Origin of the sequence: Sulfurimonas sp. HSL3-1 (assembly GCF_039645995.1) — a bacterium.
Taxonomy (GTDB): domain Bacteria; phylum Campylobacterota; class Campylobacteria; order Campylobacterales; family Sulfurimonadaceae; genus Thiomicrolovo; species Thiomicrolovo diazotrophicus.
Window position 1 is genome coordinate 334,411 of sequence record NZ_CP147920.1, and the last position, 57,501, is coordinate 391,911.

52 protein-coding genes and 7 tRNA genes (1 of these 59 only partly in view) are annotated in these 57,501 nt (G+C 57.2%); 42 read left to right on the top strand and 17 right to left on the bottom strand.

Annotated elements, in window-relative coordinates; genetic code table 11:
* Nucleotides 1-25: 25 nt before the first annotated feature.
* The 4 genes from WCY31_RS01760 to topA are packed head-to-tail and all read right to left on the bottom strand — an operon-like array spanning nt 26 to nt 4,781.
* Entirely contained in the window at nt 26-1,189 is a 1,164-nt protein-coding gene (locus tag WCY31_RS01760) for a cation:proton antiporter (protein WP_345970526.1), read from the bottom strand.
* Nucleotides 1,190-1,192: 3 nt separating this feature from the next.
* Entirely contained in the window at nt 1,193-2,041 is an 849-nt protein-coding gene (locus WCY31_RS01765) for a biotin synthase (protein ID WP_345970527.1), read from the bottom strand.
* A complete protein-coding gene (locus WCY31_RS01770) occupies nt 2,038-2,559 on the bottom strand; it encodes a YfcE family phosphodiesterase (protein WP_345972919.1) in 522 nt (173 codons plus the stop codon). Before WCY31_RS01770 ends, WCY31_RS01765 begins: the two co-directional genes overlap by 4 nt.
* Entirely contained in the window at nt 2,556-4,781 is a 2,226-nt protein-coding gene (topA, locus tag WCY31_RS01775; RefSeq protein ID WP_345972920.1) for a type I DNA topoisomerase, read from the bottom strand. Before topA ends, WCY31_RS01770 begins: the two co-directional genes overlap by 4 nt.
* A gap of 183 nt (nt 4,782-4,964) precedes the next feature.
* On the opposite strand from topA, the gene WCY31_RS01780 reads away from it, so the two are divergent.
* Nucleotides 4,965-5,792, top strand: a complete 828-nt coding sequence (locus tag WCY31_RS01780) for a hypothetical protein (RefSeq protein ID WP_345972921.1) — start codon at nt 4,965-4,967, stop codon at nt 5,790-5,792.
* Here WCY31_RS01780 and WCY31_RS01785 read toward each other — a convergent pair.
* On the bottom strand, nt 5,789-6,868 hold the full coding sequence (locus WCY31_RS01785) for a DegT/DnrJ/EryC1/StrS family aminotransferase (RefSeq protein WP_345972922.1): 1,080 nt from the start codon (nt 6,866-6,868) through the stop codon (nt 5,789-5,791). The genes WCY31_RS01780 and WCY31_RS01785 overlap by 4 nt on opposite strands.
* Entirely contained in the window at nt 6,865-7,278 is a 414-nt protein-coding gene (locus tag WCY31_RS01790) for a hypothetical protein (protein WP_345970532.1), read from the bottom strand. Before WCY31_RS01790 ends, WCY31_RS01785 begins: the two co-directional genes overlap by 4 nt.
* 152 nt (nt 7,279-7,430) lie before the next feature.
* Between WCY31_RS01790 and WCY31_RS01795 the strand changes: the two genes are divergently transcribed.
* From WCY31_RS01795 to WCY31_RS01835, 9 genes are all read left to right on the top strand, one after another.
* Nucleotides 7,431-7,506, top strand: a tRNA-Val gene (locus WCY31_RS01795).
* A gap of 139 nt (nt 7,507-7,645) precedes the next feature.
* Nucleotides 7,646-9,454, top strand: coding sequence for a threonine--tRNA ligase (thrS, locus tag WCY31_RS01800; RefSeq protein ID WP_345972923.1), 1,809 nt, complete (start codon nt 7,646-7,648; stop codon nt 9,452-9,454).
* Entirely contained in the window at nt 9,451-9,984 is a 534-nt protein-coding gene (gene infC / locus WCY31_RS01805) for a translation initiation factor IF-3 (protein WP_255707412.1), read from the top strand. Before thrS ends, infC begins: the two co-directional genes overlap by 4 nt.
* Nucleotides 9,985-10,116: 132 nt before the next feature.
* Complete coding sequence (gene rpmI, locus WCY31_RS01810) at nt 10,117-10,308, top strand: 50S ribosomal protein L35 (RefSeq protein ID WP_231020065.1); 192 nt, start codon at nt 10,117-10,119, stop codon at nt 10,306-10,308.
* Between the two features lie 98 nt (nt 10,309-10,406).
* Entirely contained in the window at nt 10,407-10,760 is a 354-nt protein-coding gene (gene rplT, locus WCY31_RS01815; protein ID WP_345970534.1) for a 50S ribosomal protein L20, read from the top strand.
* 86 nt (nt 10,761-10,846) lie between these two features.
* Entirely contained in the window at nt 10,847-11,467 is a 621-nt protein-coding gene (upp, locus tag WCY31_RS01820; protein WP_345970535.1) for a uracil phosphoribosyltransferase, read from the top strand.
* Nucleotides 11,468-11,547: 80 nt separating this feature from the next.
* Nucleotides 11,548-13,593 (top strand): TonB-dependent receptor plug domain-containing protein, encoded by a 2,046-nt coding sequence (locus WCY31_RS01825; RefSeq protein WP_345972924.1) that lies wholly within the window; start codon nt 11,548-11,550, stop codon nt 13,591-13,593.
* The gene (locus tag WCY31_RS01830; RefSeq protein WP_345970537.1) at nt 13,590-14,144 is read left to right on the top strand and encodes a YfiR/HmsC family protein; all 555 of its coding nucleotides are present in this window, start codon (nt 13,590-13,592) and stop codon (nt 14,142-14,144) included. The genes WCY31_RS01825 and WCY31_RS01830 overlap by 4 nt, the downstream gene beginning before the upstream one ends.
* Complete coding sequence (locus WCY31_RS01835; RefSeq protein ID WP_345972925.1) at nt 14,141-15,466, top strand: diguanylate cyclase; 1,326 nt, start codon at nt 14,141-14,143, stop codon at nt 15,464-15,466. The genes WCY31_RS01830 and WCY31_RS01835 overlap by 4 nt, the downstream gene beginning before the upstream one ends.
* Nucleotide 15,467: 1 nt before the next feature.
* Here WCY31_RS01835 and WCY31_RS01840 read toward each other — a convergent pair whose 3' ends face one another.
* Nucleotides 15,468-16,589: a hypothetical protein gene (locus WCY31_RS01840; protein ID WP_345970539.1), complete on the bottom strand. Its 1,122-nt coding sequence runs from the start codon at nt 16,587-16,589 to the stop codon at nt 15,468-15,470.
* Between the two features lie 110 nt (nt 16,590-16,699).
* Between WCY31_RS01840 and WCY31_RS01845 the strand changes: the two genes are divergently transcribed.
* On the top strand, nt 16,700-17,572 hold the full coding sequence (locus WCY31_RS01845) for a hypothetical protein (RefSeq protein WP_345970540.1): 873 nt from the start codon (nt 16,700-16,702) through the stop codon (nt 17,570-17,572).
* 129 nt (nt 17,573-17,701) lie between these two features.
* Entirely contained in the window at nt 17,702-17,926 is a 225-nt protein-coding gene (locus WCY31_RS01850) for a hypothetical protein (RefSeq protein ID WP_345970542.1), read from the top strand.
* A 101-nt stretch (nt 17,927-18,027) separates the two neighbouring features.
* Here the strand turns inward: WCY31_RS01850 and WCY31_RS01855 are convergent.
* Nucleotides 18,028-18,115: transfer RNA gene (locus tag WCY31_RS01855), tRNA-Ser, on the bottom strand.
* Between the two features lie 144 nt (nt 18,116-18,259).
* On the opposite strand from WCY31_RS01855, the gene mnmG reads away from it, so the two are divergent.
* The 7 genes from mnmG (at nt 18,260) to WCY31_RS01890 (ending at nt 25,655) form a co-directional block, all read left to right on the top strand.
* Nucleotides 18,260-20,140 carry a tRNA uridine-5-carboxymethylaminomethyl(34) synthesis enzyme MnmG gene (gene mnmG / locus WCY31_RS01860; protein WP_345972926.1) on the top strand — a complete coding sequence of 627 codons (1,881 nt, stop codon included), beginning with the start codon at nt 18,260-18,262 and terminating at the stop codon, nt 20,138-20,140.
* Nucleotides 20,137-21,006, top strand: coding sequence for a hypothetical protein (locus WCY31_RS01865; protein ID WP_345970543.1), 870 nt, complete (start codon nt 20,137-20,139; stop codon nt 21,004-21,006). Before mnmG ends, WCY31_RS01865 begins: the two co-directional genes overlap by 4 nt.
* Before the next feature lie 80 nt (nt 21,007-21,086).
* Entirely contained in the window at nt 21,087-21,584 is a 498-nt protein-coding gene (petA, locus tag WCY31_RS01870; RefSeq protein ID WP_428837493.1) for a ubiquinol-cytochrome c reductase iron-sulfur subunit, read from the top strand.
* Nucleotides 21,585-21,597: 13 nt separating this feature from the next.
* Entirely contained in the window at nt 21,598-22,812 is a 1,215-nt protein-coding gene (locus WCY31_RS01875; RefSeq protein ID WP_345970547.1) for a cytochrome bc complex cytochrome b subunit, read from the top strand.
* A 10-nt stretch (nt 22,813-22,822) separates the two neighbouring features.
* The gene (locus tag WCY31_RS01880; protein ID WP_345972927.1) at nt 22,823-23,764 is read left to right on the top strand and encodes a c-type cytochrome; all 942 of its coding nucleotides are present in this window, start codon (nt 22,823-22,825) and stop codon (nt 23,762-23,764) included.
* A 167-nt stretch (nt 23,765-23,931) separates the two neighbouring features.
* On the top strand, nt 23,932-24,897 hold the full coding sequence (gene moaA, locus WCY31_RS01885; protein WP_345972928.1) for a GTP 3',8-cyclase MoaA: 966 nt from the start codon (nt 23,932-23,934) through the stop codon (nt 24,895-24,897).
* Nucleotides 24,897-25,655, top strand: a complete 759-nt coding sequence (locus tag WCY31_RS01890; protein WP_345970552.1) for a 7-carboxy-7-deazaguanine synthase QueE — start codon at nt 24,897-24,899, stop codon at nt 25,653-25,655. The genes moaA and WCY31_RS01890 overlap by 1 nt, the downstream gene beginning before the upstream one ends.
* 6 nt (nt 25,656-25,661) lie before the next feature.
* On the opposite strand, the gene WCY31_RS01895 is transcribed toward WCY31_RS01890, so the two are convergent.
* A complete protein-coding gene (locus WCY31_RS01895; protein WP_345972929.1) occupies nt 25,662-26,933 on the bottom strand; it encodes a TAXI family TRAP transporter solute-binding subunit in 1,272 nt (423 codons plus the stop codon).
* A gap of 34 nt (nt 26,934-26,967) precedes the next feature.
* On the opposite strand from WCY31_RS01895, the gene WCY31_RS01900 reads away from it, so the two are divergent.
* The gene (locus tag WCY31_RS01900) at nt 26,968-27,900 is read left to right on the top strand and encodes a hypothetical protein (protein WP_345972930.1); all 933 of its coding nucleotides are present in this window, start codon (nt 26,968-26,970) and stop codon (nt 27,898-27,900) included.
* A gap of 1 nt (nt 27,901) precedes the next feature.
* Here WCY31_RS01900 and WCY31_RS01905 read toward each other — a convergent pair whose 3' ends face one another.
* Nucleotides 27,902-30,598 (bottom strand): hypothetical protein, encoded by a 2,697-nt coding sequence (locus WCY31_RS01905; protein ID WP_345972931.1) that lies wholly within the window; start codon nt 30,596-30,598, stop codon nt 27,902-27,904.
* Nucleotides 30,599-30,740: 142 nt separating this feature from the next.
* On the opposite strand from WCY31_RS01905, the gene WCY31_RS01910 reads away from it, so the two are divergent.
* Nucleotides 30,741-31,511 carry an RNA methyltransferase gene (locus tag WCY31_RS01910; protein WP_345972932.1) on the top strand — a complete coding sequence of 257 codons (771 nt, stop codon included), beginning with the start codon at nt 30,741-30,743 and terminating at the stop codon, nt 31,509-31,511.
* A 4-nt stretch (nt 31,512-31,515) separates the two neighbouring features.
* Nucleotides 31,516-32,667, top strand: a complete 1,152-nt coding sequence (locus tag WCY31_RS01915; protein ID WP_345972933.1) for a phospholipase A — start codon at nt 31,516-31,518, stop codon at nt 32,665-32,667.
* A gap of 6 nt (nt 32,668-32,673) precedes the next feature.
* Here WCY31_RS01915 and WCY31_RS01920 read toward each other — a convergent pair whose 3' ends face one another.
* Nucleotides 32,674-32,994, bottom strand: coding sequence for a thioredoxin family protein (locus WCY31_RS01920; protein WP_345970560.1), 321 nt, complete (start codon nt 32,992-32,994; stop codon nt 32,674-32,676).
* 20 nt (nt 32,995-33,014) lie between these two features.
* On the bottom strand, nt 33,015-33,752 hold the full coding sequence (locus WCY31_RS01925) for a YaaA family protein (RefSeq protein ID WP_345972934.1): 738 nt from the start codon (nt 33,750-33,752) through the stop codon (nt 33,015-33,017).
* A gap of 97 nt (nt 33,753-33,849) precedes the next feature.
* Here WCY31_RS01925 and WCY31_RS01930 point away from each other — a divergent pair.
* From WCY31_RS01930 to fusA, 18 genes are all read left to right on the top strand, one after another.
* Nucleotides 33,850-33,925, top strand: a tRNA-Thr gene (locus WCY31_RS01930).
* Nucleotides 33,926-33,980: 55 nt separating this feature from the next.
* Nucleotides 33,981-34,066: transfer RNA gene (locus WCY31_RS01935), tRNA-Tyr, on the top strand.
* 2 nt (nt 34,067-34,068) lie between these two features.
* Nucleotides 34,069-34,145: transfer RNA gene (locus WCY31_RS01940), tRNA-Gly, on the top strand.
* 84 nt (nt 34,146-34,229) lie between these two features.
* A tRNA-Thr gene (locus WCY31_RS01945) sits at nt 34,230-34,304 on the top strand.
* Between the two features lie 120 nt (nt 34,305-34,424).
* Nucleotides 34,425-35,624 carry an elongation factor Tu gene (tuf, locus tag WCY31_RS01950; protein ID WP_345970563.1) on the top strand — a complete coding sequence of 400 codons (1,200 nt, stop codon included), beginning with the start codon at nt 34,425-34,427 and terminating at the stop codon, nt 35,622-35,624.
* Nucleotides 35,625-35,658: 34 nt separating this feature from the next.
* Complete coding sequence (rpmG, locus tag WCY31_RS01955) at nt 35,659-35,811, top strand: 50S ribosomal protein L33 (protein ID WP_231020107.1); 153 nt, start codon at nt 35,659-35,661, stop codon at nt 35,809-35,811.
* 26 nt (nt 35,812-35,837) lie between these two features.
* Nucleotides 35,838-35,913, top strand: a tRNA-Trp gene (locus WCY31_RS01960).
* A gap of 105 nt (nt 35,914-36,018) precedes the next feature.
* The gene (gene secE, locus WCY31_RS01965; RefSeq protein ID WP_345970565.1) at nt 36,019-36,204 is read left to right on the top strand and encodes a preprotein translocase subunit SecE; all 186 of its coding nucleotides are present in this window, start codon (nt 36,019-36,021) and stop codon (nt 36,202-36,204) included.
* A 10-nt stretch (nt 36,205-36,214) separates the two neighbouring features.
* On the top strand, nt 36,215-36,745 hold the full coding sequence (gene nusG, locus WCY31_RS01970) for a transcription termination/antitermination protein NusG (protein WP_345972935.1): 531 nt from the start codon (nt 36,215-36,217) through the stop codon (nt 36,743-36,745).
* Nucleotides 36,746-36,769: 24 nt separating this feature from the next.
* Entirely contained in the window at nt 36,770-37,195 is a 426-nt protein-coding gene (gene rplK / locus WCY31_RS01975; protein ID WP_345970568.1) for a 50S ribosomal protein L11, read from the top strand.
* Nucleotides 37,196-37,268: 73 nt separating this feature from the next.
* On the top strand, nt 37,269-37,964 hold the full coding sequence (rplA, locus tag WCY31_RS01980; RefSeq protein WP_345970570.1) for a 50S ribosomal protein L1: 696 nt from the start codon (nt 37,269-37,271) through the stop codon (nt 37,962-37,964).
* Nucleotides 37,965-38,139: 175 nt separating this feature from the next.
* Nucleotides 38,140-38,622 (top strand): 50S ribosomal protein L10, encoded by a 483-nt coding sequence (gene rplJ, locus WCY31_RS01985; protein ID WP_345970572.1) that lies wholly within the window; start codon nt 38,140-38,142, stop codon nt 38,620-38,622.
* 32 nt (nt 38,623-38,654) lie between these two features.
* Nucleotides 38,655-39,029: a 50S ribosomal protein L7/L12 gene (gene rplL, locus WCY31_RS01990; RefSeq protein ID WP_345970574.1), complete on the top strand. Its 375-nt coding sequence runs from the start codon at nt 38,655-38,657 to the stop codon at nt 39,027-39,029.
* Nucleotides 39,030-39,205: 176 nt separating this feature from the next.
* On the top strand, nt 39,206-43,378 hold the full coding sequence (rpoB, locus tag WCY31_RS01995; protein ID WP_345970576.1) for a DNA-directed RNA polymerase subunit beta: 4,173 nt from the start codon (nt 39,206-39,208) through the stop codon (nt 43,376-43,378).
* Nucleotides 43,356-47,864, top strand: a complete 4,509-nt coding sequence (gene rpoC / locus WCY31_RS02000; RefSeq protein ID WP_345972936.1) for a DNA-directed RNA polymerase subunit beta' — start codon at nt 43,356-43,358, stop codon at nt 47,862-47,864. The genes rpoB and rpoC overlap by 23 nt, the downstream gene beginning before the upstream one ends.
* A gap of 148 nt (nt 47,865-48,012) precedes the next feature.
* On the top strand, nt 48,013-48,387 hold the full coding sequence (gene rpsL / locus WCY31_RS02005; protein WP_345970580.1) for a 30S ribosomal protein S12: 375 nt from the start codon (nt 48,013-48,015) through the stop codon (nt 48,385-48,387).
* A gap of 114 nt (nt 48,388-48,501) precedes the next feature.
* Complete coding sequence (gene rpsG, locus WCY31_RS02010) at nt 48,502-48,969, top strand: 30S ribosomal protein S7 (protein WP_231020127.1); 468 nt, start codon at nt 48,502-48,504, stop codon at nt 48,967-48,969.
* 84 nt (nt 48,970-49,053) lie between these two features.
* A complete protein-coding gene (gene fusA, locus WCY31_RS02015) occupies nt 49,054-51,144 on the top strand; it encodes an elongation factor G (RefSeq protein WP_345970582.1) in 2,091 nt (696 codons plus the stop codon).
* A gap of 17 nt (nt 51,145-51,161) precedes the next feature.
* Here fusA and WCY31_RS02020 read toward each other — a convergent pair whose 3' ends face one another.
* The 4 genes from WCY31_RS02020 to prfB are packed head-to-tail and all read right to left on the bottom strand — an operon-like array spanning nt 51,162 to nt 54,359.
* Entirely contained in the window at nt 51,162-51,911 is a 750-nt protein-coding gene (locus tag WCY31_RS02020; RefSeq protein ID WP_345972937.1) for a DUF3108 domain-containing protein, read from the bottom strand.
* Between the two features lie 6 nt (nt 51,912-51,917).
* Nucleotides 51,918-52,661, bottom strand: coding sequence for an arginyltransferase (locus WCY31_RS02025; protein WP_345970586.1), 744 nt, complete (start codon nt 52,659-52,661; stop codon nt 51,918-51,920).
* Nucleotides 52,658-53,260 (bottom strand): hypothetical protein, encoded by a 603-nt coding sequence (locus tag WCY31_RS02030; protein WP_345970588.1) that lies wholly within the window; start codon nt 53,258-53,260, stop codon nt 52,658-52,660. The genes WCY31_RS02025 and WCY31_RS02030 overlap by 4 nt, the downstream gene beginning before the upstream one ends.
* Nucleotide 53,261: 1 nt before the next feature.
* Nucleotides 53,262-54,359 carry a peptide chain release factor 2 gene (gene prfB / locus WCY31_RS02035; RefSeq protein WP_345972938.1) on the bottom strand — a complete coding sequence of 366 codons (1,098 nt, stop codon included), beginning with the start codon at nt 54,357-54,359 and terminating at the stop codon, nt 53,262-53,264.
* Between the two features lie 61 nt (nt 54,360-54,420).
* On the opposite strand from prfB, the gene panC reads away from it, so the two are divergent.
* On the top strand, nt 54,421-55,242 hold the full coding sequence (gene panC / locus WCY31_RS02040; protein ID WP_345972939.1) for a pantoate--beta-alanine ligase: 822 nt from the start codon (nt 54,421-54,423) through the stop codon (nt 55,240-55,242).
* 166 nt (nt 55,243-55,408) lie between these two features.
* Here panC and WCY31_RS02045 read toward each other — a convergent pair whose 3' ends face one another.
* Complete coding sequence (locus WCY31_RS02045; protein ID WP_345972940.1) at nt 55,409-57,232, bottom strand: penicillin-binding protein 2; 1,824 nt, start codon at nt 57,230-57,232, stop codon at nt 55,409-55,411.
* A gap of 61 nt (nt 57,233-57,293) precedes the next feature.
* On the opposite strand from WCY31_RS02045, the gene WCY31_RS02050 reads away from it, so the two are divergent.
* Nucleotides 57,294-57,501, top strand: the beginning of a protein-coding gene (locus WCY31_RS02050; protein ID WP_345972941.1) for a hypothetical protein. Its footprint extends 632 nt past the window's final position; only the first 208 of its 840 coding nucleotides appear in the window; the start codon lies at nt 57,294-57,296; its stop codon lies off the right edge, out of view.

Sequence of the window (57,501 nt, forward strand, 5' to 3'; positions counted from 1 at the left end):
AAACAATGTTACGATAGGTAGCAGACTAGCCGTGCAGCTCCTCCGCCGGCATCCGGACGATATGGAGCAGTTTGATGGCGATCATGACGACGATGACTTCAAAGAGCGACGCGAGGATCAGCGCGTAGTAGTGGAGCTTGTCAATGCTGTTGTTGGTGTAGGCGAGGGTCGTGATGGCGATGAGGAGCGTCAGGGGCATGGCGTGACTGAGGCCGATGCGCAGAGCGTCGCGCCACCCCATCGCCGGCGCGAAGATCTGCGCCGCGATCAGGCGGATCGCGATCATCAGGAAGGTAACCATCAGGGCTTTGGCGATGAGCCCCTCCATCATCAGCGCATTAAGGTCGAATGTCGTGCCGATATAGATGAAAAAGAGGGGAACAAGAAAGCCGAAACCGAAACTGCCGAGTTTCTCCGGAAGCTCATGCTTATGCTCGAAAAAGGTGGGGATGAACATCCCGGCGATGAAGGCGGCAAAGGCCAGTTCGAGGTCGAGGTAGAGCATGATGGCGACCAGCAGGAAAAGGATGCCGATGGAGAGGCGTACATCCTGTTCTCGGTTGTCCACGTGGGGCATCAGCATCGTGGCGACTTCGGGATACCACCAAAAAAAGAGCTGCAGCAGCTTGAACAGCAGCATGATAATCACGATAAAGAGGATGAGCGAACCGATGGTCTTGAACAGTCCGATGCCGTCGCCGTACTCGAGCGCGGCGGAGGAGACGGTCAGGATGGCGATGGAGACGACCTCGCCGATCCCGCCGGCGAGCATGGCGAGTCCCAGCCATTCGGCTTTGCCGTACTCCTTGTTGAGCGCGGCGACGAGGCCGACAGAGATGAGCGGCAGCAGGACCATGAAGATGCGGCCGAGATCAAAGTACCATACGGCGATGCCGGAGAGGGCATAGAGGGCCGTTAGGTAGAGGGTGATGCGCCGCAGCACGGTGCGGTCCAGACGCCAGAAGGTGCGCAGATTGATCTCCATCCCGGCGAGGAACATGAGGAACAAAAAACCTACTTCTGCAATGAATTCGAAAAAGTGGCTGCCGTGCAGCAGTCCGACGAAACCGAAAAAGGCGCCGAGGATGATCTCGATCGGCGTCGTGGGGATCTTGAAGAGTTTGGCAAGAAAGGGGGAGAAGATGATGATCAGCGCCAGGGTGATAATGAGCGTGATATCATGATCCATAGGTTACTCCCCTACACGGTCCGCGACGGCAAGACCGAGATCGCGCAGCATCTCGAGGTCGGCATTGCGGTCGCGACCTTCGGTCGTGAGGTAGTTCCCGACGACGATGGAGTTGGCGCCGGCGGCAAAAATCTCGTGCTGCCGTTCCCCGAACATCAGTTCCCGTCCGCCCGCGACCATGATGCGCTCTGCATTGGGCAGCATCTGCCGCGTCAGCGTAATAAGCTCCAGGGCTTCGTCCGTGCTGAGGGGGTTGGGGCGCAGGGGCAGGGCCGGATTATGGTGGTAAAAGTTGATGGGGACGGAGACCGGGTTCAGTTTCTGCAGGGAGGTGAGCATACTGATGCGGTCCTCCTGGTTCTCGCCCAGGCCGAAGATACCGCCGGAGATCAGCTTGAGACCGACGGCATTGACGTTTTCGCAGGTCTCGAACCGTTCGTCCCAGGGGTGGGTGGTGCAGATCTGCGGGTAGAACTCGCGGGAGGTTTCGAGGTTGTGGTTGTAGGCTTTGATGCCGGATCGCTTGAGAGTTTCGAGCTGGGAAACGGAGGCGGTACCGTTACAGGCGATCAGTCGCAGCCCCGGGACCTCCGCGTTGACGGCCTCGGCGACTTCGCAGACGAAATCGAGGGTACGTTCGTCAAGCCCCTTGTGCGCCGTGACCAGGCAGAAGCCCAGGGCGCCGGAGGCTTTGGCTGCGCGGGCCTCTTCGATGATGTCTGTGACGGGCTTTTGCTTGTAGCGGGCGATATCGGCCTTATAGCGTACACTCTGCGAGCAGAACTTGCAGTCTTCGCTGCAGGTGCCGCTGTTGATGTTGCTGATAGCGCACAGAAAAACCTTCTCGGTCATGCCGATTCCCTCTCGAAACTGAAGTGTCTGGCGTGGAAAGTCTCCTCTTCCAGCGGCCGGCTGTACTGGGTGACGCCAAACGTGTCATCCGTGATCTCAAGCATAGCACATTCCGAGACCGGTTTGGAGCGCGCGCATGCTTCGCCGGGGTTAAGGTAGAGCGTCCCGTTTTTGAAATCGCACTCGAAAGTATGGGTATGACCGAAGAGCACGATCTGGGCGTCGGGTGCCATATAAAACGGTAGGTGCATCAGTTTGAATTTCGTCTTTGCCAGTTTGAAGTAGTGGGGCTCCTGTACCAGGCTGTAGCGGTTATGGACCGCCGCGAGATGGGGGTCGTTGTTACCGTAGACGGCAACGTAGCGTTTGCCGCAGGTTTTGAGCTGCTGGAGCATCTCCTCTTTGACGATGTCGCCGCAGTGGATCAGGAACTCGGCTCCTTCGGCCAGCAGATGGTCGATCACCTGCCGGGAGTATTCCACTTTTTTATGGGTATCGGAGAGCAGCCCGATTTTCACGCCTCTTCCTCGATCGGGGTGCGGTGTTTGCACTTGACGCACTCATAGACCTCTTTGCCGCGGTAGGTGCGGCGTGCGAGGACGCCGTCGCATCCCTCCTGGTCGCACTTCTTGTCCGTCGGCTCGAATTTCGAGATGAACTTGCACTTGGGGTAGTTTTCGCATCCCCAGAAGGCGCCGCGGCGCGACTGGCGGAAGAGCAGCTTGCCCCCGCAGTCCGGACAGGGGACTGCCGCCTCTTTCGGGGCTTCGAGGGGACGGGTGTTCTTGCATTTCGGGTAGGCGCTGCAGGCCAGGAACTTCCCGTTGCGGCCGCTTTTGATGACCATAGGGCTGCCGCACTTGTCGCACACCTCGTCGGTCGTTTCTGGTTCGGCGGCTGGTTTCGCCTCGTCCCCCTCTTCGGCGACCTGTTCGGTGTATTTGCACTTGGGGAAGCCGCTGCAGGCGATGAACTTGCCGTAGCGGCCCGAGCGCATCAGCAGCTCTGAACCGCATTCGGGACAGTTGCGGCCGATCGGTTCGGCCATCTTGAGACTCTTGATCTCTTTTTTCCCTTTGGTGATCTCCTCCATAAAGGGAAAGTAGAAGTCGATAAGGACACTCTGCCAGTCGTGGTGTTCGTCGGCAATCTTGTCGAGGATCTCCTCCATGTTGGCGGTGAAGTTCGCATCGACAATCTCCGGGAAGTGCTTCTCGAGCAGTTCGGTGACGGTAAAGGCGACTTCCGTCGGGACAATCTGGCGTTTTTCGATGTTGATGTAGCTGCGGGCCTGCAGTGTTGAGATCGTCGGCGCATAGGTAGACGGACGGCCGATCCCTTCGGCTTCGAGCTTCTTGATCAGGCTCGCCTCGGAGTAGCGCGACGGCGGCTCGGTAAAGTGCTGGGTCGGCGCGATCGACTCGAGGGCGATGCTCTGCCCCTCTTCGAGGGTCGGGAGCAGTTTGTCCTTGTCGTCGGTGCCGAGGACTTTATAAAAACCGTCAAAGAGGAGTTTGCGGCCCGTCGCACGGTACTCGGCGCTTTCGCTTTTGAAGGTGATAGACTGCTGTTCGAACACGGCGTCGGTCATCTGGCAGGCAAGGAAGCGGGTATAGATGAGGCGGTAGAGCTTCAACTCGTCGGGTTTGAGGTACTGCGCGGCGACCTGCGGCGTGAAATCGAGCATCGTCGGGCGGATCGCCTCGTGGGCTTCCTGGGCACCCTTGGCCTTCTTGCCGTAGGCTTTGGGGCTCTTGGGCAGGTACTTCTCCCCGTAGGTGTTTACGATGGTGTCGCGGGCCGCTTCGACGGCCTCTTTGGCCATATTGAGGGAGTCCGTACGCATGTAGGTGATGACCCCGGAGGTGCCGGTGGGCGTCTTGACCCCTTCATAGAGAGTCTGGGCCAGCATCATCGTCTTTTTCGGAGAGAAGCCGAGCTTGCTCGACGCCGTCTGCTGCAGGGTCGAGGTCATAAACGGCGGCGGCGTGGAGGTCTTGCGCTGCTTGGTCTCGATCGCATTGACGCTGAACGCTTCGCCGCGGATGCGCTCGGTCATCGCCTCGGCCATTGCCTGGTTCTTGATAGCGAGCTTGTCGAGTTTTTCACCCTCGTAGCTGTAGAGGTTCGCGTCGATGCCCGGAGCAAAGACGGTATCGATGGTCCAGTACTCTTCGGGCGTGAAGGCCTTGATCTCCCGTTCGCGGTCGACGATGATCTTGAGCGTCGAGGACTGGACGCGGCCGCCGGAGAGCCCTTTTTGGATCTTGGAGCTCAGCAGCGGAGAGAGCTTGTAGCCGACGATGCGGTCGAGCAGACGGCGGGTCTGCTGGGCGTTGACGCGGTCCATGTCGATCTCCCGGGCCGTCTCCAGCGCGTGGGCGATGGCGGTTTTGGTGATCTCGTGGAAGACGATGCGCGGCAGGGACGTCGGATCTTTTTTGATCGCATGGGCAATGTGCCATCCGATCGCTTCTCCTTCGCGGTCCTCATCGGTCGCGATATAGATTTCATCCGCTTTTTTTGCCAGTTCCTGGATCTGTTTGACGGTGGGCGCATTCTCCTTGGAAACGCTGTATTCGGGAGTAAGCGTACGTGCTTCCTCGTCGACTTTGATGCCGAAACGGCTTTTGGGGAGGTCGCGGATATGCCCCTTGGAAGCGATGACTTCGTACCCTTTTCCGAGGAAGTTCTTGATGGTTCTTGCCTTGGCCGGGGACTCTACGATAATCAGTTTCAATGAGTTTCCTATATATATAGTATTGGCGATTTGAGTTCGCAAGTGTAGCGAAAAAAGTTTTAACGCTGCGAAGCCGGATGGCGAGATTAAGGCAGAGGCAAGTTTGCCGCTCGCCCGAAAGCGGCGCAGGGCTTTGAGGGGCACGGTTCTGTATAATAGTCCGACATCAAGAGAGAGGAAACGATGGAAACGACAGAAAACCGCCTTATGGATGAGGCCCGACACGAACCGGTGAAGAATGTATTTCGTCTCGGGTGGGAGTTTATCATTGTAAACCGCACCCTGGCCCTGATGACGGTGGCGGCTTTTGTGCTGCTGACGCTGTTGGAGCTGGTCCCGATCGTCGGTCTGGCAGCCTCGGTGGCCGTAGGGGTTTTCGCCCAGTCGGTGCAGATCTATGTCGGGCGGGCTTTCGCGGAGGCGGCCTCCATCGACGCCTTCCTTTCCGAGGCCCGCCTGACGACGCTCAGCACCTTTTTGACCCGCTACCAGGCACCGGCTTTCGGAGCATGGCTCGGGTGGTTTGTCATCAGCATGGGCGCTTTCATCATCTGGATGACCCTGGCACTCTCTGCGGGGTTTGATCCCATGATGCTGGAAGAGACCATAGCGGATGAGGCCCAGCTGATGGCATTGATGGAGGCGATGGGACTGAGCCTGCTGCCGGTGCTGCTCATCGGGTTGCTGATCATTTATGTCTATCCCATCGCCCAGGGACGGGTCATTCTCTCCGACACCTTCGGCGACGCTTTCAAGGCGGTCTTTTCCGTCTTTCTACCCTCGGTTTGGAAAGCAGCGGCAGAAGGGGAGTATTTCCGTTTTCTCTTCGTGTTCGGATTGGCACTTTTGGGAATAGGTATGCTCGTGGGAATCGCGATGATGCTTCTGTTCCTTATCCCCCTTTTCGGCCCGATCCTGTTTGCACTGCTGACGGCCGGACTCTTTTATGTGATGTTCCTGGTGATGGCGATTGCGAGTGTTTTGGCACGTTCGATGGTCGAAGCGTTTTAGAAGCTGCAGCCCCGGTAGGCGTACTTCTCCGTCGCTTCTTGCACGGCCGCGGCGACCTGCCTGATTTCGTCAGTAGTGAGCCTGTGGTGGCAGGGGAGCTGCAGCAGGGCCTTGTAGAAATCCTCCGTCACCGGTAAACGGACCCCCTCATCTTTGAACGCCGTCGTTTTGTAAAGCGGTTTGCAGCAGACGGTCGCTTCAATACCTTTCCCTCTTATGCTGCTATAAATATCCTCTTTCGGACAGTAGAGCTGCGGGGTCAGCAGGATGGGGTAGCTTTCAGGGGCGTCATCGGGGGCGCGCTTCATGCAGTCAAAGAGGGTACTGGAGTGCAGCTGTTCGTCCAGCAGCGCACTGTTCTCGCGGCGGCGCTCGCAGGCGGTTTCCAGGTGCCGCAGCTGTTCCAGCGCGACGGCGGCGGCGAGAAGGTCCAGCGTGCAGTCGGCCCCCCGGAGGGGAAGGTCGTAGTTCCAGAGACTGCCAGGCTGCCGGCCCCCCCGGCGAAAAAGGCGGGCACTTTGCGCGATTACATCGTCGTCGGTGAGCAGAAAGCCGGTAGAGCTGACGCCCTCAGGCATGAGGGGCGCGAGTGACCAGACGGCGGAGCCGGAGGGCTTCATCGGGAGCAGGGAACCGGTAGCGTCCTCGAGCAGTGTCAGTGCGGCCGGAACCTCCGGAGCGATCGAACGGATGCCCCCGAAATGCGCGAAGAGCACGGCGTCTGTTTCCGTACCGATCGCCTTTTCGACGGCGGCGGCCATCAGGACGCCGTTAAGACCGATGTCGGCGTAGCGCGTGCGGACACCGCTGCGGCGGAGCGCGCTGGAGCGGTGGGACGGGGCCATGGCGTCGGTGATGATCGTCGCTTCTTTGAGGGGAGCGAGGAGCGCTTCCAGTGCGGAGGAGGGGGTGTCGAACGCAATGGCGTGGGCGCAGCCGTGGTAAGCCGCGACGGCCGCTTCCAGCCGGGCGGGCGCATCAGGGTCGAGTGCGAAGGTCCGCGCCGCAAGGGCGTCACGTTCCCTGACCCGGGCCGAGAAGGGGATGGGGGCTGATGTGACGCCGGGGGCGCTCATGGTCTCGGCGACTCCATGGCATCATCGAGATCGGCGTAGCGGGTCTCGTCTTTGGGTTCGGGCTCCGCTTCGATCACGAAGTGGCTGTGGTGCACTCCTCTCTGCGGCGTCACCGAACGCGAAGAGCGTTTGCGAAGCAGGTAGCGTTCGGTGCGGTAGCCGCCGAAAAAGAGCGCCCCGAGCAGTGCCAGGACGAAACTTCCGATCGCCCAGGTCTTCATATAGGCGCTCCACTCCCCCTGCCAGACGGTTTCGATCAGCAGCAGGATGTCAAGTTCCCCCGTGACCAGCACCAGCAGCACGAGAAAAAAGACATAGGGGGCACCGAGCAAGACAATAAAAAGCAAAAAAGGGTTGACATAAACGGGGTTGTCCGACATGCGCGACCGTTCCAACTCCATTGCCGTCATTTGCGCTCCTTAATGCTGTAAATATATAATCATATCATAGCTGCCGTTGTCCAAACGCTTTTGAGGATGCGGGGAAAGTGGCGACAGGTCATGCGCTATTCTTAAGCAGTTTCTAATATATGAGGGGCTATAATTTCGGCCTCTTAACTGATGGTCCCATAGCTCAGTTGGTAGAGCACCACCTTGACATGGTGGTGGTCACAGGTTCAAGTCCTGTTGGGGCCACCATTCTTCCAAACAATATTAAATCCCGCTCCTTATCCGATCCTTTAACTAGTTTCCATAGGAAAATTCGCTAGAATCACGCCAATATTTTCGGACGTCTTCGGGTGTCCCGTGACAAAATGAATGTTAGGAACAGAGACTGATGGATGCTATTGCACTCAAACACAACGACGATATCATTGATTTGCAAACCGCCGAGGCCCTCGGAATCAGCGGGGAAGCGATCGTACTGGATAACTCGGATGACGCCCTGGAAGTACTACGCCACTCCACGGCACACCTGATGGCCCAGGCGATCAATTCGCTCTACACCAATGCCAAGTTTTTCGTTGGTCCCGTCGTCAAAGACGGATTCTATTACGACTTCAAAGTCGACGAAGAGATCGGCGAAGCGGACCTGAAGAATATCGAGAAAGAGATGCTCAGACTGGCGAAGAAGAAGTATGACATTGAACGCTATGAGATCTCGATGGAAGAGGCGAAACACAAATTCGGCAACGACGAGCTGAAACTCGATGTCCTGAAGCGTATCCCGGAGACAAAAGTTTCCGTCTACAAACAGGGCGATTTCGAGGACCTCTGCCGGGGTCCGCACCTGCCGAGCGTGCGCCATATCCGTCACTTCAAACTGACGAAGATCGCCGGGGCCTACCGCGGCGGCGACAGCAAGAACGAGATGCTGACCCGTATCTACGGCGTCGCCTTCGCGGACAAAGAGACCCTCAAAGCCTACCTTGACCGCATGGCGGAGGCGGAAAAACGCGACCACCGCAAGATCGGCAACGAGATGAAACTCTTTACCTTCCGCGAAGAGGTCGGCGCGGGCTTCCCGATCTGGCTTCCGGCCGGGGGACGCCTGCGTTCGCGCCTGGAGGGACTGCTCTTCAAGGCGCACCGCAAGCGCGGTTACGAGCCGGTCCGCGGACCGGAGATGCTGCGTTCGGATCTCTGGAAGACCTCCGGGCACTACCAGAACTACGGCGAGAACATGTATTTCACAAATATCGACGAGATCGAGTTCGGCGTCAAGCCGATGAACTGCGTCGGCCACATCAAGGCCTATGAACACGACTTGCACTCCTACCGCGACCTGCCGCTGAAGTACTTTGAATATGGCGTCGTCCACCGCCACGAGATGACGGGGGCGCTCCACGGGCTCTTCCGTGTCCGGGAGTTCACGCAGGATGATGCGCACATCTTCTGTACGGCGGAGCAGATCGAGGAACAGATCATCGAGATCGTCGATTTCATCGACAAGATCATGAAGACCTTCGGCTTTGAGTACCAGATGATGATCTCAACCAAGCCGGAGAAGGCCGTCGGCGACGACGCGATCTGGGAAACGGCGACCAACGCGCTGAAGACGGCGATGGACCGTAACAGCCTTACCTACGGGATCGACGAGGGGGGCGGGGCCTTCTACGGGCCGAAGATCGACATCAAAATCACCGATGCGATCGGCCGGGAGTGGCAGTGCGGAACGGTCCAGCTCGACTTCAACCTGCCGGAGCGTTTCGAGCTCGAATACACGGGCGAAGGCAACGCCAAGGTGCAGCCGGTGATGATCCACCGTGCGATTTTAGGTTCATTTGAGCGATTTATTGGTATATTGACAGAGCATTACGCCGGGGAATTCCCGATGTTCGTCGCGCCGACGCAGGTCGCGATCATTCCGATCGCCGAAACGCATAACGCTTATGCGAAGGAGCTGTCGGACAAATTGATGGACATCGGAGCCGATTCGGAGATCTTCGACAAGAACGAAAGTCTGAACAAACGGGTCCGTACGGCGGAAAAAGGACGGGTGCCTATGATCATCGTTATCGGTGACGACGAGGTAGCCAACAAGAAAGTGGCGGTACGCGACCGCCGCGAACGGACACAGTACGATCTCTCCGAAGCGGAGTTCATCGCGCTGATCCAGAAGAAAATTAATGAGGTACATTTTTGAGTAAAAAACAAGACCGCGTCATCATGAACGATGACATCCGAGCTCACGAGGTACGCTGTGTCGTAGACGGCGGAGAAGCACTGGGTATCGTCCCGACAGATGTCGCGATGGACAAAGCAAACGAGCTCGGACTTGATCTTGTTCTGATCTCCCCGACGGCAAAACCGCCGGTCGCGAAGATCATGGATTACGGCAAATTCAAGTACCAAGAAGAGAAGAAGAAAAAAGAGGCGAAGAAGAAGCAGGTTAAGATCGAGGTCAAGGAGATCAAACTCTCCGTCAAGATCGCCGAGAACGACGTTGGCTACAAGGTCAAACACGCCCGCGAGTTCCTCGAAGAGGGCAAGCACGTCAAATTCCGCGTCTTTCTGCGCGGTCGCGAAATGGCCCACCCCGAAGCGGCGAAGGATGTCCTGCTCAAAGTATGGCCGATGGTCGAGGATATCGGCGTCATGGACAAAGAGCCGCGCCTGGAAGGGCGCTACTACAATATGCTCGTCCTGCCGAAAAAAGACGACAAGAAGAAATAATCCTTCCCTTGCTGCCGGCATCCGCCGGCATCTTCCAGACACGCTATTCCAATTTAACGTTTTTTACGCTATAATCGCGTCCTCATTTTATACCTGCAGGTGTAAATGTCGAGATTACAGAAAGGATGCACGATGCCAAAGATGAAATCGGTCAAGGGCGCTGTCAAGCGTTTCAAGGTCAAAAAAAGCGGCAAAGTCAAACGCGGTACAGCGTTTCGCAGCCACATCCTGACAAAACAGGATGCCGGTACACGCCGTAAGCAGAACACGCCGAAGTATCTGACAAACACAGATGCCAAAGCCGTCAAAGAAATGATCGCGTAAGCGGTCCAACAGCTAACTCTCCAGCTCAGGCTGGGCAAGTCCGCACAGCGGCACCCGGAACAGTGAAACAGATGAACGGGTAAAGAAAGGAAAAGAATATGCCAAGAGTAAAAACGGGTGTCGTCAGACGCCGTCGTCACAAAAAAGTACTGAAACTTGCACGCGGTTTCTACAGCGGTCGCCGCAAACACTTCCGCAAAGCGAAAGAGCAGCTCGAGCGCAGCCTCGTCTATGCTTACCGTGACCGCAAGCAGAAGAAACGCGATTTCCGCAAACTGTGGATCGTTCGTATCAATGCGGCATGCCGCCTTAACGATATGAACTACTCTACGTTCATGAACGGTCTGAAAAAAGCAGGCATCGAGCTTGACCGTAAAATTCTTGCCGACATGGCGATGAACGACGCAGCGGCTTTCTCTGCCGTCGTCGCACAGGCCAAAGCGGCGCTGTAATCTTCCGGGGCTGCGGCCCCGATTCTCTTTTTTCCCTTTTAGATAATCTTCTGTACAATTGATGATTCTTCTTTCGAGGAGCTTCCATGACCCATGCACTCCATTCCCCTTTGACAACCCATCTCATCAACCGGCTGCGTGACGGGACAACTGACGCAGAAGAGTTTCGCCGGCTGGTAAAACAGCTGACGCTGCTGCTGGTGGATGCGGCACTGGGGGAGGATGATCTGAAGCCCGTGCCGCTTCGAACCTGGCAGGGAGAGAACACGTATGCTCTGGCGGATGAATCGGAGATCGTTTTCGTGACAATCCTGCGCGCGGGGCTGCCGATGCTCGATGCCGTCATGGATCTTTTCCCAAAGGCCTCGGTCGGTTTCCTGGCGATGAAACGGGATGAGACGACGCATGAAGCGAAGCTCTATTACGACCGCGTGCCCGAATGCCGCGGCAGGCATGTCGTGATCGTCGATCCGATGGTCGCGACGGGCGGTTCACTTAATGATGCCGTGACGCTGCTGCGCCAAAAGGAGCCCGCACGGATCACGTCGCTGCATATCATCGCTTCCCCCGAAGGGGTGGAGAAGGTCACGGCTACACATCCGGAGCTGGCCCTCTTCATTGCGCAGATCGACAGAGGCCTGAGTGCGGACAAATTCATTCTTCCGGGCCTGGGCGACGCCGGCGACCGGGCCTTTAATACGCTCTAGATATAGTCGCAGAATTTAACAATCCCCTCAGACGTTCTCCTATAGTATAGGATTATGTTATATCGGATTCAGGGTGTTACGTGAAACTGGGAACAGTGTTGGGATGTGCCTTCCCCCTGATGCTTATGGCTTCCGGGACAGGCAGCGATGATCTGGCGGCTTTGCTGGAAGAAGCGAACCGCGGGGTTGCATCGGCGGGGTTGAACCTCGACTACACCACCTCTGTCGTCTCGGTTCTCGAACATGATCAACTGTTCCGACTCGGGCTGAACACGCTCTTCGAGGCTCTTTCGATCATGCCCGGCGTTGAGACGAGTATCAGCCAGTTCGGGGTGAAAAAAGTGATCGTGCGGGGGCTTGACAATCCCAATACCTTTACCTTCGACAAAACGCGCCTGGTCCTCGACGGCGTTCCCATTGAAACCGCTTTTCTGTCGAACACCGCCACCTTCTTGGAGCTGCCGGTGGGAATCATCGAGCGGATCGAAGTGCTTCGTGGACCGGCATCCGCCTATTTCGGCAGCGGGGCTTTCAACGGGGTGATCAGCGTGACGACGCGCCACAGTGAAGCGGACGGCAGCGGCCTCTTTTTCGGTGGGGGGAGTTATGCCTACCGTATGGGCGGCGGACGTATCTTCGCGCCACTGGGGGCGGAGACGTCGCTGCAGGCGGATGTCTACCTGCAGCGTTCGGACAAATTTCTCTATGCCGGTGACGACTTTGTACCGGACTATATCTATGATCCTGGGACGGGGGCCGTCCCGTTTCTTCGCGCCTCCGAAAGCAATGAGCGTCTGAACGATTACAGTGTCGGGATGAGCTTACAGCACCGGGGATGGAGCCTGAAGAGCCGACTGAAAAGCAGAGAAAGCGGGAACTATTACGGGTGGAACGAACGTCTGGAGCTTGACACCGATCCCCGCAATATCGAGCGCTACTTTTTTGCCGAAGGGGGGTACGAAGCGCCGGTGGGCAGTGCCACGACGCTGCATACGACGCTCGCATACAGTTACTACGATCTTGATGTCGAGGCACAGGATTATTATCACGACTCTGCGGCGGGGGTGTGGATCCCCTACCGCTTCAGCGTGAACGAAAGCGAGGACAGGTTCCGGGTCGAAAGCCGTCTGAAGAGCAGGGCCGTAGAGGGGAACGCCATCGAAGCCGGTGTACTGTGGCAGCGCATCGCGGAGCGCAGCAACGAGATCAGCGATACGCTTACCCCCTACGGTGACCGTCCTCTCGTTGAAGAGGGGTTGCGGCGCGACAACCTTGCCCTCTACCTGCGTGATGACTGGGACGTCAGCAGGAAGTTCGGCCTGCTGCTCGCCGCACGGGGGGACTATTATGCCAAGGAGAAACGCTTCTACCCGAGCCTGCAGGTCGGCGCCCTCTATACACCGGATGACCGCTGGCAGTTCAAGCTCAATTACGGCCATGCGTTCCGTGTCCCCTCCTGGGTGGAGCAGTACTCGGTGGATTACGGTCCCGGCGACGGCACCCGTGCCGGGAATCCGTCGCTCACCGCGGAGACGACGGAGACCTTCGAAGCGATCGCCATCTTTAAACAGGACACCGGTCAACGTCTGCAGCTCAACAGCTATTATGCGCTGCAACGCGATGTCCTCGATATTGATGACAAACCGGCCGAAGGCGGCTACAGGAACTGGCCGTCGCGCACCTCTGCTGGGTTTGAAATGGCATACGATGCGATGTTGCTGGCCCAGGACCATTTGAACCTGAGCCTCTCGTATACCCATACGACCTACCAGACGGCCGGGAGCGGGATCGAACAGCTGATGCCGACGGCGGCGCTCTGGATGACGAAGGGGTATTACGTCCACTACATGACGCCGCTCTTTTCGCTCTCCCTTTTGGCCAAATACATCGGAGAACGTCCCTATAACCGCGAGTTTGAGGCACGGGCAGGGTCGTCGAACCTTTCGCCCTACCTGACGCTGGATACGACGCTGGCCTATGTCAGCCCGGCGCACTGGAGCCTGATGATCAGTATGAAAAACCTCACCGATGCCGATGTGCATTATCCCAGCTACTACTCCCGCCACCCCGGGGGGCTTCCCCGGGAAGGCAGAAACTTTCTGATCACGGCAGAGTACCGGTTTTGAAACGGGTAGGCATCTTTGTATTGTTGCTGCCGCTGGCCCTGGCGGCATACCAGTATGAACCGGTGCTGCTCGAGACCCAGGCGAAGTTGGTACCGCGTTTTTTGAGGATGAGTACGGGGGTGACGAATAACGTGGAAGGCCGCCTGGCGATCTGCGTCGTGTACGACGAGGGAGAAGGAGAGGTGGCCGATGCCTTCGCCAGCATGGTCCGCACCGCCTATCCCGACGGGTGGAAAGGCGAGCGGATCTGGATCGTCAAGAGCCGGTACGGAAGTCTGGAGCAACGCTGTGCGCGCAGCGAACTCCTTTTCCTGCTCAACGCGGAAGAACCCAACATCCGTCGTGCCGTCTCGTTTGCGACCGCGAAGCGCAAATTGACGGTCTCCTATGAGAACCGCTACCTTGAAGATGGGGTACTCATCTCGCTGCACGTGGGTCGGAGCGTGCGTCCCTACCTCAACCTGTCGCAGGCGAAGGAGGCGGGGATACACTTCAGCAGCGGGCTCAAACGCATCTCCAAACTCCTGGAGCCGCCGAGGGGGAAACGATGAAAGCGTCGATCAGCGTTCGTGTCCGCATCCTCGGCACGGTAGTCGTCTTTGCCCTGGTACTCTTCTTGCTGGTGCAGTACCAGTACGAAGTCAAGCTCAAAGTCATTCTCAACGCCGCCGAACAGAGTAAGTACGAGACCGTCGCCGACACGGTACTTCCCGTCCTGGCGGTGAACACGGCATTTGAGCTGCGGGAGGAGAACCGGCAGTATATGATGGAGCTGGTTGAGCAGAATCCGGACCTGGTGCGTATTGTTCTTCGGACGGAGCAGGCGGGAACGATCGACGCGCAGGTGCGGCAACCGCCGGAAGGTCCCGAGATCCGTCTGCAAAAAGTGCTACCGGACCCGCAGGGCGGAAGCGCACTGGGCGAGGTGACATTCGTCTTTGCCAGCCGGGTGCTGCAGATGACGGAGCATGAACACCGGACGTTTATCGTCAGTTTTGTGTTGGTCGCAGGAGCGCTTTTGATGCTGCTGATCGTCATTTTGCATTTTGCGATACGGCCGCTCTATGTACTGCTGGAGTGGATCCAGAATTTCGATCCCAAAACCGACGATATGAGTACGATGCCCGAGGCGTGTTGTGAAGAGGTGCGGATGATCGAGGAGTCGATGCAGCAGATGTTTGAACGTATCCGCCACTACACATCCGAGCTCGATGAACTCAACCGGCACCTGGATGAAAAGGTGCGGGAGCGCACGGACGAATTGAGCTGGACCAATACGCAGCTTCAGGAGGAGATCCGCATCCGCAAGGCGGCGGAGGCAGCCCTCAAATCGGCGAACGAGCGCTTGAAGGCCCTGAGCCGCCTGGATGTCCTGACCGGCATCGCGAACCGGCGTTCGTTTCAGGAGCACCTGACGGAGCACTGGTCGATCTGCGTACGCGAACATCTCCCGCTTTCGCTCATTATTTGCGACATTGACAATTTCAAACGGGTCAACGACACTTACGGGCACCCTGCCGGCGATGTCGTGATCCATACGATTGCCGAAATCCTCGGCAGCGAGATCAAGCGCGCGTCGGATCTGGTGGCGCGTTACGGCGGCGAAGAGTTTGCCATCATCCTTTTCAATACGGGGCATGAAGATGCCTTGGCCCTGGTCAAACGCCTGCAGGAGAAAGTGTGGAATATGTCAGAACTGCCTTCCCCGGCGGAAGCGGTGCGCGGCGTCAGCCTCAGTTTCGGCTACTGTTCGCTGGTGCCGGGGCCTGCGGACAGCATTTCCAAATGTATTTCCGCGGCGGACGAGGCGCTTTACAGGGCGAAGAAATCAGGACGGAACCGCATCGTGTACGGCGGGCGCGATCCGGCCTAGCCTACTCCGTCACGTGGTGTTTGGAGAGTTTCCGGATCACCGTATCGACCTGGGCACTGCTCATGGCATGGTGAGGCTTGATGACGTTGCTGATATAGGCGATTTCCGTTACGGTGACGCCGTAGGGATCTTTCTTGACGGAGTGGGGACGGCCGTTGCGCTCGGTGATCAGCTCCAGGTTCTTGCGGCTGTGGGAGAGAAAAAAGTTGAGGATATAGCCGCCGGTGTGCTCTTTTTCGACCGCGATGTAGGCCCGGGCATCGTTCGGGTTGGCGATGCCGGGGAAGCGCTCTTTGAAGGCGTCGGGCTCCATATAGCCGATATACATTTTGACGAAAAGGTCGTGGTAGCGCTGCACGGTGTTGGAAAAGAGGAACTGGGTATTGATCACTCCGTTCTTGATCCGCGTCTTGTTCAGTACCCACCCCAGGGTGTTGTAGTAGCGGAACGGGTGGATTTTAAGATCTTCCGTTCCGACGATCTGCGATCCGCTGATGCGTTTGAAGGGCTTGCGGCGCGGCCGTTTCTCCTGCTTCAGCCATTCGAATACGCTCGCGGCGCTGTAGGGTTTGGTGACCCATGCCGTCGCATAATCGGGCAGGGTGCTGAGCCCCGTCACCCCTTCGTTGAGGACCAGGAGGGCCTTGATGTCGTAGTGGGGGAAGAGGGTCTGCAGCAGCGCCCGTTTTTTCCGCATGCGCTTGCGCAGGTTCGTTACCGAGCCCACCAGGGTCATCTCGACGAAGTAGAGCTCTTTCTCCGTAAAGAACATCGCGTCGAATTCGCCGATCTCGTTGCGCTTGATCCGGTAGACGATCTGTCCCTTCCAGTTGACGGAGAGGGCGTTCGGCTGGGCCTTCGTACGTTGTTTGTGGGGCCCTTTGACGATGAATTTCTTGATGAATTTGTGCTGTTTGGCGTAGCGCAGCAGCATCTCGTAGGCGTAGTTTTCGAAGACTTCCCCTTCGAAGGAGCGGTACGCGCTCATGAAGGCGTCGCTGTCGGGACCGAGCCCCTTTTTGACGAGGGAGAGCAGGTGCTTGACGTGGTAGTCGTAGTAGAGAAGGTTATCGCCCAGTTCGCTGTCATCGAGGTTGGCGATGGCTTTGCTGATTTTGGGCAATACGACTCCTTTTCCGGGGCACCGTCGGTTTTTGGGGACATTATAGAGAAAGTCGGCTGTGAGTTCGCGAAAGCCATAAGGAGTTTAACTTCAAAGGGTATAATGGAAGTATGAAGAAACGACATACCTTGATCATGGCAGCAGCGGCGCTTTTTGCCTTGCTGGGCGGATGCGGACCGGTCGAAGATGTGCAGACGCAGGATAACAATACCATCGACCTGCCGACGACGCCGGCAAACAACTGCCCGGCGGGTTCCTACTCCGAAAACGCATTCGGATGCTACGGCGATAGCGTCCTCTTCCCGAGCGCGACGGGGGAGACGGTAGCCGAGGACGTGTGGAGCATCTACTCCCAGAGCAACACGGACCGCACCGACGGCATCGTCTTTTATGACCGTTACCAGTACGGATACAGCTTTCAGCCGGACGGGTTCGGTTTTCAGCAAAACAGGTCCGACGGCTACAACAGCTACTGGGAGTGGGGTGTCGCCGCGACCGGGAACCCGCTCTCCGTCGGCAATTACGACGGGGTGACTCACCAGTACACCTCTACGGGACAGGGGTATCAGGGGCAGCCGAACTGCTACGAGGTGACCGACAACGGCCAGACCCTGAAGCTCTGCCATGAAACGCTGCAGAACCAGGATGCCAATGTGTCGACGTCGGGCTACTATTACGGCCCGACGGTCAAGTTCGGGAACCTGCTCAACTACAACTTCGTGGTTGTAGGGACATGGACGATTTCGGGCTATTCGGGCAACACGGCGCCCTCAGAGACGCTTTATTTCAGCGAAAACGGGACCATATCGACCGGCAGCGGCGGCGAGTGGGGCGTCAGTGCGGACGGTAAAATCATGGAGATCGCAGGGATCCGCTATCTCGTCTTTCAATACCTCGAGGGCGCCGACGCGAACTGCATCGCGACCATCGAACTCTCCGGCGGCACCGCTACCTCGACACTTTGGAAGATGTGTAAACTGTAGCAGACTTCTTCTTCCCGGCCGGCGGCCGGTTCTTTCCGTTTTCATTCCCGCGCCGAACGGCATTAATTTGCTCTTGTTTCCTCATTCGAAATAGATTATGATTGCTACATATAGTCTCGGAGGAATACGATGAAGTATGATGACGATGATGCTTCGGCCGGCAGGGAGAACGCTGCTCCCTATGATGACGACGATGATGCGGTACCGCGGAAAAGGAGACCCGCAAAAGAGGAGTCCGATGAGGCGCTTCCCAATGAAAAAAGAGGGTATACGGACCGGGAACGCGATATGATCGAGGCGTGGCTGAAGACGCATAAACCGACGCGGGATGCTTCGGAAGACGAAGAGGAGTAAATTCTCTGAAGGCCAATGCCGTTGCAGGGATGCCGAAGGGTGTCAAATGCTTCTATAGTGATGATGTGTTCAAAGCGGATGAAATAAAGAGGTGATGGATATGGCAGACAGGAAGGGATTCGAACCCTCGAAGCTGTTACACTTACACGCGTTCCAGGCGTGCGCCTTCAACCGCTCGGCCACCTGTCTACATTTTTTGAAGACCCGCATTATACCCGATCAATCCTCAATTTAGTTTTAAACGAAGCGGCTAGGCAGAGGTATCGGCTCCGAAGTCGCTATAATTCCATTTATTAAAAGGTCGAAAAGACCTGAATAGCGGAGAGAGACGTGTTGGAATACGATATTATCGTCGTCGGCGGCGGGCATGCGGGCATCGAAGCCTCCCTCGCGGCGGCACGGATGGGCAAGAAGACCCTGCTGGTCTCCATGCTGGCCGAACAGGTAGGGGCGACGTCATGCAACCCGGCCGTCGGCGGACTGGCAAAGGGGCATTTGGTCAGAGAACTCGACGCCCTCGGCGGCGAAATGGGACTGCTCACCGACGAGGCGGGGATCCAGTACCGCATCCTCAATGCCGCCAAAGGTCCCGCCGTGCGCGGCAGCCGGGCGCAGATCGATATGGACAAGTACCGCATCGCCGCGCGCAACGTCATTTTGAACACCCCGAACCTCGACCTGCTGCAGGAGACCGTCGAAGGGCTGCTTTATGAAGAGCAGACGGTAACGGGGGTACGTACGAACCTGCTCAACGAGTACCGCGCCAAACGTGTCATTCTCACGACGGGGACCTTTCTCAAAGGGGTCGTGCATATCGGCGAGGTCAAACAGACCGCCGGCCGCTTCGGGGAGTTCTCGGCGGAGAATCTCTCCGATTCGCTCCGCGCTCTCGGCCTCAAGGTCGGTCGCCTCAAAACGGGGACCTGCCCCCGCGTCGACTCCAAGACGATCGATTTCTCGGTGATGGAGCAGCAGCCCGGCGACGAACTGCCGAGCCCCTTCAGTTTCCGCACCGACCGCGAGACGTTCGCCGAAACGAAGCAGCAGCTCCCCTGTTACATCGCCTACACGAATGAGGATACGCACGGCATCATCGAAGGCAACTTCCACCGCGCCCCGCTCTTCACCGGCCAGATCGAGGGTATAGGCCCCCGCTACTGCCCCAGCATCGAGGATAAGATCAATCGTTTCCGGGACAAAGATCGTCACCACCTTTTTATCGAGCCGCAGACCGAGGAGAACACCGAGTGCTACATCAACGGGATGAGCACGTCGCTTCCGCCGGATGTGCAGCAGGCGATGGTCCACTCCGTGCGCGGCATGGAGAACGCGAAGATCGTCCGCTACGGCTACGCCATCGAGTACGATTACGTTGACCCGACGGAGCTGAAGCACTCCCTGGAGACGAAAAAGGTGCACCACCTTTTCCTCGCCGGGCAGATCAACGGCACGACGGGCTACGAAGAAGCGGCGGCCCAGGGGCTGATGGCCGGGATCAACGCTGCGCTCTCCCTGGACGGACGGGAGCCGCTGGTGCTGGGCCGCGACGAAGCTTACATCGGCGTTCTGATCGACGACTTGGTCACCAAGGGGACCAAAGAGCCCTACCGCATGTTCACCTCCCGCGCCGAGTACCGCCTGCTGCTGCGCGAAGAGACGGCGGACATCCGCCTGGGCAAATACGGCCACGATGCGGGACTCATCGACGATGCTACCTTTGAGAAGTTCGAGGCGAAACGGCTGCAGATCGAAGAGGGAGCAGCGCTCATCAACGCGACGGAATATACTCCGAACAAAGAGTTCCTTGCCTTTCTCGAGAGTATCGGCGAAGAGCGCGTGACCGACAAGATCAGCGCGCAGCAGCTTATCGCCCGCAAGAGCTTCACCCGTGAGAAGATGCTGAAACTTCTGCCGGAACTCTCCAAGTACGATCCGTATATCCAGGAGCAGATCATGATCGACGCGAAGTACGCCCGCTACGTCGAGAAGCAGCTTGACGAGATCGAGAAGATGAAGAAGAACATCAGCATCAAGATCCCGGAAGGGTTCGATTTCGCTTCCGTCAAAGGGCTCTCCAACGAGATCGTCGAAAAGCTCAAGACCTTCAACCCGCCGACCCTGCAGGCGGCCTCGCAGATCAGCGGGGTGACGCCGGCAGCGATCGAGATCCTGCACATCTATATCAAAATGGCGCAGAAAAAGGCGGCAGGATGAGACTCTTTTACTATGTGCATACCGGGCACCGCATCGGCCTGGACCGTTTCCGCCGCGCCGCGACGATCATCCGCGCGCTGGGCGACGTCGACATCACCCTGCTGAGCTCCGATTTCCGCATCGCCTCGATGGCCCGCGAACACGGCATCAAGCGTGCCGTCGGTGTTGACGTCGTGCGCAACATCCCCCAGATCGCAAACAACGGGGACAAGATCATCTTTGACTCCGCCGAGATCAATCCGGTGATGCTCGATGACATGACCCGCTACTTCTCGACCTTTATCCGCATCAGCGACGATCCCAACGAACAGAAGCATCCCGATGAACTTCTTATCTCCCCCTATCTCGAAGGCGAAGGGGTTTTCAAGGGGGTCGCGGTGGACGACGCCTGGTTCGAAGAAAAGCCCAAAACGATCAAGCGGGCTTTCTTCTTCGGCGACGATGATTATGAAGAGGACCTTGCGGCGAACGCTGCAACCTTCGCGGGGCTGGAGCTGGAGCTGCTGGAAGGGTTCTACTGGTTCTACGGCTACGGCGAGAAACTCAAGGGCAGTTTCACGGCGCTGCATGACGAAGAGGCGTACGATGCCGTGATCGCCGGTAGCGAATGTCTGGTAACGTCCTCGCCGCAGGCAGTACTGGAGCATCTGGCCGCCGGCGGCAAACCGATCTACCTGCAGCGGGAAGACTACCCGACCGATTTCATTCCGCTTTTTGAATCACTCACCATTCCCGTTATTCATGGTTTTAATAAGTCTGCATTATCCGAAGCATTAAATAAAATGCAATCACATACCTATCACGCATGCCCCAAAAATAGCGAAAAACTGGCAACCTTTCTTAAACAAAATCTAGATTTATATTGACTTAATCCTATTTTATATAAGATAGAGCGAAATATTTTATAAGAGAGGACATAACTATGGAGCAAAGCCGTAGGGGTTTTATGGGTAAAGTCTTCGGTGCGGTGGCCGGTGTCGGCGCCGTCGGAGCACTTTATGCCATGAAAAAATCGTGGGACCCGCTTCCGAGCGTCAAAGCCGCGGGTTTTACGACAATCGATCTGAGCGCAGCTGAACCGAATAAGCTGATGGTCGAAAAATGGCGCGGAAAGCCGATCTTCGTACTGAAAAAGACACCGGAGATGGTCGCCAAGCAAAGCGCGGAGCAGACGGCACGCGATATCGTCGTGAACGGGGATAGCTTCCTTATCTGTATCGGGCTGTGTACGCACCTGGGATGTATCCCGGCTTACCGCGAAGCGAAACTGGACTTCAAATGTGCCTGCCACGGGGGTGAGTTCGACAGCAGCGGTATCGAGACGAAAGCTCCGCCGCCGAGTCCGATGGTGATCCCGCCCTTTAACGTGAAGGGCAACACGGTCGTACTGGGTGAAGAGGGCGAAGCGTATCGCAAAATGAAAGAAGCCGGCGTGCTGGCATAAGTGAGGGGGAGAAATGGCACATTTTACCAAAGCAACCAGCGTTCATGACTGGTTGAACCAGCGCCTGGCGATCGATACGCTGCAGCGCGTACTCTCAAAAGAGTATTGGATTCCGAAAAACATCAATTTTCTTTGGGCAATGGGGATGGTTCTGGCGTTTACGTTCGGCATCCTTCTCGTTTCAGGGATTTTCCTGCTGATGTACTATCAGCCAAACGTCGACACAGCCTTTGACAGTGTCAACTATACGATCATGCGCGAAGTGGATTTCGGCTGGCTCTGGCGCCACGTACATGCCGTTGCGGCCTCCGTCGTCTTTTTGATCATCTATATCCACATGCTGACGGGGATCTACTACGGTTCGTACAAAAAAGGCCGCGAGATGATCTGGATCTCCGGTATGCTCCTGTTCGTGGCGTTCTCCGCCGAAGCGTTCAGCGGTTACATGCTGCCGTGGGGCCAGATGAGCTACTGGGCGGGGATGGTTATTACCAACCTCTTCAGCCTCGGTTCGCTGGAGTTCAACGGGCTTGTTGAGTGGATCCGCGGTGACTACGTCCCGGGTCAGGCCTTCCTGGACCGCTTCTTTATGCTGCACGTCCTGCTGATCCCGCTGGCGATCCTGGGGGTCATCGGTCTGCACTTCGGTGCCCTGCGCATCCCGCACGTCAATAACCAGGACGGCGAAGAGTTCGATTTCGAGGAAGAAGCGGCCAAATACAAAGCCGGCAACAAGAAAGAGTCCAAGGTCATCGCCTTCGCGAACGACTTCCTTTCCAAGGATATGTTCGTCGTGAGCATCTACCTGATCTTCTTCTTCTACCTGGTCTTCTGGCACTTCGGTTTCGCGATGGACCCGATCAACTTCGACCCGGCTGACGGATTGAAGACGCCGCCGCACATCTATCCGGAGTGGTACTTCCTCTGGAGCTATGAGATCCTGCGTCCGTTCCCGAAAGATCCGGGCCTCGTCGCCTTCGGCTTTGCACAGGTGATCTTCTTCCTGCTGCCGTGGTTCGACCGCAGTCCGAACGCCGTGCCGGCAAGCCGCCGCGGCCTCTTCTTCTTCTGGTTCTGGGCAATGGTTATCGACCTGATCGTCCTGACCGCGATGGGCAAGCTGCCGCCGGTCGGCGTCTACAGCCTTATCGGTAAAGTAGCGGCATATGCATTTATCGCCCTGTGGGTGATCCTGCCGTTCATCACAAGAAATGAAAAACGGGTATAAGGAGAAGTAGATGAAAGAATTTAAAATTTTAGCTGTTGTCATCTTCTTTACCCTGGTGACTTACTGGTTGGTCGAACCTTTTGCCCATTCGCAGATGCATGCGCATGTTGAGAGCGAAGGGTTCTCCTATGATGATCTTCCGCCGCTTGAGAAAACGGGCGATGCGACCCGCGGCCAGGAGCTGGTCATGGGTGCAGGCGGCTGTATCGGCTGTCACAGCATTGAAGCCGCGGGCTTCCCGGCGGCAATGTCACCGGTCGACAATAGTGCGGCTTACGGCGTCAACCCGCCGGACCTGAGCAACGCGGGCGGTATTTACGCTGCCAAGTTCCTCGCGGCGCTGATCAAGAACCCGACGCAGGCGCTGATGGTCGAGCACAAGTTCACGCCTGAGAGCGGCAAGATGCACCCGATGGTCGCCTTCTACGGTGCCGGCGGGGACATCGACCAGGAGGTCGCCGATATGGTCGCCTACCTGCAGTCCATCGCGCCGAAACCGGACCAGATTACGCCGAAGCAGGCATTCGATACGGCCTGCGGCCGCTGTCACGCCGTCAAGTACGAGAAGTGGACGCAGATCGGCGAGAAACCGGTCTTCAGGAAAAAGCGCGACGAGCTGGTCTTCCTGACACAGGTCGAGGATTACAACGCGAACCTGATGGGCTACATGGGTAAACTCCCGCCGGATCTCTCCATGTACATCCGTTCCCGCGGCGAACACTACATCTCGACCTTTATCGAGAACCCGCAGAACCTGCTCCACGGCACGGCGATGCCGCGGGTCGGTGTGAGCAAAGACGGGGCGGAGAAGGTGATCGAGTACCTCGTAGAGGCGGGCGATCCGAAGCATGCCGAACGCGACAGCGTCGGTATCAAGGTGATGATCTTCCTGCTCGTCTTCGCGGCGGCATCCTATCTCTGGAAAAAAGAGATCTGGAAAGATCTGCACTAACTCGGGGCCCGCGGCCCTGCCGCACCCGGTTACTTAACCCATCTCAACCCTTTCCAATCAACTTCCCGCTATAATTTCACTTTTCTAATGGATAGGATACCTTTCCACACAACAAAATATGAGGCACACCCCGAGCGATTCGGACGTCCCTTGAAAAAGAGTAGGCATTGCTGGTAGACAAGTTTGACAGGACCGTTGATTATCTCCGCGTTTCGGTAACGGAGCGCTGCAATTTCCGCTGTCAGTACTGTATGCCGGAAAAACCCTTCTCCTGGGTCCCCAAAGAGAAACTGCTCAGTTTCGAGGAGCTTTTCGCCTTTATCAAGGTGGCCATCGACGAAGGTGTGAAGAAGATCCGTATCACGGGGGGCGAACCGCTCCTGCGCGAAGACCTCGACGTCTTCATCAAGATGATTCATGACTACAAGCCCGATGTCGACCTGGCGATGACGACCAACGCATTTTTGCTCAAGGGGGCGGCGCAGCGGCTCTACGACGCCGGGCTGCGCCGCCTGAACGTCTCCGTCGATTCGCTCAAACCGGAGGTGGCGGAGAAGATCGCCCAGAAAGACGTTCTGGGACCGGTCCTCGCGGGCATCGAAGAGGCGCTCAAAGTCGGCCTCAAGGTCAAGGTGAATATGGTGCCGATGAAGGGCGTCAACGACGGCGAGGTCCTCGACATCCTCGAGTACTGCAAAGAGCGGGGAATGGTCGTGCGCTTCATCGAGTACATGGAAAATGTTCACGCCCATGATGAAGTCAAGGGGCTTGACAGCGAGGAGCTGCTCAGCATCATCGGCAGCCGCTACAGCTACGAGGACGAGGGCTTCGACGGCCACTCCCCGTCGCACTACTACAAGCTCGGCGATGGCTACGAGTTCGGCATCATCGAACCGCACAAGGACGATTTCTGCAAAAAGTGCAACCGTATCCGCCTCACCGCCGAGGGACAGCTGATCCCATGCCTCTACTTTGACGAGGCGATGAGCATCAAGGACGCCGTCAAGCGGGGCGACATCAAAATGGCGGCCCTGATCCTCAAAGAGGTTGTCAAGAACAAACCGGAGAAGAACCGCTGGAGCGATCCGGACGGCGAGCACTCCAAGCGCGCCTTTTACGAAACGGGGGGCTGATGCTCTACCTGGTCGAACACTTCTACTCCATCCAGGGCGAGGGACGCTATACGGGCGTGCCGTCGCTCTTTTTCCGTTTCGGCGGCTGCAATATGCGCTGCGAGGGGTTCGCCTGCAGCGAGACCGCCGCGAACGGGGTGACGGTCACGGGTTGCGATACCGTCTATGCCGTCAACAAGCAGCATTTCGGTGCCCAGTGGCTCTGCATCGAGCATATGGACGAGCTCATTACGATCATGAACGGGTATACCCTTCCGCCGCAGGTCGACGTCGTCATGACCGGCGGGGAGCCGCTGATCTATGCGGAAAACGAGGTCTTTACCGCCTTTGTGCGCCACCTCGTCGACCGGGGGCACCGCGTCACCTTCGAGACCAACGGCGCCATGCCCGTCGATTTCGAGCGCTTTCCGGTCTACCGCGACTGCGTCTTCGCCCTCTCCGTCAAGCTCTCCAACAGCGGTGAACCATTTGAGAAACGGGTACGCCCAAACGCCTTCGTCCCTATTGCGCAGCAGGCGAAAGAGGCCTACTTCAAGTTTACGATCGACCGTGGCTCCATCGGCGAGAATATGGAGCACGAGATCGATGAAATCGTCGCCCATGCGCCGCAGCTTCAGGTCTACTGCATGCCGATGGGCGGCAGCCGCGCCGAGATCGAAGCCAACACCGAAGCCGTCATCGATTTCTGCAAGGCCCGCGGCTACACCTACAGCGACCGCCTTCATATCCGCATCTGGGACGCGAACAAAGGGGTATAGTCTCTCCTAGCGCTGCGCGCGGAGCTTGCCCAGGATCAGCTCGAAGTGCTGGATCAGGTCGTAATACTCCCGGCGATAGGAGAGCGGTACGTCGACTTTCTGTATTTTCTGCAGTGCCTGTTCGAGTTTCATGACCGCTTCGCGCCGCTGCGGCGCGTCATAGCTGTCCATCTCATCTTCGATCGCATTGAGCGTTCTGTACCAGCGGTAGATCTTGGAGCGGCTACGCCAGCTCACGAGCGGCAGGAAGAGTTTCACCAGCGGGATCATCAGGGCGATGACCGGGATAAAAAGCAGCATCAGCCGCTTGATGATCGAGGCGATCCAGAAGGGGAAGAGGCTCTCCAGCCAGCTTTCGCCGTCGCGCAGATAGACCTCCGCATCGGCGTTGATGGGGAACTCCAGGCGGGCGGTGCCGGGGAACTCGCCCTCTTTGCGGAAGACACCCGCACCGCCGTGGACCTTTTGGGCCGCGCGCAGCACCAGCCGGATAAGATCGGGATGGAGATCGTCGCGGCTGACCAGCGTCGCTGTCGCGGCGATGAGATGCTTGGTCGTTGCGGGGAGGTTGTGTTCAAGGTCCATGACCCCTTCATCCAGCGTGACGGCATTGAGAAAGGGGTAGCGGACGGTATAGGCGTGGGTCCGGGTGAAGTCGAGCAGTTTGATCTTCGGATCGAGCAGCAGCGTCTTCGTCAGCGGCGCGAAGGCGCCGATGATGCTAAAAAGCGCATCGGCGTCGCCGTCAAAGAGCGCCTGGGCCCCCGCGTCGTTTCCGAGGGAAAGGAAGGTACTGTTCTCCGAGGTGATGCCGTTCGCCCCCAGCAGCGTGAGCGCGAGGGCCTTTGTCCCGCTCCCCTCGGCGCCGACGGCGATGCGTTTTCCCTTGAGTTCGCTCAGGTTGTGCAGTTCCCCAGCTGCGGCGGAGTAGTAGACCCAGATCGGTTCGTTGTAGAGGCTGGCGAGGGAGGTAAAGGGCTCGCTTCTGAACGCATCCGTACTCCCGCTCTGCACAAATGCGATGTCGACCTTTTTCGCTTTGAGCAGTCCGAGTGCCTCCACCGATCCCTGCGTGGGAACGATATCGACCGTGACATGCTGCTTGGCCAGCAGCGCTTTGTAGCGCAGCGCGCTTTGGTAGTAGATCCCCTCTTCGGTGCCGGTGGCGATGGTGACGTGATCGGGGGCCAGCGGCGGGAGGAAACGGCTGCCGACATAGAGCAGCCCGAGGAAGAGGGCGAGTATGGGCAGAATGATCTTGCAGAGATGACACTTCATGACGCTATAATAACGAAAAAAGCGAAGCGGAGCGATGACACGTGTTGTGCTGGCCGTCTGGATGCTGTGTCGTGTCCTGTGGGGCGCGGATACGCCCGAAGAGGCGGCGAAGAAAGCGTACCTTGCCAACATCAATGCCCTGATGGTCTTTACGACCAAGGACGGACTCAACTCCGGGACCTACGAGTTCACCCGGGCCAATACGAGCATGTACATCATCCACCTCCCGCTGCGCTACCAGTTTGATCCTTTCGCCCCGGACCTGAACGCCTTCGTGATCGGCGGAGTGGGATACAGCGAAACCAAGCTGACCAACGACGTCAATACATCGACACCGCTCTCCGGCGACATCGCGCTGAGCGCGACGAACATGCTGCGCACCTATACCGGCGGGATCGGCGGGGGGCTGCGCTACCGACCGGGCCTGGGGTTCGAGATGCTCGGCGGGCTCGAGGCGATCTACTCCCGGGTCGGCGTCAGCGCCCGCGACGATAACGGCGCAGGCGACAGTGTCGGGGACCTGTTTAAAGAGAGCTACAACGCCAACATCTCCTACCGCGTCTTTTTTGCGCTGGAGTACCGGCGTGAATGGAAAGGGTACAAACCCTACGCGACACTGACCTACGACCTCTATGAGACCAAAAGCGCCATCAGTACCAAGCAGCTGAGCAAGTTTACCACCCAGACGAACGTCACCTCCTTTTCCATCGGAGGTGAATCGGCGCCGCTGACGGACTACCACGGGATGTACCTGACGCTGGAGGGGTACCTGCGCGGCAGTTACCTGGGGGGCGATATTACGCGCGTGACGCACTTTGACGGCTACGGGACGCTCGGCGGTGTCGGCTACTGGTACGTCAGCGAGGCGATGAACTATATCGAGCGTTTTTTTCTCGAAGTGAGCACGATCCAGGCCGACGGCCTCCGGGGGTATAACATCGGACTGGGGTTTACGCTGGATTATTAGGTCAGTAGGCGATGCCCACGCCGAAGCGGACACTGTGGCGGTCCGACGCCAGCGGGGAGTCGCTGTAGTAATAGTCCACGGTGATGGGCAGCGGGAGTTTGTTGAACCAGAAGGTATCAAGTGTCAGCCCGGCCGAGGCCTCTGCGGTGTAGAGGTGCGGGGCCGAGGGGTTGAAAGATTCGAGGTCGTAGTAGGCGTACCCGGCGCGCAGGGCCTCGCGGCGGAGCGAAACGGGGAAGGTAAAGAAGTACGCGGAGAGGTTGAACACCTTGCGCAGCTCCGCATCGGCTTTGAGCGCGCTTTTGGCATACGTCGTGTCGCGCAGGGTCGGCATGACGACCGTCGAGGGGTCGTTCTCTTTGAGCTTGTCGGCGATGCCCGTCGCGAGTTTGACCCCCCGGGCGTCCACACCGTTGTCGGCGTCGCTCTGCGAGTACTGCCCGCCCAGGGCGAGGTAGCACTCGTGGCTCAGGTCGCGTTCCAGCGCCGACTCCCCGCCCCAGGCAGTGTCCCCACGGTCGAAAGCGACATAGGGGCTCAAAGCGTAAAAGGCGTTGCGGTACATGCTGACACCGTACTGCTCGCTGCGTGCCAGGGGAAGGGAGAGCGAGATCGGGGTCCGGGTATCGGCCTCGTAGTCCTGGTAGTAGGCGGCCCGCAGTGCGCCGTATGCGTAGCCGCGCTGCCAAAAGGGGAGCTCCGCTTCCGCCGAGAAGCCGAAAGGACGGGGAGAGGGTTCGGTGGCATTGCGCTCGGGGGCGTCAATGACGCCGTAGGCGGTCACGGCGAACTGCAGGAGGTACTCGCTGTTGGCGTAGCGCATCCCGCCGAGTGTGTATTCATCGACATTCCGGGTGACGAACGCGGAGAGGAGGTTGCGCGTCAGCGGGTCGGCGAAGTTAAGGGAGAGGTCAAAGAGCACGCCCGCGTCGCTGTCGCTGCCTAAGGCGACGTCCGTACCGCTGTAGTGCAGTTCAAGGGGGGAACGGTAGGGGTGTTCGAGGTCGAGAGCCTCCGCCGATGCATTCGTTTCCGAAGGGTTCTCCCCCGTGTGCTCGAAAAAGAGGGTGACCTCGTAGGGCGCCTCGTCGATCGTTTCGAGGGCTATCTTTTGATAGCGGTAGGCGTCCGCGCCCATCACGGCCGCCAGGGCATGGGTGTCGTCGATGAGGCGCGCTTCGAAGATGGTGTCGGCGGGGTGCGCCCGCGTGATCTTGCCGTTCTCGAAACGGAACAGTCCGGAACCGTGCGGCGTATTGGCGATGAAGTAGACGCGACCGCGGCTGTCGACGCCGCTGACGTTCCCGTAGTAGCCCCGGAGGGAGAAGAGCGGGGTTTTGTTCCTGTAGAGGGTGCGCGTTTTGCCTTCACCCTGCACGAAATAGTAGAGGTTGTCTTCCCCGTCGATAAAGACGGAGGAGTTGGTCCGGGCATAAAAGCTGTCGCCGACATAGAGCTGCGGCTGGTCGAAGGAGGCGGGCACATCGAAGTAGACGGGGGTGCCGTCGCGGAGGTACCCCTCGATGACGCGGCCGGCCGTGCCGCTTATGAGGTGGGCGCCTTCTGTATAGAGTCCGGCCTCGATGCGCAGCGGAGAGGTGTAGGCGCTGCTCTGGGTCGCGTAGCGTCCTTCGGGGGTCCTGACGACTTTTCCGGCGCGGTAGCTGCCGCTTTCCCGGCTGAGTCTGCCGCTTTTCTTGTCGTAGACGACCAGCTCGGGGAAGCTTCTGCCGGTCGCGTTGACAGTGAAGTAGACGGCATCTTTATCGCCGTTGATCGGTGTGTAGAACTGGGTGGCGGCGAGGGGCTTGCTTTCGACATCTTTCATCGCTTCCGCTTCCGAGGCCATCTTGTCCGCCCAGGTGTGCAGGGCCGTTTCAAAATCGTAGCCGATACTGCGCCTGGTCGTGCGATTGGTGAAGAAGGGCCAGAACCAGTTATACGAATGCAGCCGCCAGTAGGCATTGACGTCCGCCATCCCGAAGGTACTGGCCAGGTCGTACTGGTAAAAACCCCCCAGGGTGTAGAAATGCGAGCCGTAAAGGAAGTCGTAATGGGCATTGTAGACCCGTTCGGGCGTCAGGAGACCCGCCTTTGCCTGCTGTAGGGTCGCGGCTTTGAAACGGCCGCTGTAGAGTCGTCCTCCGTTACCGTGCCAGGATTCGTTGAGGACGGCATTCCCTTCGAGCAGAAAGCTGCTTTCAACGATGTTGGGCAGGGTGAACCAGGGCAGCAGGACGAAGCCGTTGCCGAAAACGGTGTGCAGCGTGCTGGAGACGGGGTTGTCCTTGACGTTCATCTGGTAGTTGTGGGCGCTTTCGTGGTAGAGCAGGGTGTTTAGCCAGGAGGTCGTGCTGAAGTAGTCGGCCATCAGGGCCCCGCCGCCGTAGTTGATCTGGCGGTTGATGGGATAGGGGGTGGAGAAGCCGTTGGCGATCTGGTTGTGGCTGGAGAGCAGGCCGACATAGAGCGTTTCGTCCATCGTGTAGCCGTAGAGCTCGTCATACTGCGGCAGCAGGACGTTTTCGACCGCGGCTGCTTCCCTTGCAACGGGGAGGTTCCCCTCCGTATAGATCAGTTCGCAGCCGCCGATCTTGGCCGTGAAGTAGGGCACGTCGCAGGGGACGGTACTGCTTTGCAGGAGCGCTGCGTGCAGGCCCAGCGCTGTGAGGATCAGAAGGGGTACCGTTCGGAACATCTGTCAACCTCTGTTAAAAATTCCACAATTATAGTGGCTCCCCGTTTAGAAAGCAATCGGCGGAAAGAGGACGCCCGAGGCGGGGACGGGGCTGCGGAGAATTTAGCCGGGGGCTTCAGCGCCGCGGGGTATAATAACGGCTATGAAAGATTCCGCAAGCTACCAAAAGAAGAAGCGTTTTTTCGAGGGGATGATCACCCTTTACGGCCGCAATGCCGTGGAGGAGGTCCTGGATGACAACGCGGTCGAGATCCATGCGCTCCACCTGGCCGAGTCGAACAAGCAAGAGGGGGTGATCGACCGTATCACCGCCAAAGCCCGTGCACGGGACGTGGAGATCAAGTACCACTCCAAAGCGGCGCTGTCGCGCATATCACGGAATGCGAAACAGGATCAGGGGGTCGCCCTCGATGTCATTGCGCCGTCCTATCAAAGCGCAGAGGCGCTGCTGGAATCGCCTGCGTCAAGCGGCCGGCTTCTGGCACTCGACGGCATTCACAACCCGCAGAACCTCGGGATGATCATCCGTTCGGCGGCGGCCGGGAACATCGACGGGATCCTGCTGCCCAAACAGGGCAGCGCCAAACTCTCTCCCCTGGTCATGAAAGCGAGCGCAGGGACGCTTTTCAAGCTGCCGATCTACTACTGCGATACGCTCCCGGAGATCCTGGAGACACTGCAGGCGCAGGGGTGGAGCATTTTTGGCCTCTCCTCCCACGCCGACGCGACGCTGCATACCCTTGCCGTGCCGGCGAAGACGGTCTTCGTGCTAGGCAATGAGAGCGAGGGAATGAGCGACGCCGTGGCGGCGCACTGCAACGCGCGGGTGGCCATCCCGATGCAGCGGGGAGTCGAATCACTCAATGTCGCCGTGACGGCGGCGCTGCTGGCATTTCTGCCGGCCGGGGAGTGAGCGCATGAAGCGGGTTGCGTTGTGGCTGCTCCTGCTCTGTCTGGGGGCGATGGCGGAGAGCCAGTTCGAGACGGGGATGGAGCATTACCGCCAGGGGGACTACCCCGGTGCGTTTGCGATGTTCGAGGCCGCATACGAGGCATCGAAGGATGAGGACGCGGCCTATATGCTCGCCAGGATGTACGAAAAGGGGGAGGGAGTCGACGCCGATCGCGCCAAGGCTGCGGCTTGGTACCGCCGTTCGGCGCGGCGCTACTTCGAATCCGCGGCAGACTCCTCGCTGCATCGGGAGAACAAACGGCTGCTGACGACCTACCGCGAACTCGACCCGGTCGAGGATAACGAGACCGCCGAGACGATCCGCAAAAGCATCATCTCCGATTTCGGCCTGAAGACCTTTCACGAGAACTACCTGCTCCCTTTCGGGTACCGTGAAGGCGTCTATGACAGCTATGTGCCTTCGGACCATTATAAGAACATTGAAGCGGAGCTTCAGCTGAGCTTCCGCCTCGACTTTCTCCCCAACCTATTCGGCCTGAATGAGACCTATTCGGCCGCCTACACCCAGCGCTCTTTCTGGCAGGTGTATGCCGGCTCCGCACCCTTCCGGGAGACGAACTACCAGCCAGAACTCTTTGTCACCTTTCCGACGGCGTCGCACAAAGTGCCGATCAAGTCTGTCGCGGTCGGGTTTGCCCACCAGTCCAACGGACAGGGGAACATTACCCAGCAGGACCTCGGCGATATCAACGTCAGCAACCCGGGTGCCCTTACCCCCTATCTGCGCAACCGTTCGCGTTCGTGGAACTATGCCTGGACGGAGGCCGTCTTCCAGACGGGCAGCCTCTTTACGGCGCTGAAGTTCTGGTACCGCTTCAAAGAGAAGGACGAGGACGACAACCCGGACCTGACCGATTATCTGGGGTACGGGTCGGTGCGCCTGGTGCTGCCCTACGGTAAAAGTATGACTAGCCTTCTGCTGCGGCAGAATTTCGTGACGGGCAAGGGGGCGCAGCAGCTGATCTGGACCTATCCGCTCTCGCACCGCGAGAACGTCTTCTGGTGTCTGAAGGCCTTCACCGGCTACGGCGAGAGCCTCATCGACTACAACAACTACGTGACGAAGTTTTCGATCGGGTTCAGCTTTTCGCGTTAGCGGCGCCTAGGAGAACATGATCTCGTAGGGGCGGCGGATCGATTCGACGACCTCGCCGACGCTCATATGGCGGCTTTTACGCAGGAACTCCCGGCCGTCGAGGAAGACGAGGAGGGTCGGAATTGCGAAGACGCTGTAGTGCGAAGCGATCTCGGGGGATTCGGAGATGTCGATACTGACGATCTCGACGGCGTCGAAGTTGGTTTCGATCGCGTCGACGAGTTTGGGCTTGAGGGCGTGGCAGACGTTGCAGGTCGGCGCGCTGAAATAGAGCATGACCGCCGGTTTTTCCCGGAGGGTGTTTTCGATCTCTGTGAGTGTTTGCATAACCGAATTTTACCCCACAATCACGCAATTATGTCGAAGATGGCTTCGCGCTTCCCTTTTTTCTCGAGAATCTCCCGGCAGGCGAGTCCGGGGATCTGCGAAGCGAGCAGGGCGTCGATCGTTTCATAGCGGTGCTGCGAGAGGTGGCGCAGCACGATGCCGCGGTATGCCTTCGCCCAGTGGCTGACGACCTTCCCCTCTTTCATGAACTTCATCGTCGTGACGGGATTTGTAGGTTTGAAGAACTTGTCGTAGTAGCCGGCGCGCAGGTCGAGGATTTCGTCATTGCCGATCAGGGCGTCGAGCGGGGCGTTGAAGGTATCCTTATAATAGCGTTCGGGCGCGATGCCGCCGACAGTATTGCCCTGCTTTACTTTATAGGTGGGGATGAGGTCGCCGCCGCGCAACGGGCCGAAGAGGTTGGAGAAGATGATGAGCCGCTCCTGCAGATAGGCGCTCGCTTCCGCCTCGAGGGAGGGGTAGTCAAGGTAGTCATAGGCGACGCCGTCGTAGCGTTCAACGGCGGGCAGGGTCGGTGCGCTGTAGAGGTCGGCGATATAGGCCCGGGCATCTTCGGCTTTTTTCAGGCCGAAGAGGGCGAGCACCTGGGCAAGGTTATCACCGCCGACGATACCGTTATAGGTGTCAAGGATCGCTTTGCGGGACGCCAGGCCGAAGAGGAGGTTGTCGTTGTTGATGCTGGCGGGATCGCCGCCGCTGCGTTTGCCTTCGGAGGGGGAGAAAAGGGTGAAAATCATGCTGAAATCTCTTTTTTGCATATTGTACAAAATTTTTTCAATTTAGTCTTGACATGAGGGGTTAAATCGACTATAATTCTGGCTCAATTTCAAATACGCCGGCATAGCTCAGCTGGTAGAGCAACTGATTTGTAATCAGTAGGCCCGGGATTCGACTTCTCGTGCCGGCACCATCTTGAAATTGAATTTTCATTTAGAAACAGTGTTAGACCAGATTTAACAGGCCGTGGTGAGATACTCAAGTGGCCAACGAGGGCAGACTGTAAATCTGCTGGTTTTTACCTTCGGAGGTTCGAATCCTCCTCTCACCACCATTGCGGGAATAGCTCAGTTGGCTAGAGCGTCAGCCTTCCAAGCTGAGGGTCGCGAGTTCGAGTCTCGTTTCCCGCTCCACTGGGAGCTGTAGTATAAGTTGTTTACTACTTCACAACTACATAAATAGTTTTTAGTTTCCCATTATTACTTTATAGATTACATGCCCAGTTAGCTCAGAGGTAGAGCACTTCCTTGGTAAGGAAGAGGTCGGCAGTTCAATTCTGCTACTGGGCTCCACGGAACGTTTGGGTACGTTTCCCTGTAATGACAAAGTAATAATTGGAGCCTAAAAAGCTATTTTGTACGCTTTATCTGGTATAATTCCGTTTCCATTAATTCTTAAAGTCGGAGGACACAATGGCAAAAGAAAAATTTGAACGTACGAAACCGCACGTTAACATCGGTACCATCGGTCACGTTGACCACGGTAAAACTACACTGACTGCTGCGATCACAGCGGTACTCGCTACTAAAGGTGAAGCGGAGCTGATGGACTACGATCAGATCGACAACGCACCGGAAGAGCGCGAGCGCGGTATTACGATCGCAACGTCTCACGTTGAATACGAAACAGACAACCGCCACTATGCGCACGTTGACTGTCCGGGCCACGCCGACTACGTTAAGAACATGATTACGGGTGCGGCACAGATGGACGGTGCTATCCTCGTTGTTTCTGCAGCAGACGGCCCGATGCCGCAAACACGTGAGCATATCCTCCTGTCTCGCCAGGTCGGTGTCCCTTACATCGTTGTCTTCATGAACAAAGAAGATATGGTTGACGACGAAGAACTCCTCGAGCTCGTTGAGATGGAAATCCGCGAACTGCTCGACCAGTACGAGTTCCCGGGTGACGATACTCCGATCGTTGCAGGTTCTGCACTGAAAGCACTGGAAGAAGCAAAAGCTGGTGAAGTTGGCGAGTGGGGCGAAAAAATCCTCAAGCTGATGGACGCAGTTGACGAGTACATTCCGGAGCCGGAGCGCGAAACAGACAAAGACTTCCTGATGCCGGTTGAGGACGTATTCTCTATCTCCGGTCGTGGTACAGTTGTTACTGGTCGTGTTGAGCGCGGTCAGGTCTGTGTCGGTGAGACGATTGAAATCGTCGGTATCAAAGACACTCAGACTACAACAGTCACTGGTGTTGAAATGTTCCGTAAAGAGATGGATTGTGGTGTTGCGGGTGACAACTGTGGTGTCCTCCTCCGCGGTATCGCTAAAGAAGCTGTTGAGCGCGGCCAGGTTCTCTGTAAGCCGGGTTCAATCACTCCGCACACGAAATTCGAAGCAGAAGTCTACATCCTCTCTAAAGAGGAAGGTGGCCGCCATACTCCGTTCTTCAACGGTTACCGCCCGCAGTTCTACGTCCGTACAACAGACGTAACTGGTGCGATCACTCTGCCGGAAGGTACAGAGATGGTTATGCCGGGTGACAACGTTGCAATCGTCGCTGAACTCATCGCTCCGATCGCGATGGAAGAAGGTACACGCTTCGCGATTCGCGAAGGTGGCCGTACAGTCGGCGCCGGCGTCGTTTCCAAAATCCTTGCGTAATCGGGCTACCCGATTCGCAAACTAGGAAAAAACCATGCGTGAAAATATCCACCTCGCTTGTGAAAAGTGCACACGTCGCAACTATCACACAAGCAAAAACAAGAAGACGCACACTGAGAAATTCTCTGTGCGCAAATACTGCAAGTTCTGCCGCGAACATACGGTTCACAAAGAAGCAAAACTGTAAGTTGTTCTCCCGCTCGGGAGAATCATAGGCGAATAGCTCCAATGGTAGAGCGCCGGATTCCAAATCCGATGGTTGGGGGTTCGAGTCCCTCTTCGCCTGCCACATTCCTGATCAATGCAGCCTGTGGGCTTCAGTTATCGCGAATGTCAATGGGTACCTCGAAAAATCTCCGCGTCAGGTTCTTCGAGGTGCGCAAGAGGAATAGAAATGAAATCAACACTTAGCAGTTATGTCAGAAACGCCCGCATCGAGCTCTCTAAAGTCATTTTCCCGACTAAAGCGCAGGTGAAACAGGCGTTCATCGCCGTCGTGGTGGTGGTTGCTTTCGTTTCGATCTTTTTGGCACTTGTAGACCTGATCATGTCTTCATCACTGTCAGCGATTTTGGGCTAAGGGAGAACATATGGCACATCAATGGTATTCTATCCAGACCTATGCAGGCAGCGAACGCAGCGTTAAAAACGCGATCCTCAACCTGGTCGACGAGCATAACCTCGGCGACAAGATTAAAGAGGTCGTCGTCCCGACGGAAGACGTCATCGAGGTCAAAGACGGTAAGAAAAAGATCAGTGAACGTTCCCTCTATTCCGGTTACGTTTTTATCAATGTCGATCTCGACACGCCGACGCAGCACCTGATCCAGTCGCTGCCGCGCGTCTCCGGGTTCATCGGTGAGGCTAACCACCCGACGCCGCTGAGCGACAACGACATTAACACGATCCTCGACCGCGTCGAGAACCGCGCGGCGCCGAAACCAAAGGTCTACTTCGAAAACGGCGAGATGGTCCGCATCATCGACGGCCCGTTCGCGAACTTTACGGGTACGGTCGACGAGTACGACCTCGAACACGGTACGCTCAAACTCAATGTTTCGATTTTTGGGCGCAGCACCCCGGTGGACATTTCGTACACCCAGGTCGAAAAAATTATTTAATCTTACAAAGGAAAAGGAAGCACAATGGCAAAGAAAGTCATGGGTTATATCAAGTTGCAAATTCAAGCCGGCGCTGCCAACCCGGCACCTCCGGTCGGTCCTGCGCTGGGTCAGCGCGGCGTCAACATCATGGAATTCTGTAAAGCATTCAATGAGAAGACAAAAGACAAAGCGGGCTTCAAAGTTCCGACCATCATTACGGTCTACAACGACAGAAGCTTCTCTTTCGTCACAAAACAGCCGCCGGCGTCTGCACTGCTGATGAAAGCAGCCGGCATCAAGAAGGGTTCTGACAACCCGCTGAAAAACAAAGTCGCCAAGATCACGAAGGCGCAGCTGATGGAAGTCGTCAAGATGAAAATCGCCGACCTTAACACGGACGACGAAGAGATGGCAGCGAACATCCTCGCCGGTTCTGCCCGTTCTATGGGCCTCGAAATTACAGAGTAACTGTAAGCAATCGAACTATCTTCGACCGCAAAGATAGAAAAAAACTGCGGCAGAATAAATTCAGGAGAATAAAATGGCTAGCAAGCGTTATAAGCAGCTGAATGACAAAATCGACGCAGCGAAACAGTACAGCGTCGTTGAAGCGGCAGCGGTCGTAAAAGAACTGCAGTCTGCAAAGTTTGACGAAACGGTCGAAATCGCGATGAACCTGGGTGTTGACCCGCGCCACGCTGACCAGATGGTCCGCGGTGCCGTTGTGCTTCCTCACGGTACAGGTAAAAAAGTTCGCGTCGCCGTTTTCGCAAAAGGTGCTAAAATCGACGAAGCAAAAGCAGCCGGTGCCGATATCGTCGGCACGGATGAGCTCGTCGAAATGATCCAGGCGGGCAACATCGACTTCGACGTCGTTGTCGCTGCACCGGACTGTATGGGTGTCGTCGGTAAGATCGGCCGTATCCTCGGGCCAAAAGGTCTGATGCCGAACCCGAAAACGGGTACGGTTACACCGGACGTTGCTACCGCAGTCAAAAACGTCAAAGGCGGCCAGGTCGCTTTCCGTGTTGACAAAAAAGGTAACATCCACGCCGGTATCGGTAAAGCAAGCTTCGACGCTGACAAGATCGCCGAGAACGTCAAAGCGTTCGTCGCCGCGATCAACAAGCAGAAGCCGGCTTCTTCCAAAGGCCGCTACATCAAGAACGCTGCGCTCTCTCTGACGATGAGCCCGGCGCTCAAATTTGACGTCGCCGAACTGGCAGACATCAAGTAATTTCTTCCCCTCCGGGGGACGGAAGTCTTGCGTTTGACATCACGGATGCCAGACGCAAGATTTTCACGAAACGAAGATCTGAAATCTTTGGACTGAAGAGAGTTGGGGGCAGCCTGTGCTGCTTAATCGGCCTTTCCCCGCCCCGCTTGAAGTTAAAGTCTGGAAAGGAGAACGAATGACAAGAGCTGAAAAAACGGAAGTCGTCAACTATCTCACCGGTGAATTCGGAAGTGTTGCGGCCGTCGTTATCTGTGACTATAACGGTCTTGGTGTTGCTGACCTGGAAGAACTCCGCGGTATGGCACGTCAAAGCGATGCGAAGGTTCAGGTTGTTAAAAACACCCTGGCGAACATTGCTCTGGCAAACGCAGAGATGTCAGGTGTCGAGCTGAAAGATATGAACATCTTCATCTGGTCCGACGACGTTATCGGTGCGGCGAAAGTTGCGGCGGATTTCGCAAAGAAAAACGAGAAACTGAGCATCAAAGCCGGTTACCTCGACAAAGAGCCTGCGGACAAAGCGAAAATTGAAGCTTTCGCAAAACTCCCGGGTCGCAACGAACTGCTTGGCATGCTGGCTGCTACCTGGATGGCACCGCTCACCAACTTTACGATCGGTCTCGATGCGCTTAGAAAGAAGCGCGAAGAAGAGGCTTAATTACTATTACTAACTACCATTAGGAGATAAAAATGGCTGTAACTAAAGAAGACGTACTCGAGTACATCTCTAACCTTTCCGTTCTCGAACTGTCCGAACTTGTTAAAGAGTTCGAAGAAAAATTCGGCGTATCTGCTCAGCCGGTCGCTGTTGCTGGTGTTGCCGGTGGCGACGCTGGTGCTGCTGCTGAAGAGAAAACTGAATTCGACGTTATCCTCAAAGACGCTGGTGCGAAGAAGATCAACGTTATTAAAGTTGTCCGCGGCCTGACTGGTCTCGGCCTCAAAGAAGCGAAAGAAGCGGTCGAAACTGCCGGTTCTGTTATCAAAGAAGGCGTCGACAAAGAGACTGCCGAAGCTGCAAAGAAAGAACTCGAAGAAGCCGGCGCTTCTGTCGAACTCAAGTAAGTTTCACTATCATATCGGAAGGCCTCGCCTTCCGAGCTTTTTTCCGGGCGCTTTTGCCATCCGTTTTTGTACGGCTGGCAAAAGTGCCCTTACGTCGTTTATGGCAGGGACGCCTGCTTAGACACTGCACTTACTGAACCGCTTTCAGTAATTTAACTTCATTCGAGGTAGCCTATATGTTAAACACACTCTACTCCGGAAACCGCTTACGTGTTGACTTCGCTAAAACCCCGCAACAGATCGATGTTCCGAACCTCCTTCAACTGCAGCTGAGCTCTTACGAAAACTTTTTGATGATGGATCAGAAGGATCGTGCCGAAAGTGGACTGGAACGTGTATTCCAGTCCGTCTTCCCGATCCATGACGCCCAGAACCGCATTACCCTCGAGTACATGGGTTCTGAAATCGGTACGCCGAAATACACCGTACGCGAATGTATGGAACGTGGACTTACCTACTCCGTCTCCCTGCGCATGAAGACCCGACTGGTCCTCTGGGAACGTGATGAGAACACGAAAGAGAAAAAAGGTGTCAGCGAGATCAAAGAACAGTCGATCTTTATCCGTGACATCCCGCTGATGACGGACCGTACCTCTTTCGTCATCAACGGTGTCGAGCGCGTTGTCGTCAACCAGCTCCACCGCTCACCGGGCGTTATCTTCAAAGAAGAGGAAGCGACCACGGCGGGTAACAAACTGATCTATACCGGTCAGATCATCCCGGACCGCGGTTCTTGGCTCTATTTCGAGTATGACCCGAAAGACATCCTCTACATGCGCATCAACAAGCGCCGTAAAGTGCCTGTTACGATCATGTTCCGTGCCCTGGGGTACAGCAAACAGGATATCCTGAAGCTCTTCTACCCGCTCCAGACGATCGAGATCGTCGACAACGCCTTCCTGATGCCGTTCGAACCGGAGCAGTTCGACGGTCGCCTGGAGTTCGACCTGCGTGACGAATCCGGCGAAGTCCTCGTCGCAGCCGGCAAACGTCTCTCTGCGAAAAAAGCGCAGAAGATGATCGAAACCGGCACGACGCGTGTCCAGTACCCGGTCGAAGTGCTTTGCGAACGTCACCTTGCCGAACCGATCATCAACCCTGAAACGGGCGAAGTTCTCTTCGATACGATGACCTCCATCGACGAGATGAAGCTCAAGAAGATCGCGGAAGCGGGCATCGGCTCCTTCGTGATCGCGAACGACCTGGCCTCCGGCGTCGACAGCTCCATCATCAACGCGTTCCTGGCGGACGCGGACTCCTTGAAGCTGCTCAAGCAGACGGAAGAGCTCGAAGATGAGAACGACCTGGCAGCGATCCGTATCTACAAGGTCATGCGCCCGGGCGAACCGGTGACCAAAGAGGCGGCAAAAGCTTTTGTCAACCAGCTCTTCTTTGACCCGGAACGCTACGACCTGACCCGCGTCGGCCGTATGAAGATGAACCATAAGCTTGGCCAGGAGATCCCGGAGTACGTCACCGTACTGACCAACGAGGATATCATCAACACGGTCAAGTACGTCATCAAGGTCAAGAACGGCAAGGGCCACATCGACGACCGTGACCACCTCGGTAACCGCCGTATCCGCTCCATCGGTGAGCTTCTCGGCAACGAGCTGCACAACGGTCTGATCAAGATGCAGAAGGCGATCAAGGACAAGCTCTCTACGATGAGCGGTCCGATGGCCGAACTGATGCCGCACGACCTGATCAACTCCAAAATGATCACCTCGACGATCATGGAGTTCTTCTCCGGCGGTCAGCTGAGCCAGTTCATGGACCAGACGAACCCGCTTTCCGAAGTGACGCACAAGCGCCGTCTCTCCGCACTGGGTGAGGGCGGTCTCGTCAAAGAGCGCGCGGGCTTCGAAGTCCGTGACGTCCACCCGACGCACTACGGCCGTATCTGTCCGATCGAGACCCCGGAGGGTCAGAACATCGGTCTTATCAACACCCTCGCGACCTACGCGAAGGTCAATGAACACGGCTTTATCGAAGCGCCGTACAACGTGGTCAAAGACGGCATCGTCCAGTACGGTGACGAGAACGTCATCTACCTGACGGCGACCCAGGAAGAGGGGATGACCATCGCTGCCGCATCGAACAAAGTCGATGCGAACGGCAAGTTCGCCGAAGAGCTCATCGAGCTGCGCAAAGACGGTGAGATCATTCTCGGTTCCCCTACCGATGCGGATTACATGGACCTTTCGTCGCACATGGTCGTCGGTGTCGCCGCGTCGCTGATTCCGTTCCTCGAACACGATGACGCGAACCGCGCGCTGATGGGATCGAACATGCAGCGCCAGGCGGTACCGCTGCTCAAGCCGTCCGCACCGATGGTCGGTACGGGTATCGAGAAACTGGTTGCCCGCGATGCGTGGGAAAGCGTCAAAGCGAAGCGTGCCGGTGTCGTTGAGAAGATCGACGCCCGCCACATCTACGTCATCAGCAAGGACGAAGAGGGTGCGGTCATCGACTACTACCCGCTGCAGAAGAACCTGCGTACCAACCAGAATACGACGTTCGGTCAGAAGCCGATCGTTAAGGTCGGGGAGAAGGTCGAAGCGGGCCAGGTCATTGCTGACGGTCCGAACATGGATCAGGGTGAACTCGCCCTCGGCCAGAACGCGCTCGTCGCGTTTATGCCGTGGAACGGTTACAACTTCGAGGATGCGATTGTCATCTCCGAAAAGCTGATCCGCGAAGATGCGTACACTTCCGTTCACATCTACGAGAAAGAGGCGGAAGCGCGTGAGCTGAAGCACGGTGTCGAAGAGATTACCCGTGACATCCCGAACGTCCGCGACGAAGACCTTGCGCATCTGGATGACAGCGGTATCGTCAAGATCGGTACCTATGTCAACGGTGGCATGATCCTCGTCGGTAAAGTTTCACCGAAGGGCGAAGTGAAGCCGACGCCTGAAGAGCGTCTTCTGCGTGCCATCTTCGGTGAAAAAGCGGGCCATGTCGTCAACAAGTCGCTCTACTGCCCGCCGAGCATGGAGGGGGTCGTTGTCGACGTCAAGGTCTTTACGAAAAAAGGCTATGACAAAGACCCGCGTACCCTCGAGATGGAAAAAGCGGAGCGCGACGAGCTCGAGCGCGAGCACTACGACCGCCTGCTCATGATCGACAAAGAGGAGATGATGCGTGTCGTCTCCCTGCTGACGAAGTCGCCACTGGAGAGCGACGTGACGGCGAACGGCACTTCTTACAGCGCCGGCGACCTGATCAAGGCGGAAGACCTTGAGAACGTCAACCGTTTCGCGATGAACAACATCGTCAAAGCGTACAGCGAAGAGGTCCAGGCGAAGTACAACAAGACGAAGAACCACTTCCAGAAAGAGAAGAAGAAGTTCCGCGACGAGCACGAAGAGAAGCTGACGATCCTTGAAAAAGACGACATCCTCCCCAACGGCGTCGTCAAGTACGTCAAGGTCTACATCGCGACGAAGCGCAAGCTGAAAGTCGGGGACAAGATGGCCGGTCGTCACGGGAACAAGGGTATCGTCTCTACGATCGTCCCGGAAGTTGATATGCCGTACATGGCCAACGGCCGTTCCGTTGACGTCTGTCTGAACCCGCTGGGGGTTCCGTCGCGTATGAACATCGGTCAGATCCTCGAGATGCACCTCGGTATGGTCGGCCGCGAGCTCGGCTACCAGATCCAGGAGCAGTTCGAGCAGGAACAGGCGGATCTGATCGCTTCGATTCGCAAGCAGCTCGGCGAGATCGCCGGCGCGGCACGCCTGATGAAACTCGAGGATGCCGTTGCCAAGATGAGCGACGACGAGATCCTGAAATTCGGTCGTGACTGGGCGAAGGGCGGGGTCCGTTTCGCGACGCCGATCTTCGAAGGGGTCAACGCCGAAGAGTTCGAGAACCTCTTCGCGATGGCGAAGATGGATAAAGACGGTAAAACCGTCCTGTTCAACGGTAAGACCGGTGAACAGCTCAAAGAGCGTGTCAACGTCGGTTACATGTACGTCATCAAACTGCACCACTTGGTCGACGAGAAAGTCCACGCCCGTTCCACGGGGCCGTACTCCCTCGTTACCCAGCAGCCGGTCGGCGGTAAAGCCCTCTTCGGCGGTCAGCGCTTCGGGGAGATGGAAGTATGGGCTCTCGAGGCCTACGGTGCTTCCGCGGTCCTCAAAGAGATGCTGACGATCAAGTCGGATGACGTTGACGGTCGTGTCGCGGCGTACAAAGCATTGACAAAAGGTGAAAGCGTGCCGGAATCCGGTATTCCGGAAACGCTGTTCGTACTGACAAAAGAGCTGCAATCCCTTGCGCTTGATGTAGAGATTTTTGACGAGGTGGAAGACGATGAGCAAATTAGTGCCGATTGAAGTAACGGAAGAGAATCGCCCGAAGGACATTAAACAGCTGCAGTTCCGCCTGGCGAGCCCGGAGAAGATCCTCTCCTGGAGCCACGGCGAAGTCAAAAAGCCGGAGACAATCAACTACCGTACCCTGAAACCGGAGCGCGACGGCCTCTTCTGTGCCAAGATCTTCGGTCCGGTCCGCGATTACGAGTGTCTCTGCGGCAAATACAAGAAGATGCGCTACAAGGGCGTCGTCTGTGAGAAGTGTGGCGTTGAAGTCACAACGTCAAAAGTACGCCGTACCCGTATGGGTCACATCGATCTGGTCACGCCGGTAGCGCACATCTGGTATGTCAGCTCCCTGCCGAGCCGTATCGGTACGCTCCTGGGTGTCAAAATGAAAGACCTCGAGCGTGTACTCTACTACGAGGCGTACATCGTCAAAAGCGGCGGTGAAGCGTTCTATGACGCGGAGCAGAGCGCCCCGGTTCTGAAGTACGACGTCCTCAACGAAGAGCAGTACCGTACCCTTAACCAGCGCTACAGTGAGAGCGGTTTCGTTGCCCAGATGGGCGGCGAGGTCATCCGTGACCTGCTCGACGACATCGACCTGGTTGAACTCTTCTCCGTCCTCAAAGAGGAGATGGAGGGGACCCGTTCCGAAGCGAAGCGCAAAACGATCGTCAAGCGTCTGAAGGTCATCGAATCCTTCCTGAACTCCGGAAACAACCCGGCATGGATGATGCTTTCGGTTCTGCCGGTCCTGCCGCCGGATCTGCGTCCGCTGGTTTCCCTGGACGGGGGCAAGTTCGCCGTCTCCGACGTCAACGACCTCTACCGCCGTGTTATCAACCGTAACCAGCGTCTGAAGCGTCTGATCGAGCTCGAAGCGCCGGAGATCATCGTGCGCAACGAGAAGCGTATGCTTCAGGAATCCGTTGATGCCCTCTTCGACAACGGCCGTCGTGCCAATGCCGTCAAGGGTGCGAACAAGCGTCCGCTGAAATCCCTCTCCGAGGTTATCAAAGGTAAGCAGGGACGTTTCCGTCAGAACCTGCTCGGTAAGCGCGTCGACTTCTCCGGCCGTTCCGTCATCGTCGTCGGTCCGGACCTCAAGATGGACCAGTGCGGTCTGCCGAAAAAGATGGCCCTTGAGCTCTTCAAGCCGCACCTGATCGCGAAGCTCGAAGACAAAGGGTACGCGACGACCGTCAAGGCGGCCAAAAAGATGATCGAAGACCAGACTAACGAAGTCTGGGAGTGCCTCTCAGAGATCGTTGAAGGTTACCCGATCATGCTCAACCGTGCGCCGACGCTGCACAAACTGTCTATTCAGGCCTTCCACCCGCGCCTGATCGACGGTAAAGCGATCCAGCTGCACCCGCTCGTCTGTGCGGCCTTCAACGCCGACTTCGACGGTGACCAGATGGCGGTCCACGTGCCGCTCTCCGCCGAGGCGATCGCCGAGGCGAAGGTCCTGATGCTCTCATCCATGAACATCCTGCTGCCGGCGTCCGGTAAAGCGATCGCGACACCGTCACAGGATATGGTCCTCGGGATCTACTATATCTCCCTGGAGAAGAACGGCGTCGTCGGTTCGAACAAACTCTTTGCCAATGTCGACGAGATCCGTATCGCGCTGGAGCAGGGTGCGCTTGATCTGCACGCCCGCATCCGTACCCGTGTCGACGGACGCATGATTACCACGACGGTCGGCCGTCTCCTTATCAAAGAGATCCTGCCTGACTTCGTCCCGGTCGATCTGTGGAACCGCGTCATGAAGAAAAAGGCGATCAACGCCCTGGTCGACTATGTCCAGAAGCATGGTGGTATCGCCGTCACAGCCGGTTTCCTTGACCGCCTCAAAAACCTCGGTTTCAAACATGCGACCGAGGCGGGTGTTTCCATCTCCGTCGACGACGTTATCGTCCCCGAAGAGAAACCGGAGCTGATCGCGCAGTCCAAGGCGAAAGTCAAAGAGATCCAGAAGCAGTATGAAGCGGGCCTTCTGACCGAGCAGGAGCGTTACAACAAGATTATCGACGTCTGGACCGACGTCAACAATACGCTTGCGGGCGATATGATGCATCTGATTGAGAACGACAAAGCGGGCTTCAACTCCATCTACATGATGGCTGACTCCGGGGCGCGGGGTTCTGCGGCGCAGATCCGCCAGCTGGCCGGTATGCGTGGTCTGATGGCGAAGCCGGACGGCTCGATCATTGAAACGCCGATTATCTCGAACTTTAAAGAGGGTCTGAACGTCCTCGAGTACTTCATTTCGACCCACGGTGCCCGTAAAGGTCTCGCGGATACCGCGCTCAAGACGGCAAATGCCGGTTACCTGACGCGTAAACTCGTCGACGTCGCGCAGAACGTGAAGATCGTCGAGGATGACTGTGGTTCCCACGAGGGGATCGAGATCACGGATATCTCCATCGGTAACGAAATGATCGAACCGCTCGAAGACCGTATCTACGGCCGCGTACTCGCCGAAGACGCGATCGACCCGATCACCAACGAGATCCTCTACCCCGAGGGCGAGCTGATCGACGAGATCAAGGCGAGCAAGATCGTTGAAGCGGGCATCAAGTCCGTGCATATCCGTACACCGGCGACCTGTAAGTCCGAAGGCGGCGTCTGTGCGCTCTGTTACGGTAAAAACCTCGGAACGGGCGAACTGGTCCGCAAAGGGGAAGCCGTCGGTATCATCGCGGCGCAGTCGATCGGGGAACCGGGGACGCAGCTGACCCTGCGTACCTTCCACGTCGGCGGTACGGCGTCCAGTACCCGTGAAGAGCGCCAGGTCACGGCGACGAAGAAAGGTTTCATCCGTTACTACAACCTGAAAACCTATAAGAACCAGGAAGGCAAGAACATCGTTGCCAACCGCCGTAATGCGGGTGTGCTCCTGGTCGAGCCGAAGATCAAAGCGCCGTTCGACGGTACGATCGACATTCAGTCGATCCACGACGAAGTGCTTATCAGCGTGAGCAACGGTGAGCAGACACAGCGTTACACCCTGCGTAAGACCGAGGTTGCCCGTCCGAACGAACTGGCCGGCGTCAGCGGTAAGATCGAAGGGAAATTCTACCTGCCGTACGAGAGCGGCGCGACGGTGACGGCGCACGAGTCGATCGTCGAAACGATCCGCGACGGTTGGAACGTTCCGAACCGTATCCCGTACGCTTCCGAGCTGCTCGTCGATGACGGTGCGCCGGTCACACAGCGTGTCGAAGCGGGTGCGAAAGGCACCGTGAAGTTCTTCCTGCTCAAAGGGGACTACCTCGAGCGCTACGATGCGATCAGCAAGGGCTACGAAGTCACCGAGAAGGGGCTCTTCGCCGTCGTCGTCGATGCCGACGACCGTGAAGCGAACCGCCACTACATCGCCCGCGGCTCCATCGTCGATATCGAGGACGATGCGGCTGCGGAGGCCACCACGGTCATCGCACACGCGGCGACGGCGGAATCCCTCGTCATCGCCGAGTGGGACCCGTACTCCAACCCGATCATCTCCGAAGCGGCCGGTACGGTCAAGTTCGAAGATATCATCCCGGGTGTGACGGCGTCCGAGCAGTTCGACGAACTGACGGGTAAAACGCGTCTGATGATCAACGAATACATCGCGCCGGAATACAAGCCGGCGATCGTGCTGGCGACGGAAACCGGCGAGATCATCCGCTACGCGGTTGAACCGAAGACGGCGGTCTTCGCCCAGGACGGTGCGGAGGTCAACGTCGCCGACATCCTGGCGAAGACACCGAAAGCGCTCCAGAAGTCCCGGGACATTACCGGGGGTCTTCCGCGGGTTTCCGAGCTCTTCGAAGCGCGTAAACCGAAAGATGTCGCCCTTATCGCCGAGATCGACGGTGTCGTCAGCTTCGGTAAGCCGCTGCGCGGCAAGGAGCGTATCATCATTACCGGTGAAAACGGCATCATGAAAGAGTACTTTGTCGACAAGAACCAGAACGCCCTGGTCCACCCGGGCGAATTCGTTCACGCCGGCGAACGCCTCTCCGACGGTATGGTTTCGAGCCACGAGATTCTGCGTATCCTCGGTGTCAAGGCGCTGTACAACTACCTGGTCAGTGAAGTCCAGCAGGTCTACCGCCGCCAGGGGGTTAACATCGCGGACAAACACATCGAGGTCATCTTTACCCAGATGATCCGCCAGGTCAAGATTGTCAAGTCCGGCGATACGAAGTTCATTCAGGGCGACCTCGTCTCGAAGAACCGTTTCAAGGAAGAGAACGAGAAGATCCTGCGCCTGGGCGGCGAGCCGGCGATCGCCGAGCCGTTCCTGGTCGGTATCACCCGTGCCTCCGTCAGTGCGGACTCGATCATCTCCGCGGCGTCCTTCCAGGATACGACCAAGGTCCTGACCGAAGCGGCGGTCTCCGCGAAGATCGACGACCTGACCGATATGAAAGAGAACGTCATCATCGGTCGTACCATCCCGGCCGGTACCGGTATGTACAAAGACTACACGATCGACTTCGACGCGTAAGCAACTCTCCCGCGGGGCTTCCCCGCACCCTCTCTCCCCTTTCACTTAAGATAAGCTAAAATTCAACTAAACTTTAGTATTATTTCGCGTTCAATACTCTCTCGTGAGAAGTATCTACTGGAACATTTTAAATTATGAAAGGATTCAAATGCCTACAATCAACCAGTTGATTCGTAAAGAGCGCAAGGCTGTGATCAAGAAGTCCAAGTCTCCTGCACTCGTAAACTGCCCGCAGCGCCGCGGCGTCTGTACGCGCGTTTACACGACAACACCGAAGAAACCGAACTCGGCGCTTCGTAAAGTCGCAAAAGTCCGCCTGACATCAGGATTCGAGGTTATCTCTTACATCGGTGGTGAAGGCCACAACCTGCAAGAGCACTCCATCGTTCTCGTACGCGGCGGCCGTGTCAAAGACCTTCCGGGTGTTAAGTATCACATCGTTCGCGGTGCGCTCGATACTGCCGGTGTTGCCAACCGTACGGTTGCACGTTCTAAATACGGTACGAAACGTCCGAAGAAATAAGAACGACCCTATAGTCAAGCATTGAGTATCGGGGGATTGCCCTGAGAAGATGTGAATACAAAGCGAGAGCTTTGAGTAAATTTTGAAAAAAATTGAAGCAAATAAGGAAATACAATGCGTAGAAGAAGAGCGCCCGTCCGTGAGATTATGCCTGACCCGGTTCACGGCAGCAAAGTCCTGACGAAGTTCATCAATAAAATCATGCTCGACGGTAAGAAGAGCACCGCTGAGAAGATTATGTACAGCGCGCTGGATATCATCAGTGCCCGCGGCGAAAAGCCGGGTATCGAAATCTTCAACGAAGCGATCGACAACATCAAGCCGGTCCTGGAAGTCAAGAGCCGCCGCGTCGGTGGGGCAACCTATCAGGTTCCAGTAGAAGTACGCCCTGTCCGCCAACTCTCCCTGGCGATCCGCTGGCTTGTCGATGCTGCCCGTAAACGCAATGAGCGTACGATGGCAGAACGCCTGGCGAACGAACTGATGGATGCAGCGTCCGATAAAGGTTCTGCATTCAAGAAGAAAGAAGATACCTACAAGATGGCAGAAGCGAACAAAGCGTTCGCCCACTATCGCTGGTAATCGTTATGCAACCCTTCCGTGCTACTATCGCGTCTCGCTTTAGGGCACGGTCCCCTCTAACTACTATATCTAAGGCTAATAACAATGGCAAGATCTCATAAACTCGAAGATGTAAGAAATATCGGTATCGCCGCGCACATCGATGCGGGTAAGACGACGACGACCGAACGTATCCTCTTCTATACCGGTGTTGAGCACAAGATCGGTGAGGTACACGACGGTGCGGCGACGATGGACTGGATGGAGCAGGAGCAGGAGCGCGGTATTACGATTACTTCCGCAGCGACAACGTGTACCTGGGACGGCAAACAGATCAACATTATCGACACCCCGGGCCACGTCGACTTCACCATCGAAGTTGAGCGTTCCATGCGTGTTCTTGACGGTGCGGTTTCCGTATTCTGTGCCGTCGGTGGTGTTCAGCCGCAGTCTGAGACTGTCTGGCGCCAGCGTAACCGCTACGGTGTACCGTCTATCGTTTTCGTTAACAAGATGGACCGTATCGGTGCGGACTTCTACGAAGTCGAAAACCAGATCCGCGACCGCCTCAAGGGTAATCCGGTTCCGATCCAGCTGCCGATCGGTGCGGAAGACAACTTTGAAGGTATCGTCGACCTCGTCAAGATGAAAGAGATCGTCTGGGACCAGGACGCGGCAATGGGTTCTGCTTACCATGAGCAGGACATCCGTGCTGAACTCCAGGACAAAGCGGACGAGTACCGCGAGAAGATGATCGAAGAGATCTCTTCCGTCGACGGCAACGAAGAGCTGATGGAGAAATTCCTCGAAGGGGAAGAGATCTCCAATGACGAGATCATCGCGGCGATCAAGCGTGCGACGATCGCAATGCACATCGTTCCGATGACAGCGGGTACGGCGTTCAAGAACAAGGGTGTTCAGACCCTGCTTGACGCGGTTGTCGCTTACCTGCCGGCGCCGACGGAAGTTGCGGCGATCCGCGGTACGATGATGGACGACGAAGAGAAAGAGGTTGCCGTCGAGTCTACGGACAACGGACCGTTCGCGGCCCTGGCGTTCAAGATTATGACCGACCCGTTCGTCGGCCAGCTGACCTTCATCCGTGTTTACCGCGGTATTCTCGAGTCGGGCTCTTACGCGCACAACACGACGAAAGACAAGAAAGAGCGTGTCGGCCGTATCATGAAGATGCACGCCATCAAGCGCGAAGAGGTCAAAGAGATCTACGCAGGCGAGATCGGTGCGGTCGTCGGTCTGAAAGACACGACTACGGGTGACACCCTGGCGTCCGAGAAAGACAAGGTCGTTCTCGAGCGTATGGACTTCCCGGAGCCGGTTATCTCCGTTGCGGTTGAACCGAAAACGAAAGCCGACCAGGAAAAAATGGGTATTGCGCTGGGCAAACTGGCTGCGGAAGACCCTTCTTTCCGTGTTCACACCGACGAAGAGTCCGGCCAGACGATCATCTCCGGTATGGGTGAGCTTCACCTCGAGATCATTGTCGACCGTATGAAGCGCGAGTTCAAAGTCGAAGCCGAAGTCGGTGCGCCGCAGGTTGCCTACCGCGAATCGATCAAGAGCGAAGTCGAGCAGGAGTACAAGTACGCCAAGCAGTCAGGCGGTCGCGGTCAGTTCGGTCACGTCTACCTGCGCATCAAGCCGGGCGAAGCGGGTTCAGGTTACGTCTTCCACAACGAGATCAAAGGTGGTGTTATTCCGAAAGAATTCATCCCTGCGGTTCAGAAGGGTTGTGAAGAAGCGATGCAGAACGGTATCCTCGCGGGCTACCCGATCGAAGACGTCGAAGTCGCACTTTACGACGGTTCCTACCACGACGTCGACTCCTCCGAGATGGCGTTTAAACTCGCGGCTTCCATGGGCTTCAAAGAGGGTGCGCGCAAAGCGAACCCGGCGATCCTCGAGCCGATGATGAAAGTCGAAGTCGAAGTCCCCGAAGAGTACATGGGTGACGTTATCGGCGATATGAACCGCCGTCGCGGCCAGGTGAACAACATGGGCGACCGAGGTGGTAACAAGATCGTCGACGCTTTCGTACCGCTCTCCGAGATGTTCGGTTACTCTACGGACCTGCGTTCTTCCACGCAGGGACGTGCGACCTACTCTATGGAGTTCGACCACTACGAAGAAGTTCCGCGCAACGTCGCAGACGAAATCATCAAGAAGCGCAACGGCTAAGCCGTTGCCCCCGGAGCCTACGGGCTCTTTTTCAACCACTCCCGCTCCACTTTCAAATCACCAAACAGCAGAACATCCTTTAAGATAGCACTTTTAACGTAAAACGCTTCGTCCGTTTCGATTGCCATCTCCCCGTGGGCACTTCGGAAAATGTCCTGATCCAGCTGGACCCTGTAGCGGTACGGTAGGAGAGTACGTTCGATATGTACTTTTCCCCTGCCTGCCCCTGCGGCATTGAAGGTCAGGGAGTGCTCCGGTGCGAGCGTCGCAAGCTGCTGCCGTACATTGAAATAGAGGGTCAGGAGGTCATTGTCGGCGCGATAAGGTTCGAGTTGGAAAGAGCGGCGTTCGGCGGGTCTGGTCGTCGTGACATAGCGCATGGATGCGGCGTCGAACCGCCGCAGGGTGACGCGCATTTTTTCGTGCTGGGCCCGGAGGATGCCGCTGGGCCCGAAACGGTAGAGCTGTTCGCGGCGGTAGTCGTCCATCGTCCGCAGGACGCGGTAGCGTTCGGGAACGAGACGCCCCGCGGCGTCGATGTGCCCTTCGCTCTGAAAATATTCGCTGTGATGGTGCGCGAGCAGGGCGGCAACGCCCTGGAGCGTCGCGTTTGCTTCGATGCGGTAACGGCCCGCGTCCCTCTGCAGCTTCAGTGTGGCGCTCCCCACCTGCCCGATCACCCAGAATGAGATGGCGTAGCGCGCTTCGATCGTTGCGGCGTTCAGGCTGAATGCGGCAGCGGTGAGCAGGGAGAGGATACGCATCATACGCGCCTAGGAGGGGAGGTCGGTCCAGATGTCGGTCTCTTCGTCGGCGGGGCGTCCCTGCAGCTGCAGAAGAGGGGTATAGGCGCGTTTGTACATCAGGCTCTGGCACCCTTCGACATAGTAGCCCAGATAGATCCAGGGCAGGCCACGCTCCTTGGCCATTTTGATCTGCCGGAGCAGGGAGTATTTGCCGAGGGAGCGGCCGGCGTACTCTGGATCATAGTAGAAGTAGATCGAGGAGATGCCGCTGGGGAGGATATCGATGAGATCGACGCCGATGAGGCGTTCGCGGTCGAAATAGAGCACTTCGTAGCCGAAGTCGTTGTAGCCGTGCACAAAGGAGCTGTAGTAGTTGCGGGGGGTGACGGGCTGCTCGTCCCATCCGCGGTGGTGGTGCATATAGTGGTGATAGTCGGTGAAGAGCTCGAGATGTTTCCGGCTCATGCCGGGACGGCGGATCATGACGCTGAGGTCCTCGTTTTTTCGCAGGACCCGTTTTTCCGAACGGCTGAACCGGTAGGCAGCGACGTCTATTTTGATACTTTCGCAGGCGCGGCAATCGCTGCAGATGGGCCGGAAGAACATCTCGCCGAAACGGCGCCAACCCCGGCGAATGAGGTGATCGCAGTAGGTCGGGGAACAGTGGGCGATGATCTTGTAGTGGGTCGTCTGCCCCTGTTCGGGGAGGTAGGCGCACTTCTCTTCGAGGGCACACTCCTTGAGCAGCCGGTTCGCGCCCTGGGTTTTCATCGCTTCTGCTCGATCAGCTTCGTGGTGGTGTGTTCGAGGGTGTCGATGAGACGGTTCTCCTGTTCGGGGGAGAGTTTGCCGGAGGTGATAGAGTCGAGCATCTTCTCGGCCATCTTCATCTTCATCTCCTGCTCCTGGACCCGGAGCTTGTAGAGGAGCTCGTCCTCGTGGATCTTGAGGCGCTCCTTGCGGTTCTTGCCGGTGTAGTAGAAGAGGAACCAGAAGAGCAGGAGCAGCGCGGCGCCGATCAGCCAGACAAAATAGGTCGCCTCTTCATGCTCTTTCTCAATGGCGATCTTTTTGGTCTGGGCCTCCTCCATCGCCACCTCTTTGGTGATGCCGGCCTTGGCGACGTCGGTCTCGGAAATGAGCTTCTGGACTTCGATGTCGCGCGCTTTGTTGATCAGGGCGATCTCTTTGTCGGCGTCGGCTTTGATCTTGGCCGTTTCGACCTTCTCGGAGCGTTCGCGGAGTTGTTGCGGTGTCGCGTAGGGGCCTTGGGGATTCTGTCCCATCAGGTAGGGCTGCTGGCGGCTGTTACTTTCACCGCAGCCCAGGAGCAGCAGCAGCGGAAACAGAGCGAGGATCAGCCCGCGCATGCTAGCTCCTGCTCTGCGCGATCAGTACCCCTTCGAGCATCTTGTCGATGTCGCCGTCGAGGATGCCCGTGACGTTGGAGTAGGCCTCGTTCGAACGGGTGTCCTTGACCTGCTGGTAGGGCTGCATGACATAGGAGCGGATCTGGTGGCCCCAGCCGATCTCGCTCTTCTCGATCCCCGCCTCCTCCGCGCGTTTGAGTTCGAGTTCGTATTCGTAGAGGCGGGATTTGAGCATCTTCATCGCCGTCGCCTTGTTCTTGTGCTGGCTCCGGTCGTTCTGGCACTGCACGACGATATTCGTCGGGATATGGGTGATGCGAATGGCCGATTCGGTTTTGTTGACGTGCTGGCCGCCGGCGCCGGAGGCGCGGTAGGTGTCGATACGGATGTCTTTGTCCTCGATGACGATGTCGATGTCATCCTCGATTTCCGGGGAGACGAGCACCGAGGTAAAGGAGGTGTGGCGCTTGGCGTTGGAGTCGAAGGGGCTGATGCGCACGAGGCGGTGAATGCCGTTTTCGACCTTGAGATAGCCGTAGGCGTTCTCGCCCTTGATGATGATGGAAGCGTCTTTGATCCCCGCCTCTTCGCCGCTCTGGTAGTCGAGGGTCTCGACGCTGAAGCCGCGCCGCTCCGCCCAGCGGGTATACATCCGCAGCAAAATGGAGGCCCAGTCCTGGGACTCGGTACCGCCCGCACCCGGGTGGATGGAGACGATGGCGTTGTTGCCGTCGTTGGGACCGCTGAGCAGCACCTCTATCTCCATGGTGCGGACGTTCTCTTCCAGATCGGCAGCTTCGTCGAAGAGGGTCTGGACCGTCTCCTCGTCACCCTCCTCCTTGGCCATCTCGTAGAGGTCGGCGGCGTCGTCGAGGGCCCCGGCTGCGGTCGCGTATTTGGCGAGTTTGCGTTCCAGCTGGGTCTTCTCTTTCTGCACGACCGCTGCGTTGGCGGCGTCGTTCCAGAAGTCCTGGGAGTTTTCCAGCTCCGCGATCGCTTCCAGGCGGGTATTGATGGCATCGGGCTGGACGACGCCCGTAATGTTCTGCATCTTCGTTTTAAGGGTTTTCAGCAGTTCGCCGTATTCGTAATGGTCCAAAAATGTCTCTCCAAAAATAGATCAGATATAATGCCGATTATATTCAATAGAGGCTTAAAACATGGAGATTATCAAGAGCCCCGATGCCCTGAAAGCCGCGCTTAAAGCGACGCAGGGCAGTGTCGGCTTCGTGCCTACGATGGGAGCGCTTCACATCGGTCACAAGACGCTGATCCAGGCGGCCAGAGAGGCGAACGACATTGTCGTTGTCTCCATCTTCGTCAATCCGACGCAGTTCCTGGCCGGGGAGGATCTCGAGAGCTATCCGCGCCGCAAAGAGGCGGACGAAAAGATCTGCAGCCTGGCCGGGGTGGATTACCTCTTCTACCCCGATGTGTCTGACATGTACGGCGAGGACGAAGTGAGCCTCATCGCCCCGGATGTACGCGGCTACATTCTCGAAGGAACGTCGCGCCCGGGGCATTTTAGCGGGGTGCTGACGGTCGTCAACAAGCTGCTCAATATCGTCCGTCCCGACCGCGCCTATTTCGGCCGGAAAGATGCCCAGCAGCTGATGCTCATCCAGACGATGGTCAAGAACCTTTTTATGGACGTTGAGATCGTGCCGTGCCATACGGTACGCGACAGCGACGGGCTGGCACTGAGTTCGCGCAACGCCTACCTCTCCGCCGACGAGCGCGGCGAAGCGCTGAAGATCTCCCGCGCGCTCACCAAGGCGTCGCATCTGGTCGGGAAGGGGGTGTTGGAAAGCGACCGTCTCTATGCGGAGATGCTGGCCGTCCTGGAACCGCTGGAAGTCGAACACGTCGCCATCGTCAACCGGGCGTTTACGCCGCTTGACACGGTGGAAGTCGGCAATACGATCATTCTTGTCGAGGCGGTTGTCGGGACGACGCGGCTTTTGGATAACGTCTGGATATAGCTTTTGTTCCCCTTCTTTTTTGCTTATCCAAAAAAGAAGCCGAACCGGGAAGAAAAAAGGATAAAAGGCTACCGCTTTCGGGACATTCCACTCCCAGGCGATCCGGCTGACACGCTAATTACCGTTTCGGCCTTGATGGGAAAAATAATCCCGCTCTAGTCTTTGCTCAGTGCTTGGCGCTGATTGCTACTTCTTCCGCTGCCGTGTTTGCATCCGGCACGAGGTACCCCTCCCGCACCATCATATCGATCACTTTTTTGTTGACCGCGACGGCGGTCAGGGAAGCGAAGTGGTATTTCTTCGGCTTGATGACGGTGACGCCGATCGTGTAGCGGTGCCCCTGCGTGTCGTTGGCGAAGCCGAGGAAAGAGGTGTTGTACTGGTTGACGTAGTGGCCCCCTTCGGCGATGTGGGCCGTTCCCGTTTTGCCGCCGAGCTCGAGGCCGGGGGTGATCGTCCCCGTCCCGGTCCCCTCCCGGACGGTTTTGATCAGGATCTTTTTCATCCTCGCGGCCGTGGCGGGGGTGAGGACCTGGACCGGGTCGTCGGTTTCAAGGGCGATGGTCTCGCCCGTGGCGGGGTCGATGAGCTTGTTGGCGACGATCGGCGTGACCGCTTTCCCGCCGTTGTTGAAGACGTTGTAGGCCTTGATCAGCTGCATCAGGTCGACGCGCAGGCCGTAGCCGTAGGCGGTGGTGGCCTTGTAGATCTCGGCATTCAGTTGCCGGATGCTGGGGAGGACCCCGCGTTTTTCGTAGGGAAACTCCATCCCCGTCGGCCGGGTCAGACCGAAGTTCCGCAGCCCTTCGGCGAATTCGTCCCCTTCGAGCTTTTGGGCCAGCTGGGCTATGCCGATGTTCGAGGAGTGGACGATGACGTTCTCCGCGCTGATCCAGTTGAACTTGTGCTCATCGGTGATCACCTTGCGCCCCATCCTGAAGCGTCCGCCGTGGCCGTTGACGATGTCAAAGGGATTAACCTTCCCGTGTTCAAGCAGAATGGAGAAGACGAGGGGTTTGAGGACCGAACCCGGTTCGAAACTGTACTCAAGGGCTCCCGTATTGAGGGCACTGTAGTCGCTTTTTTTGATCTGCGTCGGCAGAAAGCGGTTGGAGCTGGCCAGGGAGAGCACTTCCCCGTCGTCGCTGCGCATGATCACGACCATGATCTCTTCGGCATCGAGGTAGGCTTTCATGGCGTCTGCGATGCGTTCGACCCTTATCTGCAGCGTGACGGGTATGGTGAGCTGAAGGTCATAGCCGTCCAGGGGCGGGGTAAAGAGGCTCTCTTTGGTCAGACGCTTGTAGTTGTTGGCGTCGCGGGGAGCATAGGTGTAACCGTTGCGGCGGGCCTGCAGCGAATCGTCGAACTGTTTCTCCAGCCCCTTGATCCCCCGGTTGCGGGTATAGCCGTCCTCTTCGAACTTGCGGGGGTAGCCGATGAGCGGGGTGAGGAGGTCGCCGTAGGGGTAGACGCGCGCTTCGCCGCTTTCGACGACGTTGAGTCCGTGCAGGATCGTATCCCCCGAGGGGGTTTCGTACTCGACGAAGATCCCCAGCCTGCGCAGTTCGAACGCGAGGCTTTTGAGGTACTGGGCCCGCTTGGGGGAGATGTCGTAGCTGAGCACGACATTGCCGCGACGTTTACCGAGTTTTTGGCGGATCTTTTTATCCGGGATGCCGCTGTAGATGGAGAAGAGCTGCACGAAGAGCTCTTTTTTGTCGGGGTCGATGTTACGGGTGTTGACGGTCGCTTTGTAGAGTTTGCGCGTCGTCGCAATATGGAAACCGTCGGCGCTGATGAGGCTGCCGCGCATCGCCTTGGTCGTGCCGGAGGTGTAGAGGCGCGGCGTGTGGCGCTCGCCCAGGGCCTTGCCCGCCATCACGAGGGCGAAGACGGCAAAGGCGAAGGTAATCAGCAAAAAGAGGATGACGATCTTTTTCTTTTTGTTCAGTTCAACGTTGGCCATCGTGCTGCTTCCGCCCTGCATGTTTCAGTAATCGGACTATAGCGTTTTGTGCTTGAAAGGGGGGTTAGTGTATAGTGTGCGCATGATAATACGCACCCTGACGCTGCTGCTGCTCTTTTTGCCGGGAATCCTCGCTGCCGAAACGTTGGCGGCAGGAAAGGTCTACACCGGACCGCAGAAGCTTAGTGCCCCGAATTTGGGGGCATCGCTGATGCTTCCCGCGCAGTGGCAGGCACAGCTTGTCGGCGAACGCGGTCCCCTGGTGCTGCAGTCGCCGGACGGTGCGGGGC

Excerpts from the sequence above, each read along its gene's own strand:
- WCY31_RS01760 (WP_345970526.1), bottom strand. The coding sequence starts at position 1,189 with ATGGATCATGATATCACGCTCATTATCACCCTGGCGCTGATCATCATC.
- WCY31_RS01765 (WP_345970527.1), bottom strand. The coding sequence starts at position 2,041 with ATGACCGAGAAGGTTTTTCTGTGCGCTATCAGCAACATCAACAGCGGC.
- WCY31_RS01780 (WP_345972921.1), top strand. The coding sequence starts at position 4,965 with ATGGAAACGACAGAAAACCGCCTTATGGATGAGGCCCGACACGAACCG.
- WCY31_RS01785 (WP_345972922.1), bottom strand. The coding sequence starts at position 6,868 with ATGAGCGCCCCCGGCGTCACATCAGCCCCCATCCCCTTCTCGGCCCGG.
- WCY31_RS01790 (WP_345970532.1), bottom strand. The coding sequence starts at position 7,278 with ATGACGGCAATGGAGTTGGAACGGTCGCGCATGTCGGACAACCCCGTT.
- thrS (WP_345972923.1), top strand. The coding sequence starts at position 7,646 with ATGGATGCTATTGCACTCAAACACAACGACGATATCATTGATTTGCAA.
- rpmI (WP_231020065.1), top strand. The coding sequence starts at position 10,117 with ATGCCAAAGATGAAATCGGTCAAGGGCGCTGTCAAGCGTTTCAAGGTC.
- rplT (WP_345970534.1), top strand. The coding sequence starts at position 10,407 with ATGCCAAGAGTAAAAACGGGTGTCGTCAGACGCCGTCGTCACAAAAAA.
- upp (WP_345970535.1), top strand. The coding sequence starts at position 10,847 with ATGACCCATGCACTCCATTCCCCTTTGACAACCCATCTCATCAACCGG.
- WCY31_RS01835 (WP_345972925.1), top strand. The coding sequence starts at position 14,141 with ATGAAAGCGTCGATCAGCGTTCGTGTCCGCATCCTCGGCACGGTAGTC.
- WCY31_RS01845 (WP_345970540.1), top strand. The coding sequence starts at position 16,700 with ATGAAGAAACGACATACCTTGATCATGGCAGCAGCGGCGCTTTTTGCC.
- WCY31_RS01850 (WP_345970542.1), top strand. The coding sequence starts at position 17,702 with ATGAAGTATGATGACGATGATGCTTCGGCCGGCAGGGAGAACGCTGCT.
- WCY31_RS01865 (WP_345970543.1), top strand. The coding sequence starts at position 20,137 with ATGAGACTCTTTTACTATGTGCATACCGGGCACCGCATCGGCCTGGAC.
- petA (WP_428837493.1), top strand. The coding sequence starts at position 21,087 with ATGGGTAAAGTCTTCGGTGCGGTGGCCGGTGTCGGCGCCGTCGGAGCA.
- WCY31_RS01875 (WP_345970547.1), top strand. The coding sequence starts at position 21,598 with ATGGCACATTTTACCAAAGCAACCAGCGTTCATGACTGGTTGAACCAG.
- WCY31_RS01880 (WP_345972927.1), top strand. The coding sequence starts at position 22,823 with ATGAAAGAATTTAAAATTTTAGCTGTTGTCATCTTCTTTACCCTGGTG.
- WCY31_RS01890 (WP_345970552.1), top strand. The coding sequence starts at position 24,897 with ATGCTCTACCTGGTCGAACACTTCTACTCCATCCAGGGCGAGGGACGC.
- WCY31_RS01895 (WP_345972929.1), bottom strand. The coding sequence starts at position 26,933 with ATGAAGTGTCATCTCTGCAAGATCATTCTGCCCATACTCGCCCTCTTC.
- WCY31_RS01900 (WP_345972930.1), top strand. The coding sequence starts at position 26,968 with ATGACACGTGTTGTGCTGGCCGTCTGGATGCTGTGTCGTGTCCTGTGG.
- WCY31_RS01905 (WP_345972931.1), bottom strand. The coding sequence starts at position 30,598 with ATGTTCCGAACGGTACCCCTTCTGATCCTCACAGCGCTGGGCCTGCAC.
- WCY31_RS01910 (WP_345972932.1), top strand. The coding sequence starts at position 30,741 with ATGAAAGATTCCGCAAGCTACCAAAAGAAGAAGCGTTTTTTCGAGGGG.
- WCY31_RS01915 (WP_345972933.1), top strand. The coding sequence starts at position 31,516 with ATGAAGCGGGTTGCGTTGTGGCTGCTCCTGCTCTGTCTGGGGGCGATG.
- WCY31_RS01920 (WP_345970560.1), bottom strand. The coding sequence starts at position 32,994 with ATGCAAACACTCACAGAGATCGAAAACACCCTCCGGGAAAAACCGGCG.
- WCY31_RS01925 (WP_345972934.1), bottom strand. The coding sequence starts at position 33,752 with ATGATTTTCACCCTTTTCTCCCCCTCCGAAGGCAAACGCAGCGGCGGC.
- tuf (WP_345970563.1), top strand. The coding sequence starts at position 34,425 with ATGGCAAAAGAAAAATTTGAACGTACGAAACCGCACGTTAACATCGGT.
- rpmG (WP_231020107.1), top strand. The coding sequence starts at position 35,659 with ATGCGTGAAAATATCCACCTCGCTTGTGAAAAGTGCACACGTCGCAAC.
- secE (WP_345970565.1), top strand. The coding sequence starts at position 36,019 with ATGAAATCAACACTTAGCAGTTATGTCAGAAACGCCCGCATCGAGCTC.
- nusG (WP_345972935.1), top strand. The coding sequence starts at position 36,215 with ATGGCACATCAATGGTATTCTATCCAGACCTATGCAGGCAGCGAACGC.
- rplK (WP_345970568.1), top strand. The coding sequence starts at position 36,770 with ATGGCAAAGAAAGTCATGGGTTATATCAAGTTGCAAATTCAAGCCGGC.
- rplA (WP_345970570.1), top strand. The coding sequence starts at position 37,269 with ATGGCTAGCAAGCGTTATAAGCAGCTGAATGACAAAATCGACGCAGCG.
- rplJ (WP_345970572.1), top strand. The coding sequence starts at position 38,140 with ATGACAAGAGCTGAAAAAACGGAAGTCGTCAACTATCTCACCGGTGAA.
- rplL (WP_345970574.1), top strand. The coding sequence starts at position 38,655 with ATGGCTGTAACTAAAGAAGACGTACTCGAGTACATCTCTAACCTTTCC.
- rpoB (WP_345970576.1), top strand. The coding sequence starts at position 39,206 with ATGTTAAACACACTCTACTCCGGAAACCGCTTACGTGTTGACTTCGCT.
- rpoC (WP_345972936.1), top strand. The coding sequence starts at position 43,356 with ATGAGCAAATTAGTGCCGATTGAAGTAACGGAAGAGAATCGCCCGAAG.
- rpsL (WP_345970580.1), top strand. The coding sequence starts at position 48,013 with ATGCCTACAATCAACCAGTTGATTCGTAAAGAGCGCAAGGCTGTGATC.
- rpsG (WP_231020127.1), top strand. The coding sequence starts at position 48,502 with ATGCGTAGAAGAAGAGCGCCCGTCCGTGAGATTATGCCTGACCCGGTT.
- fusA (WP_345970582.1), top strand. The coding sequence starts at position 49,054 with ATGGCAAGATCTCATAAACTCGAAGATGTAAGAAATATCGGTATCGCC.
- WCY31_RS02020 (WP_345972937.1), bottom strand. The coding sequence starts at position 51,911 with ATGATGCGTATCCTCTCCCTGCTCACCGCTGCCGCATTCAGCCTGAAC.
- WCY31_RS02025 (WP_345970586.1), bottom strand. The coding sequence starts at position 52,661 with ATGAAAACCCAGGGCGCGAACCGGCTGCTCAAGGAGTGTGCCCTCGAA.
- WCY31_RS02030 (WP_345970588.1), bottom strand. The coding sequence starts at position 53,260 with ATGCGCGGGCTGATCCTCGCTCTGTTTCCGCTGCTGCTGCTCCTGGGC.
- panC (WP_345972939.1), top strand. The coding sequence starts at position 54,421 with ATGGAGATTATCAAGAGCCCCGATGCCCTGAAAGCCGCGCTTAAAGCG.
- WCY31_RS02045 (WP_345972940.1), bottom strand. The coding sequence starts at position 57,232 with ATGCAGGGCGGAAGCAGCACGATGGCCAACGTTGAACTGAACAAAAAG.